52 protein-coding genes and 2 tRNA genes (1 of these 54 cut by a window edge) are annotated in these 56,578 nt (G+C 73.6%); 32 read left to right on the forward strand and 22 right to left on the reverse strand.

What is annotated here, in order from left to right; genetic code table 11:
- From ABD352_RS28635 to ABD352_RS28655, 5 genes are all read right to left on the reverse strand, one after another.
- Positions 1 to 3,173: discoidin domain-containing protein (locus ABD352_RS28635; RefSeq protein WP_344615607.1), on the reverse strand; the 3,173-nt coding region annotated here is incomplete at its 3' end.
- Positions 3,174 to 3,350: 177 nt separating this feature from the next.
- Complete coding sequence (locus ABD352_RS28640) at positions 3,351 to 4,433, reverse strand: glycosyltransferase (RefSeq protein WP_344615608.1); 1,083 nt, start codon at positions 4,431 to 4,433, stop codon at positions 3,351 to 3,353.
- A 51-nt stretch (positions 4,434 to 4,484) separates the two neighbouring features.
- On the reverse strand, positions 4,485 to 5,498 hold the full coding sequence (locus tag ABD352_RS28645) for an SDR family oxidoreductase (protein ID WP_425553676.1): 1,014 nt from the start codon (positions 5,496 to 5,498) through the stop codon (positions 4,485 to 4,487).
- A 115-nt stretch (positions 5,499 to 5,613) separates the two neighbouring features.
- Positions 5,614 to 8,751: a hypothetical protein gene (locus ABD352_RS28650; RefSeq protein ID WP_344615610.1), complete on the reverse strand. Its 3,138-nt coding sequence runs from the start codon at positions 8,749 to 8,751 to the stop codon at positions 5,614 to 5,616.
- Positions 8,752 to 8,793: 42 nt separating this feature from the next.
- Positions 8,794 to 11,409 carry a CHAT domain-containing protein gene (locus ABD352_RS28655; RefSeq protein WP_344615611.1) on the reverse strand — a complete coding sequence of 872 codons (2,616 nt, stop codon included), beginning with the start codon at positions 11,407 to 11,409 and terminating at the stop codon, positions 8,794 to 8,796.
- 97 nt (positions 11,410 to 11,506) lie between these two features.
- Here ABD352_RS28655 and ABD352_RS28660 point away from each other — a divergent pair, with 97 nt between their 5' ends.
- From ABD352_RS28660 to ABD352_RS28705, 10 genes are all read left to right on the forward strand, one after another.
- Positions 11,507 to 12,676 (forward strand): S8 family peptidase, encoded by a 1,170-nt coding sequence (locus ABD352_RS28660; RefSeq protein ID WP_344615612.1) that lies wholly within the window; start codon positions 11,507 to 11,509, stop codon positions 12,674 to 12,676.
- Positions 12,677 to 12,889: 213 nt separating this feature from the next.
- Positions 12,890 to 14,485, forward strand: coding sequence for a protein kinase domain-containing protein (locus tag ABD352_RS28665; protein ID WP_344615613.1), 1,596 nt, complete (start codon positions 12,890 to 12,892; stop codon positions 14,483 to 14,485).
- Between the two features lie 34 nt (positions 14,486 to 14,519).
- The gene (locus tag ABD352_RS28670) at positions 14,520 to 15,230 is read left to right on the forward strand and encodes a hypothetical protein (protein WP_344615614.1); all 711 of its coding nucleotides are present in this window, start codon (positions 14,520 to 14,522) and stop codon (positions 15,228 to 15,230) included.
- Positions 15,231 to 15,239: 9 nt separating this feature from the next.
- Positions 15,240 to 15,719 (forward strand): superantigen-like protein SSL4, encoded by a 480-nt coding sequence (locus ABD352_RS28675; RefSeq protein ID WP_344615615.1) that lies wholly within the window; start codon positions 15,240 to 15,242, stop codon positions 15,717 to 15,719.
- Entirely contained in the window at positions 15,719 to 16,360 is a 642-nt protein-coding gene (locus tag ABD352_RS28680; RefSeq protein WP_344615616.1) for a hypothetical protein, read from the forward strand. The genes ABD352_RS28675 and ABD352_RS28680 overlap by 1 nt, the downstream gene beginning before the upstream one ends.
- 70 nt (positions 16,361 to 16,430) lie before the next feature.
- Entirely contained in the window at positions 16,431 to 17,495 is a 1,065-nt protein-coding gene (locus tag ABD352_RS28685; RefSeq protein WP_344615617.1) for a hypothetical protein, read from the forward strand.
- A 48-nt stretch (positions 17,496 to 17,543) separates the two neighbouring features.
- Complete coding sequence (locus ABD352_RS28690; protein ID WP_344615618.1) at positions 17,544 to 18,320, forward strand: ABC transporter permease; 777 nt, start codon at positions 17,544 to 17,546, stop codon at positions 18,318 to 18,320.
- The gene (locus ABD352_RS28695; RefSeq protein WP_344615619.1) at positions 18,313 to 19,104 is read left to right on the forward strand and encodes an ABC transporter permease; all 792 of its coding nucleotides are present in this window, start codon (positions 18,313 to 18,315) and stop codon (positions 19,102 to 19,104) included. Before ABD352_RS28690 ends, ABD352_RS28695 begins: the two co-directional genes overlap by 8 nt.
- On the forward strand, positions 19,101 to 20,018 hold the full coding sequence (locus ABD352_RS28700; RefSeq protein ID WP_344615620.1) for an ABC transporter ATP-binding protein: 918 nt from the start codon (positions 19,101 to 19,103) through the stop codon (positions 20,016 to 20,018). Before ABD352_RS28695 ends, ABD352_RS28700 begins: the two co-directional genes overlap by 4 nt.
- 10 nt (positions 20,019 to 20,028) lie before the next feature.
- A complete protein-coding gene (locus ABD352_RS28705) occupies positions 20,029 to 20,661 on the forward strand; it encodes a maleylpyruvate isomerase N-terminal domain-containing protein (protein ID WP_344615621.1) in 633 nt (210 codons plus the stop codon).
- Positions 20,662 to 20,751: 90 nt separating this feature from the next.
- Here the strand turns inward: ABD352_RS28705 and ABD352_RS28710 are convergent, their stop codons facing one another.
- Positions 20,752 to 21,705, reverse strand: a complete 954-nt coding sequence (locus ABD352_RS28710) for a helix-turn-helix domain-containing protein (protein ID WP_344615622.1) — start codon at positions 21,703 to 21,705, stop codon at positions 20,752 to 20,754.
- 72 nt (positions 21,706 to 21,777) lie between these two features.
- Here ABD352_RS28710 and ABD352_RS28715 point away from each other — a divergent pair, with 72 nt between their 5' ends.
- The 4 genes from ABD352_RS28715 to ABD352_RS28730 all read left to right on the forward strand — a co-directional run bounded on the left by ABD352_RS28715 (position 21,778) and on the right by ABD352_RS28730 (position 25,877).
- Positions 21,778 to 22,206 carry a rhodanese-like domain-containing protein gene (locus tag ABD352_RS28715; RefSeq protein WP_344615623.1) on the forward strand — a complete coding sequence of 143 codons (429 nt, stop codon included), beginning with the start codon at positions 21,778 to 21,780 and terminating at the stop codon, positions 22,204 to 22,206.
- Positions 22,207 to 22,288: 82 nt separating this feature from the next.
- A complete protein-coding gene (locus tag ABD352_RS28720; protein ID WP_425553677.1) occupies positions 22,289 to 22,765 on the forward strand; it encodes a (2Fe-2S)-binding protein in 477 nt (158 codons plus the stop codon).
- Positions 22,762 to 23,739, forward strand: a complete 978-nt coding sequence (locus ABD352_RS28725) for an FAD binding domain-containing protein (RefSeq protein WP_344615625.1) — start codon at positions 22,762 to 22,764, stop codon at positions 23,737 to 23,739. Before ABD352_RS28720 ends, ABD352_RS28725 begins: the two co-directional genes overlap by 4 nt.
- Positions 23,736 to 25,877: a xanthine dehydrogenase family protein molybdopterin-binding subunit gene (locus ABD352_RS28730; RefSeq protein ID WP_344615626.1), complete on the forward strand. Its 2,142-nt coding sequence runs from the start codon at positions 23,736 to 23,738 to the stop codon at positions 25,875 to 25,877. Before ABD352_RS28725 ends, ABD352_RS28730 begins: the two co-directional genes overlap by 4 nt.
- On the opposite strand, the gene ABD352_RS28735 is transcribed toward ABD352_RS28730, so the two are convergent.
- Positions 25,823 to 26,713, reverse strand: coding sequence for a Dyp-type peroxidase (locus ABD352_RS28735; protein ID WP_344615627.1), 891 nt, complete (start codon positions 26,711 to 26,713; stop codon positions 25,823 to 25,825). The genes ABD352_RS28730 and ABD352_RS28735 overlap by 55 nt on opposite strands.
- Before the next feature lie 91 nt (positions 26,714 to 26,804).
- Here ABD352_RS28735 and ABD352_RS28740 point away from each other — a divergent pair, with 91 nt between their 5' ends.
- From ABD352_RS28740 to ABD352_RS28760, 5 genes are all read left to right on the forward strand, one after another.
- Positions 26,805 to 27,677 (forward strand): ABC transporter ATP-binding protein, encoded by an 873-nt coding sequence (locus tag ABD352_RS28740; protein ID WP_344615628.1) that lies wholly within the window; start codon positions 26,805 to 26,807, stop codon positions 27,675 to 27,677.
- A 2-nt stretch (positions 27,678 to 27,679) separates the two neighbouring features.
- Positions 27,680 to 28,417 (forward strand): ABC transporter permease, encoded by a 738-nt coding sequence (locus ABD352_RS28745; protein ID WP_344615629.1) that lies wholly within the window; start codon positions 27,680 to 27,682, stop codon positions 28,415 to 28,417.
- A 13-nt stretch (positions 28,418 to 28,430) separates the two neighbouring features.
- Positions 28,431 to 29,519: a sensor histidine kinase gene (locus ABD352_RS28750; RefSeq protein WP_344615630.1), complete on the forward strand. Its 1,089-nt coding sequence runs from the start codon at positions 28,431 to 28,433 to the stop codon at positions 29,517 to 29,519.
- 91 nt (positions 29,520 to 29,610) lie between these two features.
- The gene (locus ABD352_RS28755) at positions 29,611 to 30,219 is read left to right on the forward strand and encodes a response regulator transcription factor (RefSeq protein ID WP_344615631.1); all 609 of its coding nucleotides are present in this window, start codon (positions 29,611 to 29,613) and stop codon (positions 30,217 to 30,219) included.
- Between the two features lie 128 nt (positions 30,220 to 30,347).
- A complete protein-coding gene (locus ABD352_RS28760) occupies positions 30,348 to 30,770 on the forward strand; it encodes an Hsp20/alpha crystallin family protein (RefSeq protein WP_344615632.1) in 423 nt (140 codons plus the stop codon).
- Positions 30,771 to 31,874: 1,104 nt separating this feature from the next.
- Here ABD352_RS28760 and ABD352_RS28765 read toward each other — a convergent pair.
- Entirely contained in the window at positions 31,875 to 32,231 is a 357-nt protein-coding gene (locus ABD352_RS28765; protein ID WP_344615633.1) for a histone-like nucleoid-structuring protein Lsr2, read from the reverse strand.
- A 586-nt stretch (positions 32,232 to 32,817) separates the two neighbouring features.
- On the reverse strand, positions 32,818 to 33,054 hold the full coding sequence (locus tag ABD352_RS28770; RefSeq protein ID WP_344615634.1) for a hypothetical protein: 237 nt from the start codon (positions 33,052 to 33,054) through the stop codon (positions 32,818 to 32,820).
- A 447-nt stretch (positions 33,055 to 33,501) separates the two neighbouring features.
- On the opposite strand from ABD352_RS28770, the gene ABD352_RS28775 reads away from it, so the two are divergent.
- On the forward strand, positions 33,502 to 33,933 hold the full coding sequence (locus ABD352_RS28775; protein ID WP_033356715.1) for an SsgA family sporulation/cell division regulator: 432 nt from the start codon (positions 33,502 to 33,504) through the stop codon (positions 33,931 to 33,933).
- Positions 33,934 to 34,308: 375 nt separating this feature from the next.
- On the opposite strand, the gene ABD352_RS28780 is transcribed toward ABD352_RS28775, so the two are convergent.
- Positions 34,309 to 34,629: a DUF4873 domain-containing protein gene (locus tag ABD352_RS28780; RefSeq protein WP_344615635.1), complete on the reverse strand. Its 321-nt coding sequence runs from the start codon at positions 34,627 to 34,629 to the stop codon at positions 34,309 to 34,311.
- Between the two features lie 30 nt (positions 34,630 to 34,659).
- On the opposite strand from ABD352_RS28780, the gene ABD352_RS28785 reads away from it, so the two are divergent.
- Positions 34,660 to 35,550, forward strand: coding sequence for an AurF N-oxygenase family protein (locus ABD352_RS28785; protein ID WP_344615636.1), 891 nt, complete (start codon positions 34,660 to 34,662; stop codon positions 35,548 to 35,550).
- 210 nt (positions 35,551 to 35,760) lie between these two features.
- Here ABD352_RS28785 and ABD352_RS28790 read toward each other — a convergent pair whose 3' ends face one another.
- The 4 genes from ABD352_RS28790 to ABD352_RS28805 form a co-directional block, all read right to left on the reverse strand.
- Positions 35,761 to 36,426 (reverse strand): class F sortase, encoded by a 666-nt coding sequence (locus ABD352_RS28790; protein ID WP_344615637.1) that lies wholly within the window; start codon positions 36,424 to 36,426, stop codon positions 35,761 to 35,763.
- A gap of 269 nt (positions 36,427 to 36,695) precedes the next feature.
- On the reverse strand, positions 36,696 to 37,562 hold the full coding sequence (locus tag ABD352_RS28795; protein ID WP_344615638.1) for a DUF4397 domain-containing protein: 867 nt from the start codon (positions 37,560 to 37,562) through the stop codon (positions 36,696 to 36,698).
- Positions 37,563 to 37,811: 249 nt separating this feature from the next.
- Positions 37,812 to 38,660: a CAP domain-containing protein gene (locus tag ABD352_RS28800; protein WP_344615639.1), complete on the reverse strand. Its 849-nt coding sequence runs from the start codon at positions 38,658 to 38,660 to the stop codon at positions 37,812 to 37,814.
- 120 nt (positions 38,661 to 38,780) lie between these two features.
- Complete coding sequence (locus tag ABD352_RS28805) at positions 38,781 to 39,392, reverse strand: TetR/AcrR family transcriptional regulator (RefSeq protein ID WP_344615640.1); 612 nt, start codon at positions 39,390 to 39,392, stop codon at positions 38,781 to 38,783.
- A gap of 52 nt (positions 39,393 to 39,444) precedes the next feature.
- Between ABD352_RS28805 and ABD352_RS28810 the strand changes: the two genes are divergently transcribed.
- Positions 39,445 to 40,113 (forward strand): pentapeptide repeat-containing protein, encoded by a 669-nt coding sequence (locus ABD352_RS28810; RefSeq protein ID WP_344615641.1) that lies wholly within the window; start codon positions 39,445 to 39,447, stop codon positions 40,111 to 40,113.
- Here the strand turns inward: ABD352_RS28810 and ABD352_RS28815 are convergent.
- Positions 40,058 to 40,525, reverse strand: coding sequence for an STAS domain-containing protein (locus tag ABD352_RS28815; protein WP_344615642.1), 468 nt, complete (start codon positions 40,523 to 40,525; stop codon positions 40,058 to 40,060). The two genes, ABD352_RS28810 and ABD352_RS28815, sit on opposite strands and share 56 nt — an antisense overlap.
- Before the next feature lie 69 nt (positions 40,526 to 40,594).
- Complete coding sequence (locus ABD352_RS28820; protein WP_344615643.1) at positions 40,595 to 41,161, reverse strand: O-methyltransferase; 567 nt, start codon at positions 41,159 to 41,161, stop codon at positions 40,595 to 40,597.
- Between the two features lie 51 nt (positions 41,162 to 41,212).
- Between ABD352_RS28820 and ABD352_RS28825 the strand changes: the two genes are divergently transcribed.
- Positions 41,213 to 41,920 (forward strand): DUF4097 family beta strand repeat-containing protein, encoded by a 708-nt coding sequence (locus ABD352_RS28825; RefSeq protein WP_344615644.1) that lies wholly within the window; start codon positions 41,213 to 41,215, stop codon positions 41,918 to 41,920.
- Here ABD352_RS28825 and ABD352_RS28830 read toward each other — a convergent pair.
- The 6 genes from ABD352_RS28830 to ABD352_RS28855 form a co-directional block, all read right to left on the reverse strand.
- Positions 41,917 to 43,131: a serine hydrolase domain-containing protein gene (locus ABD352_RS28830; RefSeq protein ID WP_344615645.1), complete on the reverse strand. Its 1,215-nt coding sequence runs from the start codon at positions 43,129 to 43,131 to the stop codon at positions 41,917 to 41,919. The two genes, ABD352_RS28825 and ABD352_RS28830, sit on opposite strands and share 4 nt — an antisense overlap.
- A gap of 30 nt (positions 43,132 to 43,161) precedes the next feature.
- Complete coding sequence (locus ABD352_RS28835; RefSeq protein ID WP_344615646.1) at positions 43,162 to 43,737, reverse strand: ATP-dependent Clp protease proteolytic subunit; 576 nt, start codon at positions 43,735 to 43,737, stop codon at positions 43,162 to 43,164.
- A gap of 64 nt (positions 43,738 to 43,801) precedes the next feature.
- Complete coding sequence (locus tag ABD352_RS28840; protein WP_344615647.1) at positions 43,802 to 45,682, reverse strand: propionyl-CoA synthetase; 1,881 nt, start codon at positions 45,680 to 45,682, stop codon at positions 43,802 to 43,804.
- 242 nt (positions 45,683 to 45,924) lie between these two features.
- Positions 45,925 to 46,203: a DUF6295 family protein gene (locus ABD352_RS28845; RefSeq protein WP_344615648.1), complete on the reverse strand. Its 279-nt coding sequence runs from the start codon at positions 46,201 to 46,203 to the stop codon at positions 45,925 to 45,927.
- Positions 46,204 to 46,205: 2 nt separating this feature from the next.
- Complete coding sequence (locus tag ABD352_RS28850) at positions 46,206 to 46,940, reverse strand: dienelactone hydrolase family protein (protein ID WP_344615649.1); 735 nt, start codon at positions 46,938 to 46,940, stop codon at positions 46,206 to 46,208.
- Positions 46,941 to 47,299: 359 nt separating this feature from the next.
- The gene (locus tag ABD352_RS28855; protein WP_344615650.1) at positions 47,300 to 49,888 is read right to left on the reverse strand and encodes an FHA domain-containing protein; all 2,589 of its coding nucleotides are present in this window, start codon (positions 49,886 to 49,888) and stop codon (positions 47,300 to 47,302) included.
- A 111-nt stretch (positions 49,889 to 49,999) separates the two neighbouring features.
- Here ABD352_RS28855 and ABD352_RS28860 point away from each other — a divergent pair, with 111 nt between their 5' ends.
- From ABD352_RS28860 to ABD352_RS28900, 9 genes are all read left to right on the forward strand, one after another.
- Positions 50,000 to 51,166, forward strand: a complete 1,167-nt coding sequence (locus tag ABD352_RS28860; RefSeq protein ID WP_344615651.1) for a S8 family peptidase — start codon at positions 50,000 to 50,002, stop codon at positions 51,164 to 51,166.
- 117 nt (positions 51,167 to 51,283) lie between these two features.
- Positions 51,284 to 51,874: an RNA polymerase sigma factor gene (locus ABD352_RS28865; RefSeq protein WP_344615652.1), complete on the forward strand. Its 591-nt coding sequence runs from the start codon at positions 51,284 to 51,286 to the stop codon at positions 51,872 to 51,874.
- A gap of 25 nt (positions 51,875 to 51,899) precedes the next feature.
- Positions 51,900 to 52,349, forward strand: coding sequence for a carboxypeptidase-like regulatory domain-containing protein (locus ABD352_RS28870; protein ID WP_344615653.1), 450 nt, complete (start codon positions 51,900 to 51,902; stop codon positions 52,347 to 52,349).
- Positions 52,350 to 52,422: 73 nt separating this feature from the next.
- Positions 52,423 to 52,830: a VOC family protein gene (locus ABD352_RS28875; protein WP_344615654.1), complete on the forward strand. Its 408-nt coding sequence runs from the start codon at positions 52,423 to 52,425 to the stop codon at positions 52,828 to 52,830.
- Positions 52,821 to 52,894, forward strand: a tRNA-Val gene (locus tag ABD352_RS28880). Before ABD352_RS28875 ends, ABD352_RS28880 begins: the two co-directional genes overlap by 10 nt.
- 23 nt (positions 52,895 to 52,917) lie before the next feature.
- Positions 52,918 to 52,994, forward strand: a tRNA-Met gene (locus ABD352_RS28885).
- An 18-nt stretch (positions 52,995 to 53,012) separates the two neighbouring features.
- Positions 53,013 to 54,137, forward strand: a complete 1,125-nt coding sequence (locus tag ABD352_RS28890) for a leucine-rich repeat domain-containing protein (protein WP_344615655.1) — start codon at positions 53,013 to 53,015, stop codon at positions 54,135 to 54,137.
- Between the two features lie 41 nt (positions 54,138 to 54,178).
- Positions 54,179 to 55,354 (forward strand): AAA family ATPase, encoded by a 1,176-nt coding sequence (locus ABD352_RS28895; protein ID WP_344615656.1) that lies wholly within the window; start codon positions 54,179 to 54,181, stop codon positions 55,352 to 55,354.
- Positions 55,351 to 56,578, forward strand: the 5' portion of a protein-coding gene (locus ABD352_RS28900) for a vWA domain-containing protein (RefSeq protein WP_344615657.1). Its footprint extends 65 nt past the window's final position; the window shows 1,228 of its 1,293 coding nt (coding positions 1-1,228); the start codon lies at positions 55,351 to 55,353; the stop codon falls past the right edge of the window. Before ABD352_RS28895 ends, ABD352_RS28900 begins: the two co-directional genes overlap by 4 nt.

Here is a 56,578-nt window from a genome sequence, read left to right on the forward strand (position 1 = left end):
GTCCACACGAAGGTGGCCGTTGCCCCGGTGCTCGCGGTTACCGTCACGGTTGACGTTCCGGCCGTCGTGGCCGATCCCGTGATGACGCCGGCGGAGCTGATGGACAGGCCCGCGGGCAGGCCCGTTGCGGTGTAGGTCGCCCCCGCCGCGCCGAACGCCCAGTTGACCGCCTTGCCGACGGGGCTGCTCATGCCGTACGGATTCGGCAGCAGGTTGCTGGGCACGGTCGCGGCCGTGACGGCCAGGCTCCCCGACAGCGGCAGGTTGCGCGAGGAGTTGCCGACCGAGATCTGGTACGTCCCGGCCGCGGTCGTCCACGCGTTGCTGGTCGTGTTCCAGTACGCCAGGTCCTTCTGCGTCACCGAGAACGTGACCGTGGTCGAGGCGCCCGGGTTGAGGGTCACCCGCTGGAAGCCCTTGAGCGAGCGCGGGGGCTCCCCGACGGCCGCCGGCGCCCCGACGTACAACTGCACGACCTCGGTGCCGGCCCGGCTGCCGGTGTTGGTGACGGTCGCGGTGACCGTCGCCTTGCCGTTGTTCAGCGCCCCGACCTGCAGGTTGCTGAAGCCGAAGCTGGTGTACGACAGGCCGTAGCCGAACGGGAACAGCGGCGCGATGTTCTGGCTGTCGTACCAGCGGTAGCCGACCTTCAGGCCCTCGGAGTACTGCACCTGGTTGTTCGCCCCCGGCCACTGCGCGGTGGTGTTCGCCGGCACGTCGGCCAGGCTCTTCGGGAAGCTGACCGGCAGCTTGCCCGACGGGTTGGCGTCGCCGAACAGCAGCGCCGCCGTGGCCGTGCCGACCTGCTGGCCGGCGTAGAAGCCCTCGAACACGCCCGCCACCTGGTCCAGCCACGGCATCGTCGTGGCCGAGTTGGTGTGCAGCACCACGATCGTGCGGGGGTTGGCCGCCGCGACCTGGCTGATCAGCGAGTTGTAGGTGCCCGGCAGGTCGATCGTGGTCTGGTCCGAGCCCTCGTTGCCGTAGTTGTTGCTGGCGAAGACGATCGCCACGTCGGACGAGCGGGCCAGCGCCACCGCGTTGGCGATGTTGGTGCCGTCGTTGTACGTCACCGTCGTCCCCGTGCCCTGGACCCGGTTCTGGATGCCGGTCAGCGGCCAGACCGTGCCCGAGCTGGTGGCCGTCGCGCTGCCGCCGCCGACGCTCTGCACGCCCGCGCCGCCGTCGACGCCGAGCACGGCGATCGAGTGGGTGGTGGCCGTGGACAGCGGCAGGACGCCGTTGTTCTTCAGCAGCACGGTGCCCTCCTCGGCGCCGCGCCGGGCCACGTCCTGGTGCGCGGCCGTGCTCACGTTCGCCTGCGGCGAGCCGGTCTTCGGCTTGTCGAACAGGCCGAACGCGAACATCGGGGTGAGCACCCGGGTCACCATCAGGTCCAGCTGGGCCGCGCTCACCTGGCCGTTGGCCACGGCCTGGCGCAGGAAGTCGGCGAAGAAGTACCCGCCGGGCATCTCCATCGTCATACCGTTGTTGGCCGCCGGGACGGTCGAGTGCGCCGCGCCCCAGTCCGAGGTGACGAACCCGCCGAAGCCGGCCTGCTGGTACAGCGCGGTGTTGAGCAGGTACGGGTGGTCGCAGTCGTAGGTGCCGTTCACGGTCGAGTAGCCGCACATGATCGAGGCGGTCGCGCCCTGGGTCACCGCCGCCTGGAAGCCCGGCAGGTAGATCTCCTGCAGCGTGCGGGTATCGACAATGGCGTTGTCGGCCGGCCCGTTGCGGTTGGTCTCCTGGTTGTAGACGGCCGCGTGCTTGGCCTGGGCCATCACGCCCTGGCTCTGGATGCCGCGGATGTTCGCCGCGGTCATCTGGCCCGTGAGGTACGGGTCCTCGCTGAACGTCTCGAACGCCCGCCCCCAGCGCGGGTCGCGCACGATGTTCAGCGTCGGCCCGAGCGCCACGTTCGCGCCCTTGCCGGCGAACTCGGACCCGACGGCCGCGCCGTACTCCTGCTCCAGGGACGGGTCGAACGTCGCCGCCGAGGTCACGGCCGAGGGCATCTGGGTGACCCCGCCCATGCCGTCGCCCACGCCGCCGGGGCCGTCCTGGAAGCCCATGTCGGGGATGCACAGCGACGGGATGCCGGTCAGGTTGCCGATGTACGGCGACGACGCCCCGTTGCCGTGCAGGATCGAGATCTTCTGGTCGGTCGTCATGCGGCTCAGCAGCTGGCTCACCCGGGTCGCGATCGGCGCCGTCGAGCCGACCCACGGGCAGCCGGCCGGCGGGGTCGTGGTCGGCGGCGCGGTGGTCGGCACCGAGCCGATCACACGCACCTCGAACTCCCACAGCGAGTAGCCGTACTGCGTCGCCCGCGCGGTGCCGTTCATCCGCACGTACCGGGCGGTGCCGCTCGCGTTGATCGTCTGCGTGCCGCCCGTGCCGGTCGTCGTGGAGTAGGCGTTGGTCCACGTCGTGCCGTTGGCCGACAGCTGGATCTGGAAGGCCGTGGCGTACGCCGCCTCCCACTGCAGCACCACCTGGCAGACCTGCGCGCTCGCGCCCAGGTCGACCTGGATCCACTGTGGATCGGAGAAGGCGCTCGACCAGCGGGTCCCGGCGTTGCCGTCGACCGCGCTCGCGGCCGGGGTGCCGGCGTTCTCGGCCGACGACGCCGTGGCGGTCTTGTTCAGGGCCGCGTTCGTGGTGCCGCAGGTGCCGGTGCCGGTGTCGCCGTACACCTGGAACTCCCACAGCGAGTAGCCGTACTGCGTGGCCCGGGCCGTGCCGTAGAGCCGCACGTAGCGGCCCGATCCGGTCACGTTCAGCGTCTGGTTACCGCCGGTGCCGGTGGTCGTCGAGTAGATCGTGGTCCAGGCGGCCGCGTCGGCGGAGACCTGAATCTGGAAGGCGGTCGCGTACGCGGCCTCCCACTGCAGCTGGACCTGGCTGATCGTCGCGCTCGCCCCCAGGTCGACCTGGATCCACTGGGGGTCGGAGAAGGCGCTGGACCAGCGGGTCCCGGCGTCGCCGTCGAACGCGGCGGAGGCGGGGGTGCCGGCGTTCTCGGTCGACGACGCGGTGGCCGTCTTGCCTTGCGAGAGCAGTTGGGTCGCCGCGGAGGCGGTGAGCGCGGTGACGGTGAGGTAGCCGGCGACGAGCCCGGCCACGACGAGCGGCGCCAGAACCCTGGCCCGTTTCAGGACAGCGAGCATCAAGACCTCTTGGCGGAGAGGACAAACGCCCTTCGGGTGAGAGAGCGCTCTCTGAAGCGTTCTCCTTGCCGGGGGCGACTGTCAAGGCCTTACATGGATTCGGCTGGGAGAGCGCTCTCCGATCCGACGCATCGACGCCCTTTCACCCGGGACCTGTCGAACGGTCACGCGCACGGCTCAGCGCAGGGCCGGGACTCCCTCGGCGGTGAGCGCCCGCACGATCGCGTCGGGCGGGGACATGGCGGCGATCTCCACCTGGACCCAGGCGGCCGAGGCGGCGAACGCCGGGTCCTCGAGCAGCCGCGGCACGCACCGGCGGACCGCCCGCTCGATGGCGTGCGGGCCGAGCGCGGGGACCGTCAGCGCGGCCCCGGCGTGCGTGACCGCGTCCGCGTCGCCCGCCTCCAGGGACAGCACCAGCTGCGGGAGGCCGTGGGCGAGGGCGGCGAGCGCGATCCCCGGGCCGCCGGGCGAGATGACGGCGCGGCTTCGCGGCAGTACCGATGCGAGGGAGACGTCCGGCGAGACCAGCACGTGGCCGGGCTGCGGCCCGTAGCTCCCCGGATCGGCGGACACGACGACGTTGGCCGGCAGGTCGCGCAGCGCCGCCAGCACCGCGCGGCCGTCGCCCGGGGTGCCGGAACGGACGAAGATCGTGTCGCGGTACGGCAGGCCGTCGATCCCCGCCGGAGCCCCTCCCCCGGGCGCCGTCGTGGGCCGCAGGTCCAGCGAGTTGCCCCAGATCCGCTCCCCGCCCGAGCGCAGTGCCGGCGGGCAGACGTCGAGGTAGGTGGCCGCGCGCACCGCCTCGGCCGATCCCTCGCCGCCCCAGCGCGCGAGGAGGGAGTCGACGTGCATCGCGTACGCGTCCCAGACCCCGATCGGCGGCATGACCCCGAGCCCATGCACGACGTGCCGGGCGCCCGTGACCGCCGCCGCGACGGACCCGGCGACCTCGGCGGTCTCCGACACGACGAGGTCTGGCCCCCAGCGGGCGGCCCGGGGCACGAGGTCCTCGGCCCGCCGGGCGGCCGAGTGGGCGAAGAAGGCGGCCCGCTCGGCGGCCGTGCCCCCGCCGGCCAGCTCGGACCGCGCGGGCCCCACCGCCCACGCCTCGATGCGGTGGCGCCGCACCTGCGCCACGACGCCCGCCCCGCTCGCCACCACCACGTCGTGCCCCGCCGCGCGGGCCGCGAGCGCGAGCGGGAGGATGGTGGTGATATGTCCGGGTAGTGGGCACGCGCTGAAGAGAATGCGCATACCGCAGGCACGGACGCCCGCGGGCGCCGGTTCGAATCTGTCCGATTGGCGTCAGTGGCGGCGGGCCAGCACGGCACCCGCGGCCAGGGCGACGAGCCCCGCGCCGGCCGCGGCGATCAGGCCGTGGTGCTGCGACGCCCACACCTGCGGCGAGCGGCGCGAGGAGCGGTCGTCGAAGTCGCCGTGCGCCCCGTAGTCCCGGTCCTCGTCGGCCGGCTCCCAGAGGTTGCGCGGCTGACGGGGGTCGCGCCGCTGCGAGGTCTGCTGCGAGTCGTACCCGGTCTTGGCGAGGTACCGGTCCAGCAGCCCCGGCACGAACTTGTCGGCGACGAGGGTGCCGACCGTGGAGGCACCGACCCAGTACTCCCGCCGCTTCGGGTGATCGGCGGCGTACACGACGGCGCGGGCGGCGACCTCCGGCTGGTAGATCGGCGGCACCGGCTGGGCGTGCCGACCCAGGCGCGACAGCACCCAGTCGAACTGCGGCGTGTTCACGGCCGGCATCTGCACCATGGTCACGCGCACGTTGCTCTTGTCGTGCAGCAGTTCGGCCCGCAACGCCTCGTTGAAGCCCTGGATGGCGTGCTTGGCCCCGCAGTACGCGCTCTGCAGCGGGATCCCCCGGTACGCCAGCGCCGAGCCGACCTGCACGATCGCGCCCCGGTCGCGCGGGAGCATCCGCCGCAGCGCCGCCCGGGTGCCGAACACGTAGCCGAGGTACGAGACCTCGGTGACCCGGCGGAACTCCTCCGGCTCGATCTCCATGAACGGGGCGAACACCGACGTGAAGGCGTCGTTGACCCACACGTCGATCGGCCCGAGCTCGTCCTCGACCCGGGCCGCCGCCGCCTCGACCTCGCGCTGGTCGGCCACGTCGACCTCGATCGGCAGCGCGACCCCGCCGGCCGCCTCGACGTCCTCGGCCGCGGCCTTGAGCCCGGCCTCCCCGCGCGCGAGCAGGGCGACCGCGGCCCCCCGCTGCGCGAAGGCCCGCGCGGTGGCCCGCCCGATCCCCCCGCTGGCCCCGGTGACGACAACGACCTGACGCGAGTCCCGCTCCCTCATGCCGACAGGCATACCCGCGCCCGCTCCACCCGAACCGTCACTCCCGCCCGAGCCGCATGGGTCACGGAGGCCGGAGCCGGGCGCCCAGGCCTGGTCGAGATCGGTGGCCGGTGGCTCAGCCCGGCCGGTCGGTATGCCGCCCCGGCGGGGAGCGGTCGGCCCGTGGCGCGCGCATCGGCAAGGCGGGCGCCGGCCGAGCGGGGGCCGGCCCGGACGCGGACGGGCCGCTCGACAGGGCGGCCGCCGGGCCCCGGGGCGAGCCCGAGGCGTGGAAGGAGCGCGGTCGCCGGCGCAGCGACAGCAGCGCGGCGAGGGCGATCAGGAGGCCGCCGAGCACGGCCGCGGCCGTGGGCAGGAACGCCGGGATGCCCAGGTACACCGTGATGCCCAGGATCCGCGACAGCCCCCAGGGCAGCAGCGCCATCTGGTCGTTCCACATCGTCAGGGCGCGCTCCAGCCCGATCCCGGCGACCAGCCCGCCGAGCACCGCCAGCGGCACCCCGATCGCGGCCAGCACCACGGCGGCCGCGCGGCGGCGGGGCAGCGAGTACCGGTCGCGCAGCACGAGCGCGGTCGCCGCGAAGAGCCACGCGAAGGCGGCGAAGGCCACGCAGACGTACACCCCGCGGCGCACCGGATCGGTCCAGAAGGCGAACCAGTAGCCGCCGGGGCCGCGGGTGACCAGGGCGGCCAGCAGGATCAGGGTGCGCAGCAGGGCCACCCCGCCGATCACCGCCCACAGGTGGAACGGGTCGCGCCGGCCGGCCAGCATGCGGGCGGTGACCGCGAAGAGCAGCCAGCCGCCCAGCGAGACGACGAGGTGCGCGGGCGCGGCGAACCAGGTGTAGATCAGCCGGGACAGCACGAGGGCGACGGCCGGCACGGCGATGACGAGCACCCGGTCGAGCGGGCCGGGCAGCGGGGTCAGGTCGGCCAGGCGCCAGGGGCGGGTCGCGCCGAGCCACAGCGCGCGCAGGCCGGTCGAGCGGCCCACCGCACCGAGCAGCAGCAGGAACGCCACGAGGCCGAGCAGGATCCGGGCGAGCACGGCCATCTGCGGGTCGCGGTCGGCCCGGGCGGCGCCGATGTCGGCGGCCGTGAAGTTGTACGCCGGCAGGTCCACGTCGCCGCCGTAGCGGGTGACGTGGGCGTCGCGGGCGGTGCGGTACTGCGCCTCCGCGTCCTTCCACGCCGTGCGCGCCGTCGCCGAGCCGGTGTCGAGCCACTGGGCGTGGCGAAGCACCATGGTGCGGTAGGCGCCGAGGGTGCGGAACAGGTCCGTCTCGTAGGCCAGGCTCTCGAGCAGCCGGGCCCGCAGCGTCGCGTCGCGCCAGGTCGCCGGGTCGGTGTCGGCGATCGTCTCGTGCATCGAGGCGGCCAGCGCCACGGCCCGGTCGCCCTCGGCGATCGTCTCCTCGAGCCGGTCCCGGCTGACCGCGTAGATGCTGTCGAGCGCGGCGGAGTCGCCGGTGACGATGTCCCACTCGAAGATCCACATCATCGGCGGCGGCTCGAGTCCGAGGGCCTGCACCTTGTGGTCGGCGTACGGCCCCAGGTAGAGACCCTTGGTCACCGCCTCCCGGGACATCGACATCGCGCGGGCGATCGCGGTGACGGTGGCGGGATCGTCGGAGAACGTCTGCCGGGCCCAGTCCGCGGTGATCCGGGCCGCCGGGGTCGACGGGTCCCAGGCCAGCCGACCCAGGGCGTAGGAGTTGAGGTCGTACAGCTGCCAGAACCCCGACCGCAGCACCAGTGTCATCGGCCCGGCGCGCAGCGGCCCCCCGTCCTGGGTCCACGTCCACACGCCCTCGACGTGCGGGTTGGCCGCGAGGAAGCGCTGCAGGGCCTGCTGGTGCAGCCCGGTGAGGTCGTTGGGCAGGGCGCCGAACGCCTCGAACTCCCGTCGCGACTGGAACTCCACGATCCGCCGCTGGTCGCCGACCTCCAGCGTGGAGTTGAACGGCAGGTGGCTGTAGAAGTCGCCGAGGGAGTACTTCGTCGACACGATGAGGTGCGGGTCGTCGAGGCCGCCGAGGACCTCGCGGTAGGCGTCGGGGTCGGTGTGCAGCTTGCCGACCGCGCCGACGCCGACGGTCCACGTGCGGAAGATGACGTCCCGGCCGCCCTCGCCGGCCGTGGCCAGCAGCGCGGTCAGCATCGCCCGCACCGCGGCCGGCGTGGTGACGGCGATCTTCGACGAGTAGTCCCAACCGGCCTGCTTGTAGACGTCGCCGCCCTCGCCGATGCGCACCATCAGGCCGCTGACGAACGGCATGCGCTGGAACAGCTCGGCCAGGCCCAGCGAGTACACCTGCCAGAACCGCGGATCGGAGACGGCCAGGCCGCCGAAGGTCTTCTCGAGGTACCGCTGCAGCGGCGGCGACACCGAGAGCATGTCGGTGAGCAGGTAGACCCGCATGCCCATGTCGGCGGCGTAGCGGAACACGGGGGCGAAGGCGGCGGTGAGGGCCTCGGCGCGGGCGATGTGCGCGTCGCCGGCCGGGTAGACCGCGTGCCCGTCGCCGACGCCGGCGAACGTGACGTACTCCAGGAAGCCCGGCAGGACCACCCCGTTGTACCCCTGCGCCAGGGCGTGGTCGACGAACTCGTGGAACTCGCGGGAGATGCGCTCGACGGCGGCGTCGTCGACCCAGGGCGCCTCGGGCAGCAGCGCGCCGCCGACCACGTCGGTGTTGAGCGAGTAGTCGGTGCCCGCGGCGAACTCGGCCACGTCGGGCTCGCGGCCGACCGCGCCGGCGTCGGTGAGCCGCAGCCCGAGGCGGGGCGCGACCACCTCGCCGCGCTGCTCGTCGGGCAGGGGCGGCGCGCCGGAGCGGATGCGGTCGGCCAGGGCGTAGAGCCCGGACGCGGCGCCGGCCTGGTCGCCCGCGGTGAGCGTGAGCGGGTCGTCGAGCCGGTAGGCGCCGGCGGGGACAGACTCGTCGATGCGCACCTGCAGGTCGGCCGGCGCCTCGGTGCCCACGAGCGGCCGGGGCGCGCCGCGGGCCACAACGGCGTCGGCGACGGCGGAGGCGGCGAGCGTCAGCCGGGGGCCGGCCGGCACCGCGATCGACCCGATCGCGAACGGCGCCGGCTCGGCGACGTCAGCGACCGAGGGGCGCTCCACCGGCACCGCGGAACGCGCGAACCGCAGCCCCAGCGCTCCCCCGACGCCCCAGGCCACCAGCCCGCCCAGCACCAGCAGCACCACCAGGGCGGCGAGCGGCAGTCGAGCACGGCGTCGTGTCACGGGCGACATCGTAGGTCCGGGGACCGACAAAACCGAGAGCGATCATCCGGCGCCGAAGCAGACGAAACTGTCCGTGCTCGCCCGGTCACGCTGATCGGCTGAGGCCTGCGCGGCGGCGAGCGCGGCGGCCGGGCCGAGTCCGGTGCCCAGGTGGCCGTAGAAGGCGTGCATGAGGTGCCGGGTGGCCCCGTCGTCGACCGGCCCGGTGGACGCGATCACGGTCGCCGTCCCCATGTTCAGCAGGGCCGCGACCAGGCCCATCAGCTCGTCGCCGGGGTGCACCGCGGCCAGCCCGGTGTCGCAGCCGGACAGCACGAGCAGGGCCGGCGGCCGGCGCAGCGCGGTCAGGTCGTACACCGTGAGCGGCCCGTCGGCGAGCATCAGGAACGAGAAGAGCGGGTTGTCCGAGCGGAACTCCCCGTGCGACGCGATGTGCCCGATCGCCGCCCCGTCCAGCGCGGCCAGGGCCGGCGCCACCCGCGCCTGGTCGCCGGCCAGCACCGCGGCGCCCGGCCGCTCGGCGGCGATCTCGCGGACCTCGTCGGCCGCCTGCTGTGCGGAGGGCGCGCCGACCAGGACGAGCTGCCCGTCGACGGCCGGCGCGGTGGCGCAGCGCAACCAGATCGTCGCGGACGGCGCGACGCACAGCGACCGCCCGCGCAGCCGGGGCAGCATTCCCCATGGCAGCGCGTGCAGCGCCCCGGTCGGCACCAGGACCAGGGGGCCGTCGCCGAGCAGGTCGGCGAGCGGGCCCATCAGCAGCCGGTCGAGCTGCTCGGCCCGCCGCTCGAGCCGCTCGCCGCCCGCGCCGTGGCCCAGCACCTGGTTGTGCAGGGCGAACCGCAGCGACTCCAGCTCGGCCCGCACCACGTCGATCTCGCCGATGATGCGATGCGTGACCTTGCGCCCGCGCACCACCAGCGCGTGCAGGCGCCCGTCGAGGTCCAGCAGCTCGACGAGCACCCGCTCGCCGAGGGCCGCCGCGAGTGCGGGGAGGGAGAACTCCACCGCGTTGGGCTCGGAGCCGGGCGCCCGCCACGAGCGGCGGCGGATCTCGGCCTCCAGCACCCGCTGCCGGCGCATGAGGCGGCCGGTGCGCTGCGGGCCGGACGGGGCCGCCACCAGCTCGCCGTTGATGCGCCGCAGCTCGGTGAGGTGCCGGGCCACGACCGGGTCGGACGAGGGCTTCGTCGGCGGCAGGGTGAGCGCCGCCGCCCGGCAGCGCTGGGCCCAGCTCAGCGCGGTGGCCGGCCCGCCGTGCACGAGGGCCAGCCGCAGCCGCAGGCCGGCCAGGGCGGCCGTCTCCGCGCTGCCGCGCACCCGCAGCTCGGTGGCGCCGAGGCTGGCCCGGTAGGCGTCGGCCTGGCGCAGCCCGGAGGTGGCGGCCCGGACGGACTCGGCGACCGCGCCGGAGGCCAGCTCCAGCCGGGCCCGGATGTGCCACCAGCGCACCCGCAGCGGCGCCGGGCCGAGCTTGGCCGCGCCGCCCGCCTCGGTGAGCAGCTCGCGGGCGGTGTAGAGCTCGCCGAGGTCGACGGCCAGCTGGGCGGCGTCGAGCAGCGCGTCCCAGCCGGGCTGCAGCCATCCGGCCTCCAGCAGGTGCGCGGCGACCGAGCGCAGCTCGCGCAGGGTGCCGCGGTTGGCCCGGCCGAGGGCGACCACGGCGGCGATCTCGGCGACCCGGGCGCGGGCGCTCCAGACGCTGCGCCCCTGCCGCTGGAACTCCCGGCGCGCGGCCGCGGCCGCCGCCTTCGACTCGGCGGGTGTGCCGGCGGCCAGGCCGTGCCGGGCCAGCATGAGGTGGGCCTGGCCGAGCACCGAGTCGAGGTGGCCGTCGGTGCAGGCGTCGATGGCCGCCCGGATCGCGGTCTCGGCCTCGGGCAGCAGCCGCACCGACAGCAGCAGGTCGGCCCGGTCGAGCAGGCCCACCGCGGCGACGCCGGTGCTGTAGAGCCGGTCGTGGGCGCGGTCGTAGCGGGCCAGGGCGGTGGGCACGTCGCCGGCCTGCGCCGCGACGAAGCCGAGGTTGTGCTCGACCTGCGCGGCGGCGGTCGCCATGCCGAGCCGGTTGTAGAGCGCCTGGGCGGCCCGCAGGTCGTTCTCGGCCTGCTTGAGGTTGCCGCGGAAGCCGTGCAGCACGCCGCGGTTGGTCAGGGTGCGGGCCTCCCACACCTGGTCGCCGGACTCGCGGAAGGCGCGCAGGGCACCGCGGTACAGCTCCATCGCCTGCCGGTCGAAGCCGAGCCGCCGCAGGATCAGCGCCCGCTGCATGATCGCCCGGGAGCGCCGGTGGCCGTCCAGCTCGGCCACCGCGCGGTCGACCTCCTTGAGCGCCGCGCCCGGCCGGCCGAGGTCGTCCAGGATCAGCGCGTGGCTCATCCGCGCTTCGGCCTCGTGCACCCGCAGGCCGTGCCGGCGCGCCACGGTCATCGACGCCTTGAGGTGGGCCGCCGCGGCGGCCGCGTCGTGCTGGGCCTGCGCGACCAGGCCCAGCGCGCGCAGGGCCACCGCCTCGCAGGCCGGGTCGGCGTCGCGCCGGGCATCGAGCAGCGCCGCCTCGGCCAGGTGCTTGGCCTTGCCGGGGTTGGCCATGACAATCGGGAGCAGCCGCTGCGCCAGGTCGTCGTCGGCGGCGGGGAGCACGGGCGCTGCCGTCATGGTTGCATCCTGCCAAAGGCTCGGATGTGTATCACGGGGTCCGGAGCGCGACTCATGTCACCGGCCTCATTGTTGATCCTTATTGGGGGAGCACTCGATGTCCGTATCGAACGATCGTCATCACCGGTGGGAGCAGGTCCGCGCGGCGCGCCTGTCCAATCTGCCCTGGTTGCGCACCGAAGTACAGTCGGGTCGCCCGGTCCGGTTCGTCGCCGACGAGATCCTCGTCTCCGACCACGGCGTCGCCACCGCACACCGGGCCCTGACCGGCCTCGGCCACCGCTCCAGCGAGATCCACGAGGACGAGCCGCACGGCGGCCTGCGCCGGCTCAAGACCCGCGGCCTGGACGTCGCGGCGGCCGTGCGGCAGCTGCGGGGCCAGCTGCCGGGCGCGGTGGTCGGCCCGAACCACGTGTTCCTGTCCACCCCGTACGAGCACGGCGGCCCCTACGGCCCGGCGATGTCGGCCGACGCCCCGCCGGCCAAGCTCGCCCCTTCGGCCACCGGCGCATCCTCCGTCAAGGTGGTCGTGATGGACACCGGGGTGTGGATCGACAGCCCCCTGCCGGCCGGCTGCTACTCCGCCACCCCGGAGAACCGGGAGACCGTGCTCGACGGCGACGACGACGGCGAGCTCGACTCCGACGTGGGGCACGCCAACTTCATCGCCGGCGTGGTGGTGCAGGGCACCGACGCCGCCCAGGTCCGCATCGTCAAGGTCCTGGACAGCTTCGGGGTGTGCACGGAGGCGGACCTCGCCGCCGCGATCGGCGCGCTCACCGACGTGCACGTGCTGAACCTGTCGCTCGGTGGCTTCTCCGTCGGCGACCAGCCGCCGGCGGTGCTGGCCGCGGCACTGGGCACCTTCCTGGCCGAGCCGGGCCGGGTCGTGGTCGCGGCGGCGGGCAACGACGGCATCCACGACCGCCCGTTCTGGCCGGCGGCCTTCGCGGCCGGCGACGCCCCGTGGGCCGGGCGGGTCCTCTCGGTGGCCGCGCACGACGGCAACGACGTGTGTGCGTGGAGCAACCGGGGCCCGTGGGTGACACTGGTCGCCCCCGGCGAGGACGTGGTCAGCACGTTCATCAACCACCCGAGCTTCCCCTCGGGCTGGGCGGCGTGGAGCGGCACCTCGTTCGCCACGCCGAAGGTGGTGGCCGCCCTGGTCGAGCGGGTGGCCGCGGCGGGCTCGGTCCAGGCCGCCGCCGAGCAGGTCAAGGCCGAGGCGTCGCAGCAGACGCTGGGCGGTTTCCCGGCGCTGCGCTGAATCCGGGCATATCCCCCGGGCGTCGCGCCGGCGCCCGGGGGATATCCGGCGACCCGGCGGTTGGATGCCGCTTGACATCGAGGAATTTCGACTTTCGAGGTCCCATACGGCAGAGTGAATCGTCCGTTCAACCGACCACCACATCGGGCTCGGGCGTGCTGGGATGTCCCTTTGCGGGGCAATACCGAAGAGCGAGCCGATTGGGCGGGATTCTTGAAGACGCTGGCGGACCGGTACCGGCTCGACTACGCGATCGGCGCGGGCGGGGTGGGCATCGTGTGGCGCGCCCGTGACCTGCGCCGGCAGCGCATGGTCGCGATCAAGGAGGTGCGGCTGCCGGAGGCCGTCGAGGGCGAGGAGCGCGCCGCGCTGACCACCCGGGCGATCCGCGAGGCCCGCGCCGCCGCGCGGCTCGAGCACCCGAACGTCCTGCCCGTGCTCGACGTGGTGGTCGACGAGGGCCTGCCGTGGGTGGTCATGGAGCTGGTCGAGGGCGAGTCCCTCATCGACCGGGTCCGCACCGGTGGCCCGCTCGCCCCGGCCGACGCCGTCGCGCTGGGCCTCGCGCTGCTCGACGCCCTGGAGGCCGCCCACGCCGCCGGGGTGGTGCACGGCGACGTGAAGCCGGCCAACGTCATGATCCGGGCCGACGGCACGCCACTGCTCACGGACTTCGCCCTCGCCGCCACGCTCGGCGACGGGGTGCCGCTGGGCGACCCGGCGTACGTCGCGCCCGAGCGCCGCCTCACCGGCGACGGGGGGCCGGCCGCCGACCTGTTCTCGCTCGGCGCGACGCTGGCCTTCGCCACGGACCCGGACGACCCGGCGCTGGCCACCGCGATCAAGTCCCTCACCGCGGACGATCCGCGGGTCCGACCCTCGCTGGCGGCGGCCAGGGCCGCGCTCGGAGGTCAAGACCCGGCAGCCGTACCGCACGAGCCTCCCCCTGCCGATCCGGCTCCTTCGCCGGCCTCGACGGCGGCCGAAGCGCCGGACCCGGCGCCCGAATCGCAGCTGCCCGATCCGACGCCCGGCGACGAACCACTCGAAACCCGCGCGGCCGGGTCCGCGCCCCCGGCGGAACCACCGTCCCCGGCGGAACCACCGTCCCCGGCCGGGCCGTTGGTCGCCGCGGAGCCCACGCCCTGGGCCGCGGCGGCGTCCTCCACCCAGGCGAAGCCCCCGGCCGCAGCAGGGGCCGCGCCACCGGCCGAGGCGCCACGCAAGCGGCGGTGGTCGGAGCCGAAGACCGCGGCCCTCGTCGGCGTCGTCGTGCTGGCCATCCTGGTCGCGATCGGGACCCTCGGCCAGAAGAACGCCTCCTCGGAGGCCGAGCACGCGGCCGCACCGCCCTCCCCCAGCGCGAGCCCGTCCGACGCCCCGGCCTCGCAGCCGCGGGCCGACGCGGCGCCGCTGCCCAGCCTGTCCGCCTCGCCCAGCCCGTCCAGCAAGAGCCCGACGCCCAGGGCGACCCGGACGAAGACGACCAGCCCGACCCCAGCCAAGCCGGCGATCCTGTCGGCCCAGATCACCACGAACCCGTCGACGTACACCGGCCCCTGCGGGAGCAACGGCCTCGACATCGACGTGACGATCACGATCACCGTGACGCCGGCGAACGCGACGATCACGTACACGGCGACCGGACAGGGCACGAGGACCGTGACGGCGGAAGACGGGAAGTACAGCACCAAGTACCGGGTCAGGATCGACAACAGCCACCGGACCAGCGTGCCGTTCGCACTCAACGTGACCAGCCCAGCCACCGCGAGTGACGCGACCACACTGTCGGACAACTGCACCAGGTAGCAGAAAACCCTTCGTGTTCGTCTACGATTCCTCCGTGCCAAGCGACCGGCGAGCCGTGATGGACCGTCGGGGCCGCACCGCCGGCATCCTCACCCTCTGTGCCCTCCTCATCACCGGAGCTGCGGCCTGCGCCCCCGCCAAGAGCCCCGCGGCGAGTGCCGCGCTGGCCACCGCGGCAAGCGAGTCGCCCTCCGCCGAGCCGTCGACGAGCGCCGCGGTTCCGGAGGCGAGCACCGCGGCTCCGGAGGCGAGCACCGCGGCTCCGGAGGCGAGCGCCCCGGTTCCGGGGGCAAGCACCCCGGCCGCGCAGGGGAGCGCCGCGCCGGTGGCGGCGAAGACCACCGTGCCGGCCAAGCCGCCGACGCCCACCACGGCCCCGGCCCAGGCGGGCGGCGCGCACGTCAAGAGCGCCTCGATGCACCTGTTGCGCACGGCGACGGGAAGTCCCGGCGACTGGTGCGGGCCCACCTCCCAGGTGCCGCTGGAGTTCACCCTCTACTTCGACGGAACCGGCCCGGGCACGGCGACGGCCGTGGTCCACGACAGCGACGGCCTTTCCGTGACGCTGGGGTCGTACCCGAACCAGCACGGCCAGAGCGGCGGCGGCGGGCACTTCGACGTCCACATCAGCAAGGACCGGCCGAAGCGCACGGTCGAGTTCTGGGTCGAGGTCACCTCGCCCAATCACGTGTCGTCCCCGCACGCCGCGTTCGCGGTCGACTGCGCCGGCGTGCTGGACAAGTAGGGCGGGCCTATGAACGAGGATGACGTCACCCGGGACGGACTGCCGCGGTTCATCTACGGGGAGTACACCGGCGAGATGCGCCTGCCGGAGCGGCCCGAGCCCGAAGAGGACGAGGCCCCGGCCGGCATGGACCGCAGGACCAAGATACTGGTGGGCAGCGGCGGCCTGGCCCTGCTGTTCATCGTCGGCCTGGTGGTGGCGGCCCTGAGCACCGGCGGCGGGACCGACACCCCGGCCGCGGCCAACCCGGAGACCGCCGCGTCGGCCTCGTCGGAGGTCAGCACGCAGCAGTCGCCGACGGTCGCGCCCGAGCCGACGCAGTCCTGGCCGATGGCGACCGACCTGGGCGACCACGGCGGGAGCACCTCGACGGCCAAGCCGACCAAGACCGCCGGCAAGCCGGTCACGACCGCGCCGACCATCCCGGAGTCGCACCCGACCACGGCGAAGGTGCCGCTCCCGCCGAAGCCGTCGCGCTCCCACCGCTAATGACCGAGCCGAACCCGCCGAGCTTCCTCGACGGGCTCGACGGCGGCTCAGGCATGCCCGAGCCGCCGCCGCAGGAGTTCTCCCGCCGCACGATCGCCCTGATGGCCGGCGGCGGGCTGGCCGTGGTGGCCGTCGCCGGGCTGCTGTTCGCGGCCCTGAGCACCGGCGGCGACGACCCACCGAACCGACCGGCCGTGATCGGGGCCACACCGGCGCCCGTCGTTCCGGTCGGCCCCGACGCCGCCGCCTCCAGCGCGGCGCCGAGCGCGACCCTGCCGACGTCGGCCGCGCGGCCCTCGGCGTCGCGGACCTCGGCCCGCCCGTCGGCGTCGGCGCCCACGCCGACCGGGCCGCCGCGGGTGGTGTCGGTGACGGTCAGCGCCGACCCGGCGTCGTTCAGCAACTGCCTGGGCGTGCTGACCACGAAGATCACGGTGCGGATGGAGCTGAGCGGGCCGGGGGCCTCCGTGCGGTACACCATCAACGACGCGATGACCGTGCGCCGCACCGCCACCGGCACCTCGTTCAGCGAGACCACGCAGATCCTGGTCGCCCCCACGCCGGGCGAGCACCGGGTCCGCGTCGCCGTCAGCCAGCCCAGCGCCGCCGGCGCCGAGACCACGGTGCGGGTCAGCTGCTGAAGATGAATGTTCGTGAATACCGCACGATTGGTTACCATCGATGTACCCAACGTGACGGGGGCGGACGACCATGCTCACCGGACGCAGCCTGCTCGTGCACTGCACGGCGAATCAGGCGCTGCGCTGCGCGCCGATCGCGCGGCGGCCGCACGGCGGGCTGGTGATCTCGCCGCAGCGTCACGACGAGATCGGCCTGCTCGCCACGGCCGAGTATCTGGTTCGCCGGCTCGGGTTCGACGGGCCCGTGCTGCTCGACGCGGCCCGATACGCCGGCACCAACCGGCTGCCGGCCAGCGCGCCGTTCAACCCCCGATGGCTTCGCCGCCAGCGGGAGCTGGGGCTGCCGGTGCTCACCGACTCCGGCTACGTCGGCGGCGGGGACGAGGCCGGCCTGGTCAGCATCCTGCACCGGACCATGGCCGTGCCGGGGGCGATCGCGGCGCTCCCGCTGCATCCGGCCTGGCTGCGGGACCGGCTGCACCTGACCAAGCTCACCGGCCACGTCCGCGCCGCCGGGGTGCCGGTCGCGCTCGTGCTGGAGGCGCGCGGGGACCCGTTCGGGCTGGCCGGCAGCGTGCCGGGGCTGCTGGAGATCCTCGGCTGCGGCGTGCCGGTGCTGCTGCTGCGCTGCGACCTCTCCGCGCTGGGGGCGCTGTGCCACGGCGCGGTCGCGGCCGCCGTCGGCACGACCGCGGCGCTGCGCCACCTGCCGCCCCTGGAGGCCGTGGGCGGTCGCCCTCCGCCGGGGCCGCGCCCGCCGTCGACGATCTTCAAGCCCACGATGTCGTACCGCAGAATCACCGCCATCCAGCGCGCCAAGCGATCGCGCCCGGACCCCCGGCTGTGGTCCTGCGACTGCCCGGTCTGCGACGGCCGCGACCTGGACTGGATGGCCACCCTGGACGAGCGCGGCCGCGAGGTGCCGGCCTTCGAGCACGCCGCCGCCATCCTCTTCGCGCTGCGCGACGAGCTGCTCGGCGAGGCCCTGCCGCTGGCCCGGGCCGCGCGCAGCTGGGCCGCCCGCTGCGCCGACGCCGCCTACCGCGAGAAGGAGCTGGGCTGGTCGGCCACCCCGATGCTGCGCCACTGGCGGGAGACCACCCCCGGCGAAAACCCGGTGACCGTCGCGGCGTGAGCCGGTAACGTGTCCGGGCCGCTGCGAGCACCCGGGGAGCCGACGACGATGTATGCGACGCTGTTCGTCCTGGGCTTCCGCCGCTGGTCGGCGTACCGGACGGCGGCCGTCGCCGGCGCGTTCACCAACTCCGTCTTCGGCCTCATCCGGGCCGCGGTGCTCATGGCCGTGGTCGGCACCGCCGGGGGCACCCTCGCCGGCTACGACCGGGTCACCGCGGCCACGTACGTGTGGCTGGGCCAGGCGCTCGTCGCCTCGGTCAACCTCTTCACGTGGACCGAGCTGGCCGAGCGCATCCGCACCGGCGACGTCGCCGTCGACCTGGCCCGCCCGGCCGACCCGATGCTGTCCTACCTCGCCGCCGACCTCGGCCGGGCCGCGTTCACCCTGCTGGCCCGCGGCCTGCCCCAGCTGGCCGTCGGCGCACTGGTCACCGGCGTGGCCCTCCCCCGCGCGCCGGGCGCCTACGCGCTTGGCCTGCTCAGCGTGGCGCTGGGCACGGCGATTTCGTTCGGCTGCCGGTGGCTGGTCAACCTGAGCGCGTTCTGGCTGCTGGACCTGCGGGGGCCGATGACGCTGTACCTCGTCCTCACCAACATCCTGTGCGGCCTGGTCGTGCCCGTGCACTGGTTCCCGGGCTGGCTGGCCGCGCTGGCCGCGGCGACGCCGTTCCCCTCGATGCTGCAGGCCCCGATCGACGTGCTCACGGGCCGGGCCGGCTGGCACGCCGTGGCCGTGCAGGGACTCTGGCTCGCCGCGCTGCTGGTGCTGGGCCGGGCCGGCTTCGCGCTGGGCGCTCGGAGGCTGGTGGTCCAGGGTGGCTGAGCCCTACCTGATGCTGGCCCGGCTGCACGTGCGGGCGCAGACCACGTACCGCGGTTCGTTCGCCGTCGAGCTGGTCGCCAGCGTCGGCGCGACCGTCACCGGCCTCGGCGAGCTGTACGTCGTGTTCGCCAACGTGCCGACGCTGGGCGGGCTCACGTTCCGGGCCGCCCTGCTGGTCTTCGCGCTCGGTCACGTCTCGTTCAGCCTCGCCGACCTGGTCTTCGGCCACCTCGACACGCTGCCCGTGTACCTGCGCTCCGGGCGCTTCGACGCCTTCCTGCTGCGCCCGCTGCCGGTCCTGCCCCAGCTCGTGTTCTCCGAGCTGTCGTTGCGACGGCTGGGTCGTACCGCAGCCGGGACGGTGGTGGCCGCGGTGGTGCTGGCCCGGATCGGGATCCGCTGGACCCCGGCGGACGTGGGGTTGCTGGTCGTGACCGTGCTGTGCGGCGCGGCCATCTTCGCCGCGCTGTTCACCACGGCCGCGGCCGTGCAGTTCTGGCTGGTCGACGGGGCCGAGGCGACCGCCTCGTTCGTCTACGGCGGGCAGTACGCGTCGCAGTTCCCGGCCAGCGTCTACCCGGCGCCGCTGCGGACGCTGCTCACGTTCGTGGTGCCGGCGGCGTTCGTCGCCTACCTGCCGGCGGTCTCGCTGCTGCGGCTGCCGGCGCCGGGAGTTCCACTGTGGATCGGCTGGTGCACGCCGCTGGCCGCGGCCGGCGCGTGGATCGTCGCGCTGCTGGGCTGGCGGTCCGGGCTGCGCCACTACGCGGGGACGGGATCATGATCATCGAGGTCGACGGGCTGCGCCGCGTGTTCAAAAGGACCGTCGCGGTCGACGGGCTGACGTTCGGCATCGACCGGGGCGCCGCCGTCGGGTACATCGGCGCGAACGGCGCCGGCAAGTCCACCACCATCAAGATGCTGACCGGGATCCTGCGCCCGACCGCCGGCACGGTGCGCACCTGCGGGCTGGACCCGCTGCGCCAGCGCCGCCGCCTGGCCCGGCGCATCGGCGTGGTCTTCGGCCAGCGCAGCCAGCTGTGGTGGGACCTTCCGCTGCGCGACTCGTTCCGAGCGCTGGGCGCGATCCATCGCCTCGATCCCCGCCCGCGCCTGGCCGAGCTGTCGGAGCGGCTCGACCTGGCGTCCTTTCTGGACACTCCGGTGCGCCAGCTGTCGCTGGGCCAGCGAATCCGCGGCGAGGTCGCGGCCGCCCTGCTGCACGCGCCCGAGCTGCTGATCCTGGACGAGCCGACGATCGGGCTCGACGTGCTGAGCAAGGAGCGGCTGCGGGCGTTCCTGGTCGAGCAGCGCGCCGCGTTCGGGACCAGCCTGCTGCTGGCCACCCACGACATGGGCGACGTGCGCAAGCTGACCGAGCGGATCCTGCTCGTCGACCACGGCCGGCTCGCCTTCGACGGCACGCTCGACGGCCTGGCCCGCCAGGTCGGCGCCGAGCGGATCCTGGTCCTCGACCTCGCCGAGCCGGCCGGGCCGCTGGACGCGGTCCCCGGCACCCGGCTGGTCGGGGTCGAGGCCGGCGGGCTGCGCCAGCGCCTGGCGTTCGCGCCGGGCACGACCACGGTGGCCGCGATCCTGTCCGCGGTCGCCGCCTCGGCCCAGGTGCACGACCTCACCATCGAGGAGCCCGACGTCGAGGCGGTCGTCCGGCAGCTGTACGCACGACAGGTTTGCTAGCGTCGGTCCCGTGACCCTCAACGGTTCCGACGTGCTGGCCTCGGTCGCCCTGGTGCGCGCGGCCTTCGGCGACGTCCCCGACGACGGCTGGGATCGCCCGGCCGGCACCCTGTCGTGGTCGTGCTGGGAGACCATGGAGCACATGGCCGACGACCTGTTCGCCTACGCCGGCCAGATCGCCGCGGCCGACGCCCCGCAGGAGACGTACCTGCCGTTCGCCTGGCGGGCCCTGCGCGAGGGCGGCCCGAACAGCACCATCTTCGTCGAGCACAACGCCGGCACGCTGGGCCTGCTGCGCGCGCTGGACGCGTGTGGCGCCATGCTCGCCGCGGTGGTCGACGTCGCACCGCCGGCCCGTCGCGGCTGGCACCCGGACGGCCTGAGCGACCCGGAGGGCTTCGCCGCGATGGGCGTGCTCGAGGTGCTCGTCCACGCCTGGGACGTGGCCGAGACGGTCGAGCGGCCGTGGGACCCGCCGGCCGAGCTGTGCCGGCAGGTGCTGGACCGGCTCTTCACCGACCTGCCGGAGGGCGCCGCGCCGTGGCCGACGCTGCTCTGGGCGACGGGCCGCGGCGAGCTGCCGGGCCACGCCGTGCGCGCCTCATGGCGCTGGGACGGCCGCCCCCTGGCCGAACGGGTCTGACGGGTCCCGCCCCAGCAAGCGAAGAGCCCGGTCCATTGTGGACGCGTCGCCGGGACCGGCGGGCGTCCGCAGCCCGGAAGTCGGGAAAGCTCAGGCGCCACCGCGGCGGAACGCCTGCCGGTAGGCCGACGGCGAGGTGCTCATCGAGGCCGCGAAGTGGTGGCGGAAGGTCACCGGGCTCTCGAACCCGACCGCGGCGGAGATCTGCTCGATCGACGCACCGGTCGTCTCCAGCAGCGCCAGGCTCGCCTGGATCCGCTGGCGCAGCAGCCACTTGATCGGGCTGGTCCCCGTCGCCCGCGTGAAGTGGCGCAGGTACGTGCGCGGCGACATGTGCGCCTGCCGCGCCAGCACCGGCAGGGTCAGCGGCTCGGCGAGGTGCGCCAGCGCCCAGCTCAGCGACGCCGCGATCCGGTCGTCGGAGGCCTCCGCGGGCACCGGCGCCTCGATGAACTGCGCCTGTCCCCCGTCCCGGTGCGGCTGCACGACCAGCCGCCGGGCGACCGCGTTGGCGATCGCCGCGCCGTGGTCGGTCCGCACGACGTGCAGGCACAGGTCGATCCCGGCGGCGCTGCCGGCGCTGGTCCAGACGTCACCTTCGGCGATGTACAACACCGAGGGATCGAGCGGCACACCGGGAAAGCGCGCCCGGAAACGGTCCGCATAACGCCAGTGCGTGGTCGCCCGGCGCCCCTCCAGCAGCCCCGCCGCGGCCAGCGCGAACGCCCCCGAGCAGATGGACACGATCCGCGCGCCCCGGGTGTGGGCGGCCCGCAGCGCGTCGAGCACCTCGGTGGCAGGGTCCGCGTGCACGCTCGCCACCCCGGGGACGATGACCGTGTCGGCGGCGACCAGGTCGGCCAGGTCGCCCTCGGGGTGCAGGACGGCGCCGCCGACGACCGGCACCGGGGCCCGGCCCGGGGCGCAGATGCGCAGCCGGTACCACGGCACCTCGAGCTCGGGGCGCGGGAGCCCGAAGACCTCGGTGACGATCCCGGTCTCGAACAGGGACATCCCCGCGAAGGCGAGGACGGCGACGCGCATGGCGAGATGTTAGCGGACAGCGGCGTTTTCGCCACTGTCCCGCCGTACCATGGCCGGATCATGCTGAACCGCATGACGACGAACGCGATCGAGCACTTCACCGCCCGCCTCACCTTCGAGACCGACGTCAGCGACGTGCACGCGGCCCTGACCGCCGGGGTGGCGGACCTCGTCGTGGTCGACTCGCGCGGCCCGCAGGCGTGGGCGCAGGGGCACATCCCGGGCGCGGTGCACCTGCCCGCGGCCGACATCGCGGCGCGCGCCGGCGAGGCGATCCCGTCCGGCGCGGCGGTGGTCACCTACTGCTGGGGCCCCGGTTGCAACGGCGCCACCCGCGCGGCGCTGGAGTTCGCGAAGATCGGCTACCGGGTGCGCGAGATGCTCGGCGGCTACGAGTACTGGGTGCGCGAGGGCTTCGAGTTCGAGACCTCGGCGGGCCGGGACCGCCGGCCCGCCGACGAGCTCACCGCCCCGCGCCACGCGGTGTCATGCGACTGCTAGAGCGGTCGCACCACCTCGGAACCTCAAGCGTGGTTCATGTCGGCCCGCGGTTAAAGTAGCCCGTTTCGGGCAGCAACGCGCCGTGCTGGAGCGACGAACCGCGACCGACGTGACGCTTCGCGTGAACGGGCGGGCGCGCGACCTGCGCCTGGACAACCGGGCCACGCTGCTGGACGTGCTGCGCGAGCAGCTGGACCTGCCAGGGGCGAAAAAGGGCTGCGACCACGGCCAGTGCGGCGCCTGCACGGTCCTGGTGGACGGCCGCCGCGTGGTCAGCTGCCTCATCCTGGCCGTGACGGCCGGCGGGGCGGAGGTGACCACGGTCGAGGGGCTCGCCGCCGGGCCCGGCCTGCACCCCCTGCAGGAGGCGTTCATCGAGCACGACGCGCTGCAGTGCGGCTTCTGCACGCCCGGGCAGATCTGCTCGGCGGCCGGGCTGACCCCGGAGGAGACGGGTTCCCTGGCCGACGTCCGGGAGGCGATGAGCGGCAACCTGTGCCGCTGCGGGGCGTACGTCAACATCGCCGCCGCCATCCACGAGGTGGCGGCGGCGTCATGAAACCGTTCGTATACGAACGACCGGACGACGCGGCCGGCGCGCTGGCCACGATCGCCCGGCCCGGCGCGACGTACCTGGCCGGCGGCACCAACCTGGTGGACCTCATGAAGCTCGGGGTGGCCGCGCCCGACGTCGTGGTGGACGTGAACGCGCTGCCCTTCCACGGCGTGGAGCCGTCGCCGGGCGGCGGGCTCATCATCGGCGCGCTGGTGCCCAACAGCGACCTGGCCCGCCACCCCGCCGTGCGGACCGGTTACCCGGCGGTCGCCGAGGCGCTGCTGTCCGGCGCGTCCGGGCAGCTGCGCAACCGCGCGACGGTGGCCGGCAACCTCATGCAGCGCACCCGCTGCCGGTATTTCCAGGACGTCACCAAGGCCTGCAACAAGCGCGAGCCCGGTTCGGGCTGCGACGCCCGCGAGGGCGAGCACCACGACCTGGCCATCCTGGGCGCGTCACCGCAGTGCGTGGCGACCAACCCGTCGGACCTCGCCGTGGCACTGTCCATCATGGACGCCTCGGTGCACTACCTCGGGCCGCACGGCAGCGCCGCGATCAGCGTGCACGACCTCTTCCGGCGACCGGGCGACCGGCCCGACCACGACACCAGCCTGCCCCGCGGCGCGCTGATCACCGCCGTCATGCTGCCGGAGCTGCCGATCGCGGCGGGCTCGGTGTACCGCAAGGTCCGCGACCGCGCGTCGTTCGCCTTCGCCGCGGGATCGGTCGCGGCCGCCCTCGACGTGCGCGACGGGATCGTCCAGGAGGCCCGGCTGGCCTGGGGCGCGGTCGCGCACCTGCCGTGGCGGGCGTGGGCGGCCGAGCGGGCGCTGCGGGGCGCGCCGGCCACCGTGGCGAGCTTCGAGCGGGCCGCCGACGCGGAGCTCTCCGCGGCGCGGACGCTGCGCGACAACGGCTACAAGGTGCCGCTGCTGCGCAACCTGACCGTCGAGGTCCTGCGGGGGCTGGTCCGATGACCGAGGTGCGCGAGCGGACCGGGGTCGGCGCGGCCGAGCCCCGCCTGGAGGCGCGGGAGAAGGTGACCGGCCAGGCGCTGTACGCCGCGGACCGGCCGGTGCCGGGCGCCGCCTACGCGTGGCCGGTGCCGGCCGCGTTCGCCCGCGGCCGGGTGAACACCGTGGACACCGGGCCGGCCCTGGCCGTCGACGGCGTGCTGTCGGTGCTGTGGCACGGCAACGCGCCCCGGCTGGAGCGCAGCGGCGACCCGCACCTGCGCGTGCTGCAGACGCCCGAGGTGACCTACCGCGGGCAGATCGTCGCGCTGGTCGTGGCCACCACGCCGGAGAGCGCGCGGGAGGGCGCGGAGGCCGTCGTCATCGACGCGCGGACCGCCCCGGCCGACACCGTGCTGCGGGCCGACCACGCCGGGCTGTACGAGCCGGAGCTGGTCAACGGCGGCTACCCGGGGCGGCTGGACAAGGGCGACTTCGACACCGGGTTCGGGGCGGCGGAGGTGCGCGTCGACGCGACGTACCACACGCCAGCCGAGCACCACGTCGCGATGGAGCCGCACGCGACGACGGCGTTCTGGGAGCACGGGCGGCTGGTCGTCTACGACGCCACGCAGTCCTCGACCGCGGTCCGCGACAGCCTGGCCACGCTCTTCGAGCTGCCGCCGCAGCTCGTGCGGGTGCACAACGAGCACGTGGGCGGGGGCTTCGGTTCGAAGGGGGCGGCGAAGCCCAACGTGGTGCTGGCCGCCATGGCCGCCCGCGTGGTCGGCCGGCCGGTCAAGCTGGCCATGCCGCGGGCCGCGGTGTTCGCGACGGAGGGGTACCGCACCCCCACCATCCAGCGGGTCCGGCTCGGCGCGGACCGACGCGGGCGGCTGGTCGCGCTCGGGCACGAGTCCTGCAGCCAGTCGTCGCGGCTGGTGGAGTACACCGAGCAGGCCGCCGTCGTCAGCCGGGTCCTCTACGGCGTGCCCAACCTCGCCACCGGCCACCGCGTCGTGCGGCTCGACGTGCCCCCGCCGACCTGGATGCGGGCCCCGGGCGATTGCCCGGGCGCGTTCGCGCTCGAGTCGGCCATGGACGAGCTCGCCGCCGCCGGCAACTGGGATCCGGTGCGGCTGCGCATCGACAACGACGCCGTCACCGACGCCGAGGGGCGCCCGTTCAGCAGCCGGCACCTGGTGGAGTGCCTGCTGCGGGGGGCCGAGCGCTTCGGCTGGGCGGGGCGGGACCCGCGGCCGGGCACCCGCCGCGAAGGCCGGTGGCTGCTCGGCAGCGGCGTGGCCGCCACGACGTTTCCGGCGATCACCATGCCGTCGACCGCGACCGCGCGGGCCATTTCCGACGACGACTTCGAGGTCGCGGTCAACGCGGCCGACATCGGCACCGGCGCGCGCACGGTGCTGCGCCAGATCGCCGCCGACGCGCTCGGCGTCGACCCGGGCTGCGTCGACATCTCGGTGGGCGACAGCGCGATCGGCCCGGCCCCGGTGGCCGGCGGCTCGATGGGCACGTCCTCGTGGGGCTGGGCGGTGACGAAGGCCTGCCGCCAGCTGCGCGAGCGGATCGACGGCGCGCACCAGGGCCACGTGCCGCCCGAGGGGGTCGCCACCGACGCCGACACCACCGCAGACCTGGCCGCCCGCCCCGACTACGCGCGGCACGCCTTCGGCGCCCAGTTCTGCGCGGTGCGGGTCGACCCGGCCACCGGCGAGGTCCGCGTCGACCGGCTGCTGGGCGTCTTCGCGGCCGGCCGGATCATCAACCCGCTGACGGCCCGCTCGCAGCTGCTCGGCGCGATGACGATGGGCGTGTCGATGGCCCTCATGGAGCAGTCCGTGATGGACCGGCGAAGCGGCGACTTCGTGACGTCGGACCTGTCCGCGTACCACGTGGCGGTCAACGCCGACGTGCCGCGCATCGACGTCGAGGTGCTGGAGGAGGAGGACCCGCACCTCAACCCGATGGGGTCGAAGGGCGTCGGCGAGCTCGGCATCGTGGGCACCGCGGCGGCGGTGGCCAACGCCGTCCACCACGCCACGGGTATCCGGATGCGCTCGCTGCCGATCACCCCGGCGGCGCTGCTCTATGCCTCCCGGGGGGCGTACTCGGCCAGGGCCTCCACCGGCGGCACCACGTAGTAGGCGCCGGTGAGCGGCGCGGTGTAGCGGGTCAGCGCGTCGCGCACCCCGTCGCCGACGCCGGCCATGCGGCGCAGCATCTCGGCGAGCGGGCGCTGGGTGGCGCAGAAGCCGACGAACATCGTGCCGTGGTCGCGCACGGTGCCGTACGCGGTGTTGCGGCGGAAGATCTTCAGCTCCTCGCCGTCCTCCTCGATCACGGTGCGCGACACGTGCGAGGTCGGCGGCTGGTGCTCCTCGTCGAGCTCGACCGAGTCGGCCTTGGTGCGGCCGATGACCCGCTCCTGCTCGGCCACGCTGAGCGCGTCGAACGCGTCGGAGTCGTGCCGCCACTGCTGGACCAGCGCCACGCTGCAGCCCGCGGCCGGGCCCTCGGCGATCGCGGCGACGGTCGGGGCGAGGCTGCGCGGCGGGTTCTCGGTGCCGTCGATGAACCCGGTCAGGTCGCGGTCGTGGTGGTACACCCACCCGTTCACCTCCAGCGCGCAGCTCGCGACCGGCTCGAGCAGCCCCAGCGCGGCCCGGGTGTAGTCGAACAGCGCGGTGCGGTCGGCGCCGGACAACCAGAGCCAGGCGTCGTGCTGCGTGGCCGGCATGGTGAACCCGTCCGGCCCCACGACCGGCTCGGCGAAGTCGTCCGCGATGCCCGGCGTCCACAGCGACGGGCGGACCCCGATCACCACGTTGATCGCGCCGGTGGCCGGCATCGGCTCGCCGACGGCGGTCAGGGCGATGAGCAGCTCCCGGGCCGCCACGCCGGGGCGCAGGTCGAACTCGAGGTAGACGTGCTCGGCCAGGGCCGCCGCGAAGATGCCCGGCTGCGGGGTCGGTGCCATGGCGATGATCGTATCGGCAGGACATTTGTCACCGCCGGTTCACGACGCACGCATCTGCACCGGGAGTGACGACCTTCGTAACGTTGCGTGCATGACCGCGATCGATCTCCAGAATCTGTCGTACGCCTATGGCAGCGTCCAGGCCGTGGAAGACGTCACGCTCACCGTGGCCGAGGGCGAGGTCGTCGCCGTCCTCGGCCCCAACGGCGCCGGCAAGTCGACGACGCTGCTCATGCTGCTGGGCCTGCTGCCGCCGCGCGCCGGCACCGCGCGGCTCTTCGGCGGCGACCCGCAGGCGGCCGCGGCGGCCGGTCGGGTCGGCGCGATGCCGCAGGCGGGCGGGCTGCTCCCCCGATCCACCGTTGGTGACCTGCTCGAGTTCCTGCACCAGGTGTACCCGCACCCGATGCCCGTCGCCGAGGCGCTGGACCTCGCCGGGCTGACCGGGCTGGCCGGGCGGACGGTCGAGCGGCTCTCCGGCGGCCAGGCCCAGCGCCTGCGCTTCGCGATGGCCGTCATCGGCCGGCCCCGCCTGCTGGTCCTCGACGAGCCCACGGCCGCGCTCGACGTGGAGTCCCGCCACGCGTTCTGGACGGCGATCCGCGCCTACGCCGGCGGGGGCCGCACCGTGCTGTTCTCCACGCACTACCTGGAGGAGGCCGACGCCAACGCCGACCGCATCGTGGTGCTCGACCGCGGCCGGGTCCTCATCGACGGCACCGCCGCCGACGTCAAGCGACGGGTCGCGGTGCGCACCGTGAGCGTCGAGGACCAAGGACACGACTATTCGGTACTTCCCGGCGTCGTCGCCTGCTCCGTCCGCGCCGGACGGGCCGTGCTCACCAGCGCGGACGCCGACGCCACCGTCCTCGCCCTCGCCGAGGCCGGCCTCCTGCGCGACCTGGAGGTCGCCGGGGCCGGGCTCGAGGAGGCCTATCTCGCACTGACCCGGCTGGAGGCCTGACCGTGCGCGCCTACATCCGCCTGGAGCTGCGCCGCCTGACGCGCACGCCCGGCCTGCTCATCTTCGCGGTGCTCATGCCCCTGCTGAGCTATCTGCTGTTCACCAACCTCAGCACGATCACCGGCCAGGACAAAGCCACCGCGGCCACCTACACGATGGTCTCCATGGCCGGCTACGGCGCCATCGGCGCGCTGCTCAACTACGCGTCCGGCCTGGTGATCGACCGCTCCATCGGCTGGCTGCGGCTGCTGCGCCTGACCCCGCTGTCGCCGCTGAAGGTGGTGCTGGGCAAGGGTCTGGCCGGCATGGCCTCCGCCCTGCTGCCGGTGGTCGCCCTGTGCGCGGCCGCGGTGCTGGTCAACGGGGTGCGCCTGGACGCGGGCCGGTGGCTGGCGATCGTGCCGCTGCTGTGGCTCGGCGCCCTGCCCTTCGCGCTGCTCGGCCTGGCGCTGGGCTGCTTCGCCACGAGCCAGACCGCGCAGCCGCTCAACCTGCTGGTGTACCTCGGGATGTCCGTCCTCGGTGGCCTGTGGCTGCCGCTGGAAGCGCTGCCCCACTGGATCGGCGCCGTCGGCCGGCTGCTGCCGACCCACGCCTACGCCGACATGTCCTGGCGGGTCGCGTTCGGCGGCGCACCGAGCCTCGGCGACGTGGTCACGCTCGCCGTGTGGCTGGTCGCGTTCGCCGCCCTGGCCGTGGCCGGTTACCGCCGGGCCGTGCGCACCGTCGCGGCGCTGTGACAGGGTGGACGCCGTGCAGCGCAGGTGGCGCCCGACGATCTCGGGGATGGTCTGGGTCGGCGTCTGGACCTTCCCCCTGTTCGACCCCCTGGCCACCGCCACCACCGCGACCGCCGCGGCCCTGCTGATCCTCTTCGAGCTGCTGTACGTCTACACCGCCGCGGCCGGCTTCGACGGCGTCGGCACCCCGCGGATGCGCGCCGCCCTGTTCGCCGCGGTGGCCGCCCTGGGCGTCACCCTGGCCGCCGTCTACGGCGACCACTGGCTCGTGCTGATGCTCTTCGTGGCGACCTGCGGCATGGCCGTGTTCGCCGGCGAGGAGCGGCCGGTCACCGCGATCTGGGTCTGCCTGGCCACGCTGGCCGCCATCGTCGCCGTCGGGGCGGCCCGGCACGTCTCGTGGTGGACGATCGGCGCCACCCTGGTCAGCTCCGTCCTGGCCTCGGCGCTGGTCGGCGCGGTGCGCCAGATGTCCCGCCTCGTCCGCGAGCTGCACCGCACCCGGGAGGCCCTGGCCGAGGCCGCCGTCGCCGAGGAGCGCCTGCGCTTCTCCCGCGACCTGCACGACCTGCTGGGCCACACCCTCTCGGTCATCGTGGTCAAGGCCGAGGCCGTGCGCCGCCTGTCCGAGCGCGACCCGGCCGCGGCCGCCGCCCAGGCCGCCGACATCGAGCAGGTCGGCCGGCGCGCCCTGGTCGAGATCCGCGAGGCCGTAACCGGCTACCGCGAGACCGGCCTGACCGCCGAGCTGGCGAGGGCCAGGGGCGCCCTGATCGCCGCCGGCATCACCGCCGACGTCCTGCGCACCGCCGATCCCCTCCCGGACACCGCCGACCGCCTCCTGGCCTGGGTGGTCCGCGAGGCCACCACCAACGTGGTCCGCCACAGCCGCGCCGGCCGCTGCGAGATCGCCGTCAGCACGACCCCGGACGCCGTCACCCTGCGCGTCACCGACGACGGCCCGTTCGCCGCCGCCACCACCCCGCCCGCGGGCAACGGCCTGCGCGGCCTGGCCGAGCGCCTCCGCACCACCGGCGGCACCCTGCACACCGCCCCCCGCCCGGGCGGCGGCTTCACCCTCGAGGCAAGGCTCCCGCTATGACCAGAACTGCCCCGCCCGCCCTTCCGCCCGCGTCCCACGCGCCGCGCCGCGCCGCCGGTGGACCGGCGGCGGCCGGGACGGGGGTGGCGGCGTGACGATCCGGGTGCTGCTCGCCGAGGACCAGGGGATGATGCGCGGCGCGCTGGCGTTGCTGCTCGGCCTCGAGGAGGACCTCGAGGTGGTGGCCGAGGTGGCCACCGGGGACGCGGTGGTGGCGGCCGCCCTCGAGGCGCGGCCCGACGTGGCCCTCCTCGACATCGAGATGCCCGGCGGCGACGGCATCACGGCAACGGCCGAGCTGCGGCGGCGGCTGCCCGGGTGCCGGGTCCTGATCCTGACGACCTTCGGCCGGCCGGGGTACCTGCGGCGCGCGATGGAGGCGGGCGCCTCCGGCTTCCTGGTCAAGGACGGGCCCGTGGAGGCGCTGGCGGCGGCGATCCGGCGGATCCTGGCCGGCGAGCGCGTCGTCGACCCGGAGCTGGCGGCCGCCGCGCTCGCCGCCGGGCCCGACCCCCTCACCGAGCGCGAGCGGGACGTGCTGCGCGAGGCGGCCGACGGCTCGACGGTCGCCGACATCGCGGCGCGGCTGCACCTGTCGGAGAGCACCGTGCGCAACTACCTGTCGGCCGCGATCACCAAGACCGGCACCCGCAACCGCATCGAGGCCGCCGGGGTGGCGCAGTCCAAGGGATGGCTCTGAGCCTCACGGCGCCTACCCCCAAAGTTGAGTCCCGGTGACTCAGGTCACGCTCGCACGAGGAAGACGGCGGGCATGGTCGCCGTTGTAAGACTTGAGCGATACGGGCTCAACCTTGGAGGGACTCAACCATGTTGCTGCGCACTGCACCGTTCCGGACCTATGACGCGTTCGACCAGTTCTTCGGCGGCCCGGCGGCCCGCGCCGGGGCGACCGCGCCGCTGGACGCCTACCGCGACGGCGACACCTTCTTCGTCGAGATCGACCTGCCCGGCGTGGACCCGGCCAGCATCGACGCGACCGTGGACCGCAACGTGCTGACCGTGCGGGCCGAGCGGACCCGCGCCGAGCGCGAGGGGGTTCGCCGCGTCATCAGCGAGCGGGCCACCGGCACCGTCACCCGCCGGCTGATCCTCGGCGACAGCCTCGACGCCGACCGGCTCGAGGCCAGCTACGACGCCGGGGTGCTCACCCTGACCATTCCGGTCGCCGAGAAGGCCAAGCCGCGCAAGATCGAGATCAGCACCGCCCAGCGCGAGCTGGCGTCGGCCTGACGCACGGCCGGTCGAACGCAAACTCGCGCCGGCCTGACGCACGGTCGGTTGAACGCGACCTCGCGTCGGCCTGACACACGGCCGGCCGAACGCAAACTCGCGTCGGCCTGACACACGGTCGGTTGAACGCGACCTCGCGTCGGCCTGACACACGGCCGGCCGAACGCAAACTCGCGCCGGCCTGACGCACGGTCGGTTGAACGCGACCTCGCGTCGACCTGACACACGGCCGGCCGAACGCAAACTCGCGCCGGCCTGACGGTGGCCGGTCAAACCGGCCCCGCCCCGGCAACAGGCCGGTCGGCGTCACCCGAGCGCAGGCAGCGCGAGGGCGGCGCCGGAGCGCCCGGTGAAGAGCGCCTCGCGCCGACCTGACGCACGGCCGGTCGAACCGGCCTCACCCCGGCAACAGGCCGGCCGGCGTCACCCGAGCGCGGGCAGCGCGACGGCGGCGCCGGAGCGCCCGGCGAGGCATGACCCCGTCCGCGAAGGGGCCGCGACCCGACCACGGGTCGCGGCCCCATGCGTTTTTATACGCATTCAAATATCGACCTACATCGCCACACGCCGTTATTCTTGATGCGCTCGCGGTGATCAGACGACGTAATCGGGGCCGCGGGAAATGCGTCGCGGGCACCCGGTGCGGGGGGCGGCGGCCGGGCCGCGCGGGGCGCATAGGGAGCAAAGCGCGGGCCGATCGGTGACCAAAGGACGCAATGCGCGCGGCACCGGTCCGCGGCAAAGCGACCGGCCGGGCGGACGACGGATCCATGCGATCGGTCCGGCGAACACCGGCACCGGGAAGAAGAACGCCGACCGGGCACCACCGCGGCTAACCGTCGCGAAAGACGGTCCCGGCGATGGTGAATCCGGTGACGTAGCGCCAGCAAATCGGGCGTATGGCCCCACCGGAGTGGCGGCAATGCGAGCGGAAGATCTGGCGGCAATGCGGGCCGCCTATCCGGCAATACGACTGCCGGATCGGCGGCGAGGCGCGCAGGAACGCGCCAAATGCGTCAGGGCCCGGCCGGCACGGGGAAATCGTGCGGGCCGGGCCCTGGGAACGCACCGTTCACGCCGCGCGGGGGCGACGCAGCGGCCTGGTCAGCGACCGGCCTCGGCGTGGTAGCGGTCGACGATGTCCTGCTTGATGCGGCCACGGTCGGACACGTCGATGCCCTTGGCCTGTGCCCACTCGCGAATCGCGCGATTCTGGTCGCGGTCGCCGCGGGTGACGCTGCGGCCCCGGGCCTCGCGGCCCCGCGAAGTCGCGACCACACCACCGCGGCCGATCTTCGTCGCGGCGGCGACGAAGGGGGCCACCGCGTCGCGCAGCTTGGCGGCGTTGGACGCGGACAGGTCGATCTCGTACTGCACGCCGTCGAGTGCGAACACGATGCTCTCGGCGGCCGGCTTGCCGTCGATGTCATCGATCAGCTCGTGGATGACGCGTTTTGCCATGAGTGGCCTTTCCTCGGTGGTACCCAGGTGTACAGAACCGATGTGTACGGAACCGATCCGGATCTCGGCACTGAGCGCACCGGCCGTATCATTCGGACACAAACAAGAACTTGGCGACATGCTACGCCGGGACTCGGGCGAGATTACCTCTACGGTAGCTCTTTGGCGCGCCGGCCGCAGAAATCGGCACGTCACGAAACGCATACAACACGAAACGCACACGATCGGTAAAGGCAACGCGGGATAAAGAGGCGTCGGACGGGCGGGAAGAGCCACCCCGGCCGGATGGCGAGAACTCACCCCCGCGACCCAGAAGATCGCTGATGTGGAGTCAGGCGAGCATCCGCAGCGACAGCAGCAACGCCCCACCGGCCACCAGGAGCTGACCGCTGACGGAGACGAACCGCACCAGCCACAAGCCTTCGCGGACGAGCCGGCATCAGCGCGGCGACTTCGCGCAGGCGAAGAAGCGCAGCAACTATCCGCAGGCGAGGAAGCGAAGCGACTGCGCGCGGGCGAAGAAGCGCAGCAACCGCGCGGGAGTGAAGAAGCGAAGCGACTGCGCGTAGGTGAGGAAGCGCAGCAACTACGCGGCGGTGAAGAAGCGCAGCAACCGCGGGCGGGCGAAGAAGCGCAGCGCCTGCGCGCGGGGGAAGACCAGCGGCCGCCGCGCCCGGCGGGACTCCGTCGCCGTGATCAACCAGCCCGGGCCGGGCGGCGCCGGGAGCACCATGCCCACGGCGGCTTTCAGCATCCCCGCCACCGCGCGCTTCACGCCGTGGCGGCCCATCCTGGCGGCGAAGGCGCGGGCCTGAATCCGCATCAGCGCAGCCCTCCCGCGGTACAAATCGGACATAAACCTAGAAGGGTCGCCAGAAACGCCCAAACCTCGGGTCCTCTTCGGTGGTGGCAGCGACACGCCGGAAGTCACCCTCGCGAGCCGAGGAACGCCCGGAATCAGGCGTAACGCCCGACCCGTCCACCTCACTGCCGCGCAATTCTCGTTCCACTCACTCGATTACCCGTCACTCCCATGGACCACTGGACGTTACCGGAATGAATTGACGTACGGCCCACACGCCACGTCAAGGACCCCGACCGCGCCCAGAAAACTGGACATCACGCGCACGATGTTCGGTTGACGGCAAATCGGGCCCAGAAACACTACAGAGTGAGATCGCAGAATCACTACGCGTAACACTGGGAATCGCCTCAACATAGGAGAGGCGGGGCACGGCATGCTCCGCAGCGGTGCCGGGGGGAGTACGACATGAGCGCTATCCGACCATCGACCGTCGAGGTCGAGACATCCCTACGACTCGTCGCGCCCGACGCGACCGCGCTGCCGGTGCGAGCCAGCTTGCGCTACGACCCGAACGACCCGTACGCGGTCCACGTCCTCTTCCACGCCGAGTCGGCCGGGGGCGAGCCGGTGAGCTGGTCGTTCGCTCGTGAGCTGCTGTTCACCGGGCTCGACGAGCCGGCGGGCATCGGCGACGTGCGGGTCTGGCCGTGGAACGGGCCGCGCGGGGACTTCGTGGCCCTGGCGCTGTCTTCGCCGGACGGCAACGCACTGTTCGAGGTGCCGCGCAGCGTGCTGGTGCGATTCCTGCGCCGCACGTACAGCGTCGTGCCGCGCGGTCACGAGACCGACCACCTCGACGTCGACAACGCCGTGAACCGGCTGCTCGCCGGGCGCTGAGCCCCACACCGCGAACCTCGCCGGCACCACCCGCGCCACCACCGGCCCAGGCCGGCGAGCTCGCCCGCGAGCGACGCGAGCAGGCAACCGCCAGCGGCACCACCCGCCGGGCCGGCGAGCCATCGCGTCGAGCAACAAGCGCAAGCGCGCACCACCCGCGGCAAGCGCACACCCCGCACAAGGTGCAGCCACACCACCAGAACGTGCGAAACCGGGCGTCACGCCCGAGCCTTCCTCCAGCAGTCCGCCAGCTGCGAGGAAGGGTCGGGCGCGACGCCCGACGCATGTGCCACCTCTCGGACGACAGAGACGACAGACCTGCCGCGAGTCAGCGCCGGACAGGCCGCAAAGACGCCCGACGCATGTGCCGATCCGTCACGGGTCGCCGCCGGGCAGGTCGAAGGGCGGGGGGCCCACACCCGTGACGCGAATGTTGCCCCACGGGTCGAGCTCGGCCAGGCGGGCCGGGACCGGGGGCCGGTCCGCGGCCCCGGCCAGCAGGACGTCGCGGCGGCCGGAGCGCAGCAGGGCGACCACCTCCGGGCCCGCCGACATTCGTCCGCCCCAATGGAAGCGGCCGTCGATGGGCTGGAAATGGCCGGAAAGCCGCAGCTCAACCGGGTAGCTGTGGTCGCCGTCGACGAGCGAGGCCTTGACTGCCGGGAAATCCTCGGGCATGGTACTGACAAGTACCAACTACCGGCCGGTAACGTCAAGGAGCCCGCCATGCACGACGTAGCCGCCCAGCGCGAGGCCACCGCCGCCCGCCTGCTGAAGATCTCGGCCGGCAACACGTACGACCCCGAGGTCGACATCGACTGGAAGGCGCCGCAGCCCGCCGATCGCATGTACGCGCCCGAGCACCGCCTGTCGCTCTACGGCACGCCGCTGTGGGACTCGCTGTCCACCGAGCAGAAGATCGAGCTGTCCAAGCACGAGGTGGCCAGCATCGCGAGCATCGGGATCTGGTTCGAGGTGCTGCTCATGCGGATGCTGCTGCGCCACGTCACCGGCAAGGACCCGCGCTCCGGGCACGTGCAGTACGCGCTCACCGAGGTCGGCGACGAGTGCCGGCACTCCATCATGTTCGCCCGGATGATCGACGCGTTCGGGGCGCCCGCGTACCGGCCGGCCGCCGTGCACCGGGCACTCGGGCGGTACCTCGGGGCCACCGCCGGCGGCATCCAGACGTTCGCCGCGGCGCTCATCGCCGAGGAGATCCTCGACGCGCTCCAGCGCGAGGCGATGGCCGACGAGAGCCTGCAACCCCTGGTCCGCATGGTCTCGCGGATCCACGTGGTCGAGGAGGCGCGGCACATCAGGTTCGCGCGCGACGAGCTGGCGCGCCAGATGGCCGCGAGCTGGAAGCCCCGGCAGTGGTACTGCCAGTTCATCGTCGGCCGCGCCGCGTACACGGTGACCCACTCCCTCATCAACCCGCAGGTCTACGCGGCCGTCGGGCTGGACCCGGCCCAGGCAAGCGCGACCGCCTGGCGCAACCCGCACTTCCGCGAGACGCTGCGCTGGGCCGGCACCCGGGTGACGACCTACCTGCAGGAGTTCGGCCTGGTCGCCGGCCCGGCCCGCACGCTGTGGCGCGCGTCCGCCCTGATCTGAGGGCTTTCACCCTGTGATCTCTCCCATGCCCGGAACACGGGACGATGCGCGATGGGCGCGCTACTGTTCATGGAGTCGGTGTGCTGTGTGTCCCCGGGCCTCATCACACTGCCTTCACGGAATACCGTTCGGCTGGAGCCGTGTCGCGCCTATCGCCGCGAGGCGACCTGGCACACCGACCCTAAACGTTCTCAGTCCAGCACCGCGTTCTCAGTCCAGCACCGCGTAGACGACCAGGTTGTCCCGGTACGAATGGCGGCTCTGATCGAAGGTGCCGCCGCACGTGATCAGCCGTAGCTCCGGCACCGGGGTCGGGCCGTAGACCTTCGAGCTCGGGAACTGGGCCTTGGCGTAGTGCTCGCTCGCGGTCACCCGGAAGGTGAGCCAGCCGTCGCCCCGCAGCACGTCGACGGTGTCACCCGGCTTCAGCTCGCGCAGGCGATAGAACACGGCGGGACCGGTCTTCGAGTCCACGTGGCCGGCCAGCACCGCCGGGCCCGGGTCACCCGGGAGAGTGCCGTCGGCGAACCAGCCTGCCTCGCCGTACACCTTGGGGCTCTCCAAAACCCCGGAGCCGTCCATCGCCAGGGTCTCCAGGGGCGTGTCCACGCCCAGGGCCGGGATCTTGAGGCGGGTCGGCGGGGTGTCCGGCTCGGCGGTCGCCCCCGTCAGGTCGATGCGGTGCGGCACGATCCAGGTCGACTCGCCGGCGTCGATGTCGACCCGCCGGCCGACCAGCACGGCCGAGGCGACGATCACCGGCGCGGCCAGGGCAAGCACACAGCCGATGAGGGTGAGCGTACGGCGGCGGGTGGCGGTCAGGTTCAGGCGCGTGGATAGCGCCCGATGCCTGACCACCTTCCCCCTCAGGCCCATGGACTTCCCCCTCGCGCCCATGGGCCTCCCCCTCGTCCGCACGGGCTTCCCCCTCGCGCCCGTGATCTTCCCTGTCGTGCGCATCGGCTTTCCGTCGTGCGCACGGGCTTCGCCGTTGTACACATCGGCTTCCGCGTCGTACACATCGGCTTCCGCGTCGTACGCACCGGCTTCCGCGTCGTACACATCGGCTTCCGCGTCGTACACATCGGCTTCCGCGTCGTACGCACCGGCTTCCGCGTCGTACGCACCGGTCGGGCGGACGGCCGCTACGCCGCCGCCGCGCGGACCCGGGACCGGCGCCAGAGCAGGCCGCCGGCCACCGCCAGGACCACCAGTGCCACGCCGCCGCCGATCGGCAGCAGCGGGCTCATCCCCTGCTCGCCGGCCGTGCCGCCGCCACCGGTGTCCACCCCGCCCTGCGGCACCCCGCCGCTCTCGGCGTCCGTGCGCAGCTGCGCGGTGAGGCCGCCCTGGCCGTCGAGAATGATCAGGGAGTACACCGCCCCGGCCTTCAGCGGCGCGGTCACCGTCGTCGCCGAGCCGGTCGCGCTGGGCTGGGTCAGCCGCAGCGTCCATCGGCCGGGGTCGACGGTCTGGTACGAGGTGGTGGTCGCGAACTGCACGCCGTCGGCGATCTTGCTGCCGCCGGCCACCGCGACGTCGAGCACGGGCTCCTTGACCGAGGCCTGGATGACCCGGACCTTGGCCTTGCCGGACTCGGGCAGCCCGAGGTCGTCGACGATGACGCGCAGGCCCAGGTCGGCGAACTTGCCGGTGCCGGCGACCGTGTAGGCCTTGCCCTCCTCGACCGTCGCCTGGGTGCTGAGCACCGGGGCGGCGGAGGCCGGGTCGCCCTTCTTGCGCATCGCCACCGCGTAGGTCCCGGGCGGCAGCGGCAGGTACTTCGAGACGGTGCCGTACCCGACGGCGTCGAACTTCTGCTGCGGGATGGCCCCGCTGACGGAGCTGAGGTAGACATCGACCGCGGGCGTGTCGGGCGAGAGGTGCGCGAGGCGGACGTAGCCGACCCCGGCCGCCGCCGCGGGCGACCCATCCACGACCGTCAGGCCCAGGCCCAGGAGCGCCGCGGCGGCGAACGCCGCGAGCCGCCGCCGCTGGGGAGCAGCGAACACGTTGTACCCCCTGCTGTGGAATACAGCTCGATTCTTCGAGAGCGGGTTGTACGCACCCGCGGGGGAACGAACGTAAGTAATCCGCGCGGGCACCGTAAGCACTGACCGCGGTGAGTCTGGCACGTGGATGAGCAACGCGCTACCCGTGCTGGGCAGCGATCATCGCTTCACGTGTACGGTGCCCAACGCTGTGCTGCGGCACAACCGCCGGACGGACGAGGCAACTTACCGGTTGGTACCCATCGATGCCTACCGCATCGGGGTGGCGAAGTCCTGCGTCCAGTACGGGATCTTGCGGTCGTTCTTGATCTGGTACTCCAGGCCGACGCCGAGATCGACGAACTTACAGTTGAGGATGTTGGCGCGGTGCCCCTCGCTGTGCATCCAGGCGTCCATCACCTGCTCCGGGGTGCCCTGACCGGCCGCGATGTTCTCGCCGGCGCCCGACCAGCTGTACCCCTCGGCCTTGATCCGGGTCGCGAACTCCACCCCTTCGGGGGTCGTGTGCGAGAAGTAGTCGCGCCTGGCCATGTCGGCCGAGTGCTTGTAGGCGGCCGCCCGCAGCTTCGGGTTGTACTTCACCGGCCCGCAGCCGGCCTTGGCCCGCTCGGCGTTGACGAGCTTGATCACCTGGTTCTCGTAGGGCACGTTGCCGCCGCCGGTGGCCGCGGTCGTCTTCGGCTTGCTCGCCGGGGTGGTCGCCTTCGTGGTGGGCGCCTTGGTGGGCACGCCAGTGGTCGGGGCGGCGGAGGTGGCGGCGTTCTCGGACGGGTCGCCGGACGGGTCGCCGGCCCCGCCGACCAGGTTGCCCGGCTCGATCGAGGCGGCCGCGGCCACGTCACTCTTGCCCGCCGGGGGCTTGGCGCCGGACGTGCGGGACATGACCAGCGAGCCGGCGAAGGCGACGGCCCCGACCACGATGAGGGCGAGCGTGCCGATCATCGCGGCGATCAGGGCCTTGGAGCCGCGCCGGTGCCGCGGGGCGTGCTCCTCGCCCTCGGGGCCGTCGCCCGGCTCACCGTAGGAGGCCGGGTACGGGTCACGGGCAAAGCCACCGGCATACGGGTCGTAGCGGTCGCCGTCACCGAACGATGACACCAGGGGCCTCCATGATCGCTGCGGGTCTCATCCGCACCAGACGCTAGAAGCCGAACATTAGAGAGCCCTGGACGCGAAAGATGGTCACCGGAGGCGATTTAACGGCGGTCTAATCGAAACTTATGCCGCGATTGCGGCGGGTAGCAGCGCGCTCACGACGCGGCGAAGCACGGCCGTGGCGCCCGCCACGTCCAGGTGCAGCTCGTCGCGCCACATCGACCAACCGGCGAACGTGGTGGCGACGGTGAGCGCGTCGAGCACCTGCGCGCGCCCGGCCCCGGCCGCGGCGAGCTCCGGCGCGAAGAGCGTCTCGATCTCCTCGCGGGCGATCTGGAGGTACCAGGCCCGGTTCTTGCGCAGCTGCGCCGAGAACGGCTCGCGGATGCGCGCCGCCCGGGCGGCCGGCGCGATGAGCTCTAGCAGGCGGGCGCGCTGGGCGCAGTACCGCTCGATGCGCTCCGGCAGCGGCAGGTCGGCCGGAACCGGCCGGTACTCCGCCCGCTGCCGCTCCATGAGCCGCTCGCCGGCCGCCGCGAACAGGCCCTCCATGTCCTTGAAGTTGGTCCACAGCGCGCGCAGCGAGACGCCGGCCCGATCGGCGATCCGCTCCGCGGTCGGGCGCAGGTCGCCCTCCTCCAGCAGCGCGAAGTGCGCGTCCGTGATGGCCTGCCGGGTCCGCTCGGCCCGCAAGGTCCGCCCGTCCACCCGCTGCCGCACCCCTGCATCGCCCATGACCGAACAGCCTACGTGCCAGCCGCTCGGGTCACCCTCTACGGTGAGGGACGTGGCAGTGCGTAGCGTGCACGAGATCGACATCGAGCTACCCGTGTTCGACCCCGGCGAGCTCGAGCCGGTCGGCGCTCCGTGGGGCGGCAACCTGACCGAGGCCCACGTGCAAACCGGCCGCGCCATCCGCACCACCCTCATCGACGCCCGGCTGCGCCGTTCCCACCTCGAGAACCTCGACCTCAACGGGGTCGTGTGGGAGGACGTGGCGATCAGCGGCTGCCGGTTCGAGAAGGTCGACTTCACCGCCGCGCGGCTCACCGGGCTGACCCTCGATCGGGTGCATTTCGTCAACTGCAAGCTGACGTGGGCCAACCTCGCCGAGACGCGCCTGTCCGACGTGCTGTTCGAGGGGTGCCGGCTCGACGGGGCGACGCTGGACGACGTGAGCACCGCCGGGCCGACCGGCTTCGTCGGCTGCGTGCTGGTCAACACCAACCTGCGCGACTGCGTGCTGCCCTACGCGGCGATGCAGGACTGCCGGCTGCGCCAGATGTCCTTCGAGAGCTGCGACCTGCGCGGCGCCGACCTGCGCGGCAACCAGCTGTCCGAGGTCAGCGGGATGACCAGCCTGCGCGGGGTGACGATCGAGCCGGCCCAGCTGCCCGGGCTCACCGACGCGGTGATGCGGGACCTCGGCGTGATCGTGCGCGGCCCGAAGGGTTGACCCGCCAGCGCGGCCGGCCGTGCGGCAGCTTGCGGGCCGGCGGGTCGTCGATGCACGCCGACGCGGGCGGCTCGGCGTGCGCGGCCGGCCCGAGCAGGTCGCGCGGGTCGGCCTCCAGCGCGCCCTCGACCGTCGCGAAGGTGGCGATGCCGCTCATCCCGGGGGCCACGGGCAGCCAGGAGCGGATGGCCGGCGAGGGGGCGGCCAGGCGCAGCTCGCCGCCCCGGGCGCGGGCCGTCTCGGCCACGCCGACCAGCAGCGCCGCTCCCGTGGTGTCGCAGACCGTGACCTGGGATAGGTCGAGCACCAGATGGGGCTCGTCGGGCACGAGGAGCCCGGCGAGCACCGGCTCGATCGTCGCCACGGTCCCATCCACCAGCAGCCCGTGCAGGGCCAGCACGACCGCACTCATCGGTTTTGACGGTACCGACCCCGCCGGTCGGGCGTCAGCGGCCGGGTGGCCGACCCCGGCCGGGGCCGTTCAGCCCGCAGGGGGTCGACGGACGCCGATGATCACGCCCGAGCCGTGGTCGAGCTCGACCGAGACGAGGTCGGGGTGCTCCAGCAGGGTTCGGCGGACGCCCTGCTGGCGGGCCCTGAAGTCGTCCGGCCAGTCGTCGGCCTCGCGCATGTCGTCGACCACGATCGTGCCGCGCGGGTTGAGCCGGGCCAGGGTGTGCTCCAGGCCCTCGACCTTGCCGCCGGCGCAGTCGGCGAAGATGAGGTCGTAGCCGCCCTCCGCCGCGGCCAGGAACTCCAGCGCGTCGCCGACCCGCAGCTCGACGAAGTCCGGCCAGCCGGCCTCGGCGGCCAGCGCCGAGGTGGCCGGGTCCAGCTCGACCGAGAGGAGGGTGGCGTCGGCGCGCGGCAGCAGGCCACTGACCAGCCAGGCGGTGCCGACGCCGGCGCCGGTGCCCAGCTCCAGGACCCGTCCGCCGGGCGGCAGCGCGGCCGCGAGGGTGGCGAGCAGCCGGCCGACCGGCGGCTCGCAGGACAGTCCGAACCCGTTGGCCTCGGCCCGGGCGTAGGCGGCATCGATGAGGTTCACGGCGGCGACCCTACCGAAAGTGGTCGCGCTCCGCGTGCAAAGCTGTGCCCCGTGAAGTCACTGCCCCTGCGGGTCCTCACGCCCGCCGCCGTCGCCCTGCTGGCCCTCGGCGCCTGCAGTAGCCCCAAGCCCTCCCCCGCGCCGGCGGGCAAGGACGGGTCGGAGCAGACCGCCACGAGCTCGTTCGAGGTGAAGGACGACGTCAGCGTCGTGGAGGTCGACAGCGAGGGCGGCGGGATCACGATCAAGGCCGGCACCGGACCGACGATCAAGGTGACGGAGACCCAGCGGTACAGCACGGACAAGCCGAACCGCAAGCAGAGCCTGGACGGCGGCGAGCTCATCCTCGCCTCGACCGGCTGCCCGAAGAACGACTGCTCGATCTCGTACGAGATCGAGATGCCCTCGACGCTCAGCGTCCGGCTGGACAGCTCCGGCGGGCGGATCGCCCTCACCGGGCTCACCGGGCTGGTCGACGTGCAGTCCGACGGCGGCTCGCTGTCCGGCGAGGGGCTGGCCCCGCCGGAGCTCACCGCCCGCACCGGCGGCGGCCCGGTCGACCTGAAGATCACCCAGGCGCCGAACCGGATCGACATCGACTCCGAGGGCGGCAACGTCAACCTGCGGCTGACCTCCGACGGCTACGCGCTGGAGACCGACCTCGGCGGCGGCAAGCAGAGCGGCACCGTCAAGGTCGACAAGGCCTCGGCGCACAAGGTCCGCGTCAACACCGGCGGTGGGAGCCTGTCCTTCGTCTAGTCGGTCAGCGCGCTGTACACCAGCTGGCGCAGCTGCGGGCGGATCGGGTACGTGCTGGAGGGCAGCAGCTGGGTGTAGAACGCCACGGTGAGCCGCTCGACCGGGTCGATCCAGAACGCGGTGCTGGCCGCGCCGCCCCAGTAGTACGTGCCCGGGGAGCTGAACACGCGGGCCGGCACCGAGTCGCGGACCACGGCGAAGCCCAGGCCGAAGCCGACGCCCTCGAACGTGGTCTCGGCGAAGCCGCCGGTCTGCAGCGTGTCCAGGTCCACGTTGCCGGGCAGGTGGTTGCGGGTCATGAAGTCCACGGTGCGCGGGGCCAGCAGCGCCCCGCCCCGGGCCAGCAGCATGTTCATGAACCGCTGGTAGTCGGCGGCGGTCGAGATGAGCCCGCCGCCACCCGACGGGGCCAGCGGCTCCTCGAACGCCGCCTTGCCGACCGGGTCGAAGCGCGTGCGGCGGCCGTCGGGCCCCGGGACGTACAGTGCCGCCATCCTCGGCTCGCCGGGGGCCACCGACCAGCTCGTGTCGGCCATGCCGAGCGGCTCCAGGATGCGCGTGCGCAGGAACTCCACCAGCGGCACGCCCGCCACCACCTCGACCAGCCGGCCGAGCACGTCGGTGCTCACGCCGTAGCCCCAGGCCGTGCCCGGCTGGAACAGCAGGGGCAGCGCGGCGAAGTCGCGGCTGGCCTCGGCCAGGTCGGCGCCGGGCTTCATGGCCAGGTCGTAGCCCGCCTTGCGGTAGAGGGCGTCCACGACGGAGGTGTTCAGGAAGCCGTACGTCAGGCCGGAGGTGTGGGTGAGCAGGTGCCACACCCGGATGGGCTCGGCCGCCGGGACGGTGAAGGGCTGGCCGGACGAGCCCTTGTCGTAGACCCGGACGTCGGCGAACTCGGGCAGGTACTTCGCGATCGGGTCGGTGAGCTCGAAGCACCCCTCCTCCCACAGCAGCATCGCCGCGACGGACGTGACCGGCTTGGTCATCGAGTACAGCCGCCAGAGCGTGTCGGGCTCGACCGGCAGGCCGGCCTCGGCGTCGCGCTGACCGTAGACGCTGGTGTGCACCACCTTGCCGTCCCGGGCGATCGCCAGCTGCCAGCCGGCGAGGCGACCGTCGTCCACGTATCGCGCGAAGTGGGCGTCGAGGCGGGCCAGCCGCCGTGCGTCGAATCCGGCCTGCTCTGGCGCCACTTCGCGTTCGATACTCACATCCCGGGACTGTAGATCGTCTTCGCCCGGTTACGAAAGGGCCAGCTGCTCGGCCCCCGCCACCACCCGGTCCACGAAGCCGTAGTCCTTGGCCTCCTCGGCGGTGAACCAGCGGTCGCGGTCGGAGTCGGCCTCGATCTGCTCGACGGTCTGGCCGGTGTGCTCGGAAATGAGCCGCTGGATGGTCTTCTTGGTGAACAGCATCTGCTCGGCCTGGATGGCGATGTCGGCCGCGGTGCCGCCGATGCCGCCCGACGGCTGGTGCATCATGACCCGCGAGTGCGGCAGGGCGTAGCGCTTGCCGGGAGTGCCGGCGCTGAGCAGGAACTGCCCCATCGAGGCGGCCATGCCCATGACCACCGTCGAGATGTCGTTCTTGATGAACTTCATCGTGTCGTAGATCGCCAGCCCGCCGTGGACAGCGCCGCCCGGCGAGTTGATCCAGAAGCTGATGTCCCTGTCGGAGTCCTCGGCGGCGAGCAGGATCAACTGGCCGCAGATGCGGTTGGCGCTCTCGTCGTTGACCTCCGTCCCGAGAACGATGATGCGCTTGGTCAGCAGGCGGTCGAAGACGGCGCTGTCGAAGGGGATCTCAAAGTCGGCCATGCCATCGACGGTATTGCCCCGGCCGGGCGATGGGATCCCCCGTTCGCCGTGAGCGTGTTCGCTGTCAGCGTGGCCGCTCCAGGATCGGTCGCAGGGCGTCCAGGACCGCCGGGTCCTCGATGGTCGACGGCACCGGCTCCTCCCGGCCGTCGGCGATGCCGCGCATGGTCCGCCGCAGGATCTTGCCCGAGCGGGTCTTCGGCAGCGCGGCCACCACCCGCACGCTGCGCAGGCTCGCCACCGCCCCGATCCGGTCGCGGACCAGTTGCACCAGCTCCGCGGCGACGGCGTCGTGATCAGCGTCGACGCCGGCCTTGAGCACCACGAAGCCGCGCGGCACCTGGCCCTTGAGCTCGTCGGCCACGCCGATCACCGCGCACTCCGCGACCGCCGGGTGCCCGGACAGGACCTCTTCCATCGCGCCGGTGGACAGGCGATGGCCGGCCACGTTGATGACGTCGTCGGTGCGGCCCATGACGTAGAGGTAGCCGTCCTCGTCGAAGCGCCCGCCGTCGCCGGTCAGGTAACAGCCGGGGAAGGCGCTGAGGTAGGAGCCGACGTACCGCTCGTCGTCGCCCCACAGCGTCGGCAGGCAGCCCGGCGGCAGCGGGAGCCGGATCACGATCGGCCCGTCGGTGCCGGCCGGCGCGTCCGACCCGTCCGGGCGCACGACGCGCACGTCGAAGCCCGGTACCGGTACCGATGGCGAACCCGGCTTCGTCGGCAGCGCCTCCAGCCCGCGCGGGCTCGCCGCGATCGGCCAGCCGGTCTCGGTCTGCCACCAGTTGTCGATCACCGGGACGCCGAGCCGCTCCCCCGCCCACTCGTACGTCTGCGGGTCGAGCCGCTCGCCGGCCAGGAACAGCGCGCGCAGCGACTTCGTGCGCTCCCGGTCGATCCGGGCCCCCTCCGGGTCCTCCTTGCGGATCGCGCGGATCGCGGTCGGCGCGGCGAAGAGCACGTTGACGCCGTGGTCCTCGACCACCCGCCAGAACGCGCCCGCGTCCGGGGTGCCGACGGGCTTGCCCTCGAAGAGCACCGTCGTGGCGCCGGCGAGCAGGGGCGCGTACACGATGTACGAGTGCCCGACGACCCACCCGACGTCGGAGGCCGCCCAGAACACGTCGCCGGCGCCGCAGTCGAAGATGTTGGTCATCGACCAGGCGAGCGCGACCGCGTGCCCGCCGTTGTCGCGCACGATCCCCTTCGGGCGCCCGGTGGTCCCGGACGTGTAGAGGATGTACAGCGGGTCCGTCGCACCCACCGGCACGCACCCGGCCGAAGGAGCGTCCCGGACGGCGTCCTCCCACGTCAGGTCCCCCTCGCGCAGCCGGCCGGGCGCCTGCTCGCGCTGCAGGAGCACCACGCGCTCGGGCTTGTGGGCGGCCTCGTCCAGGGCGGCGTCCAGCAGCGGCTTGTACTCGACCACCCGGGTCGGCTCGATCCCGCACGAGGTCGCGACCACCACCTTGGGCCTGGCGTCGTCGATGCGGGCGGCCAGTTCCTTGGGCCCGAACCCGCCGAACACCACCGAGTGCACGGCGCCCAGCCGCGCGCACGCGAGCATGGCCACCACGGCCTCGGGCACCATGGCCATGTACAGCACCACCCGGTCGCCCTTGCCCACGCCGAGGCGGGCCAGCGCCCCGGCGAACCGGGCGACCTCGTCGCGCAGTTCGCCGAAGGTGTACCGCCGCACGCTCCCGGTGACCGGGCTGTCGTACACGAGCGCGAGCGCGTCCCCGCGCCCGGCCAGCACGTGCCGATCGAGGGCGTTGTGGCAGGTGTTGAGCTCGGCGTCGGGGAACCACCGGTAGAACGGCGGCCGGTCGGCGTCCAGGACGCGCATCGGCATGCGCTGCCAGTCGACGGCGGACGCGGCGTCGCGCCAGAACCACTCGGGATCGTCGAGGCTCCGCCGGTACGTGTCGCGATAGACGCCCATCCCCCGATCCTGCTCCGCCCTCGGCCCTTTTGGATAGCGGCGACCCCGACCCGAAAAGTCGCCCCCTACGGCACGATTACGAAAAATCCGGCACCTCCGGTGCCGGATTTTTCGGACTTATCATCATTTAGCGGTGCAGCGCCCGATTTTCGGCTGCGAGGAAGGGCCGTCGGACCGGGGCGTTGGCGCTCGCCAGGCCGGCGCGGTGCAGCGCCCGATTTTCGGCTGCGAGGGAGGGGCTGTCAGACCGGGGCGTTGGCGCTCGCCAGGCCGGCCGGGGCGTGGGCGATGGCCCGCTGGATCGCCGCCACCAGGGCCAGCGCCGCCTCCTCCGTCAGCTCGACCGCGACCCGCGCCGAGGGCCCCTGCCCCGGGTTGGCGAAGTCGATGTTCACGGTGTGCGCGAAAGGCGCCCGCTGCGGGTGGTCGACGTACACCGCCGCCTGGGTCAGGTCGAACCAGCCGGCCGCGCCCTTGCCGGCGCCTTCGATCTCGATCGTCTCGGTCTCGTACGTGCACATGGTCAGGCCCCCAGGTGCCGGCCGAAGAAGGCGAAGATGCGCTGCCACCCGTCGACGGCGGCCAGCGGCCGGTACGACGGACGGTCCACCGAGAAGAACGCGTGCCCCGCGCCCTCGTAGCTGTGGTGCTCGAAGCTCTTGCCGTGCCCCTCGAGCAGCCCGGCCAGCCGCGCCACCTCGTCCGGCGCCGGGTACTTGTCCTCGTCGCCGAACAGCCCCAGCACCGGGCAGCGCACGTCGCCGAGCCGGTCCTGGATCGACACGGCCTTGAGACCGCTGCCGACCGGGGGCGCCTCGAGGGCGAAGGCGCCGTAGCAGTCGACGGCGGCGTCGAGGTCCACCGCGGTCGAGACGAGCAGTGCCTGCCGGCCGCCGGAGCAGTGCCCGATCACGCCGACCTTGCCGCTGGCGTTGTCCAGCCCGCGCAGCGCGGCCGCCGCCGTGGCCACGTCGGCGATGATCTGCTCGTCGGCCACGCCGCCCTGCCCGCGCACGAACGCCGAGGCGTCATCGGGCGAGGCGTCGGGCGCCTGCCGCCAGTACAGGTTGGGGCAGATCGCGGAGTACCCGTTGACGGCGAACCGGCGCACCATCTCCTTCGTCGCCTCGTCGTACCCGGGCAGGTGATGAATCACCACGACACCCGGGAACGACCCAGGGTCGAGCGGTCGGGCCTGGTACGCCTGGATCTTCTCCTCGCCGATGTACACCGTCTCGGCCCGGATCGCGTCTGACATTCGTATCTTCTCCGTCGTGCTCGGCGGTTTTCCTTAGCCGAGCAAACAATATCCCCGGCCCGGAGAACGGTTCAAACGGCAGCCCGCCTACACCCGATGCGGGTCTACATCGGGGCGAAATGTCCGATAGGCCAGGCAGCCGGCAGCGGACTCGTCGACGCAACCCCGGACGCGGGTGGGGCAGCAACGCCGGACGCGGGTGAGATCGCACCACCCGGCCCCCGAGGCCCGCCGACGGGCCGGCCGCCCGGCCCCCGGGGCCCGCCGACGGGCCGACCGCCCGGCCCCCGAGGCCCGCCGACGGGCCGGCCGCCCGGCCCGCGAGGGGTGGGCGGCCGGTGGGTCCGGGTGGGCGAGGGCTACTGGCGGCCGGGCTCCGAGCGGCGCAGGGCCAGGCGGGCCAGGCCGGTCAGCAGGACGATCTGGACGAGCAGGATCAGCGACGAGCGCCACCACGCGCCGGTCGAGTGCTCCCACAGGCTGTCCTTGAACGGGATCATGGACTGCAGGTCGACGGTCGAGGCACCGGCGGCCAGGCCCCAGCGGGTCGGGAAGAGCCAGGAGATCTGCTCCAGGACCTTCTGGCCGCCGAGCTCGAACAGGCCGCCGGACAGGACCAGCTGGGCCATCACGGCGACGACCAGGACCGGGGTGGTCTGCTCGGTGGTCTTGACCAGGGCGCTGACCAGCAGGCCGAACGCCATCGAGGCCAGGGCGACCATGGCCACCGGGATGGCGATCTCCAGCAGCCAGTGCTTGGGGAAGATCAGCGGGTCCTTCGGCGGGTTCTTGCCCAGCAGGGCGAGCCAGGTGAACAGGGCCGTCTGGACGACGATGATGAAGGAGAAGACGACGAGCTTCGAGGCCAGGTACGCGCCGGCGGACAGGCCCACGGCCCGCTCGCGCTTGTAGATGGTCGACTCGTTGACGATCTCGCGGATCGCGGCGGCGGTGCCCAGGAACGCCGCGCCGACGGCCAGGACGACGAGGAGGCGCTGGGCCTCCAGGCTGTAGCGCAGGCCGACCGCCGGGGCCAGGCCGTTCTCGCCCGGCACCGTCCGGGTCAGCAGGGCCAGCACCAGCGGCAGGCCGAGCATGAAGACGGTCAGGCCGCGGTCCGCCCCGATGACCCAGAACATCCGCAGGCACAGCGTGAGGAACTGCCGGACCGGCGCCGCCGGGTGCAGTGCCCGGCTGCGCAGCGACGCCCCGCCCAGGCGGACCCGGGCCCGCCCGACCACCGCCCCGCTCTTGGCGTCGCCGGAGGCCGCACCGCCGGAGGCCGGCAGGTCGACGGTCGGGGGCGCGGGCCGCGCCGGCATCCACTGCTCCGCCGTCGCCTCCCCCGCCGGGCGCGCCGGCATCGCCTGCTCGGCGGTCGAGTCGCCGGCCGGAGCGGCCGCCGGGGGCGCGGCGGGCCGCTGGACGGGCACCGAGGCGCGCACCCGCTCCACCGCCTCCGGCTTCGGCGGCGGGGCCTCGGCGATCTGGTCGGTGACGTAGCGCGTGTAGTGCCCGGAGGACCGGTACTTGCCCACCCAGTGCTCCGCGTTGTTGGTGACCTCCCGGAACACCTCCGCGTAGTCCTCGGCGCCGAAGAACTCCAGCAGCTCGCCGGGCGGGCCGAAGTACCCCATGCGGCCACCCACGGTCAGCACGAGCACACGGTCGGCGAGGTCGAGGTGCATCACGTTGTGGGTGACCACCGCGACCGTGCGGCCCTTGTCGGCGAGCTCCCGCAGCTCCTCCATGACCTCCTTGTCCAGCGCCGGGTCGAGGCCGGACGTGGGCTCGTCGAGGAAGAGCAGGGAGGGCTCGGTGAGCAGCTCCAGGGCGACCGAGACCCGCTTGCGCTGCCCGCCGGAGAGGCTGTCGATGCGCTGCTTGGCCCGCTCGGTGAGGTTGAGGGTCTTGAGCACCTCGGCCACCCGGGCCCGGCGCTCCTTGCGCGGCACGTCGTCGGCGAAGCGCAGTGCGGCGGCGAAGCGCAGCGCCCGGCGGACGGTGAGCTGGCGGTGCAGCACGTCGTCCTGCGGGACCATGCCGATGCGATACCGCAGCTCGGCATAGTCCGCGTAGAGGTCGCGCCCGTCGTAGCGGACCTTGCCCTGCGTCGCCGGCCGGAGCCCGGCGACGGCCTTGACCAGCGTCGACTTGCCGCAGCCGGAGGGCCCGACGACGGCCAGGACGCTGCCCTCGGCCAGCGCGAAGCTGACGTCGTCGAGCAGGACCGCGTCCTTGATCCGCACGGTGAGGTCGTCGGCGATGAGCGAGGACGGGCCGGCGTCCTCGAACTCGTGCAGCCGGGCGCCGTCGAAGATGAACTCGTGGCGGCCGATCGAGATCAGGTCGCCGGGGGTCATGTCGGCGCGGGCGATCTGCTTGCCGTTGTGGAACGTGCCGTTGCGGCTGCCCAGGTCGACGACCTCGAAGGCGCCGGCCGCGGTGCGCCGCAGCTCGGCGTGGTTGCGGGAGCTGCGCAGGTCGGTCAGCACGATGTCGTTGTCGGTGCCGCGGCCGAGGCGGATGGTTCCGGCGCCGAACTCGTGCTGGGCGGCCGGGGCCACCGGGCCGGCGGGGCGCTGCGGCGGTGCGGGCTGCAGCGGTACCTCTTCGGTGATCGTGACCACCTTGAAATGCACCGCCGGGCCCTCGGCCCCGCCCAGGTTGACCACGCCGCCGTCGGTCGCGGCGACGAAGGCGGCCTTCTCTCCATCGACGAACGTGCCGTTGCGGCTGTCCAGGTCGCGCAGGAACCAGCTGTCATTGTTGTAGACCACCTCGGCGTGCCGCCGGGAGATCAGATTGCCCTCGACCACGAGGTCGTTGGCGGCGTCGCGACCGATGGTCACCGTGTCGTCGGGCCGGACGATCGCCTTCTTGTCGCCGATCGTCACCTCGAGCACGGTGAGCTCTCTGGTCACCGTTTGCTGATCGATGCTCGCCACGGCGCCCATCATGCCGTGGGGGTACGACAAGAAATAGTGGGGGTGGGTGTATCAGGAAACCGACCGCGCCCCTCATGTGTGTCGAGAACGACGACACGTGAGGAGGAGCCCATGGCAGCGGACGCCCGTTCGGACGAGTGGCGCTCCCGGCGCGCCCGGCGGCTGGCCGGGCTGGCGTGGGTGCGTCGCGAGGACCGGGCGGACGGCACGCCGGTGCGTTTCGTGGCCGACGAGCTGATCGTGCTCGACGAGCACTTCGGCACGGCTCGCCAGGCGTTCGCGGAGCAGGGCTTCACCGAACGGGACATCGTTGAGGAGGGGGATGTCCCGGACGGGTTCCGGCGGGTCCGGCTGCGCGGCCTGGACGTGGCACGGGCCGCGCGGCGCGTGCGGGTGCAGGCCGAGGCGGCCGGTGACACGCGGGTGGCCGCCGGACCCAATCACGTGTTCGTCTCGACGCCGTTCGAGCACGCCGGTGCGTACGGGCCGCCGCGCCCGGCGCCACCCGGCCGGCTGCGCGCGGCGGACGACTCCGGCGTGCGGGTGCTGGTGCTGGACACCGGCGTCTGGCTCAACAGCCCGCTGCCGAAGGATCGGTACGTCACGGAGGACTACGAGTCCGACGCGGAGGCGGCCGACGAGGGGGTGCGCGACGGGGACGCGGGGCACGCGAACTTCGTCGCCGGGGTGATGCTGGGCCGGTCGGGGCGGGTACAGCCGAGAGTGGTGAAGGTCGTCGACGCGTACGGGGTCTGCCGGGAGAGTGACCTCGTCGCTGCCTTCCGGCAGGCGGGCGACGATCCGATCATCAACGTCTCGCTGGGGGGATACACGCTCGACGACCGGCCTCCGGTCCTGCTCACGGCGGCCCTGGCCGGGCTGCTGGGCAGCGGCGACCGGGTGGTCGTGGCGGCGGCCGGCAACGACGGGCAGCACGACCGGCCGTTCTGGCCGGCCGCGTATGCCGGCACCAGCGCGCCGTGGCGGCGGCGCGTGGTCGCGGTCGCCGCCCACGACGGCCGCCGCATCTGTGAGTGGAGCAACACGGGGACGTGGGTCACGCTCGCCGCGCCCGGCGCCGAGGCGGTCAGCACGTTCGTGCACCACGAGCACTTCCCGGACGGCTGGGCGAGGTGGAGCGGGACGTCGTTCGCGGCGCCGTTCGTCGCCGCGGCGATCGCCGACGCGCTGGAGGAGGCCGGGTCCGCCCGGCTGGCGGCCGAGGCGGTCATCGCCGGGGCGCGCCTCCGGTACGGCCGGTACGCAGGGGTGGCATAGGCCGTGGAGCGCGTCAGCGGGGCATGCGAACGCACCTGGGGGAGGGGGATGACGGGGTGCGGCGCCATGGTCGCCGCACCCCGTTGCCCGGAGGTCGCGATGCTACCCTTCGGAGCCATGGCCGACCCCGAAAGTCCCGGTGAACACCCAAACGCCGCACTTCTGCGGGCGGCCGCGGCCGGCGACCAGCAGGCGTGGGAGTCCATTGTGGACCGGTACGCCAACCTCGTGTGGTCGGTGGCGCGCAGCTTCCAGCTCGGCCAGTCCGACGCCGCCGACGTGAGCCAGGCGACCTGGCTGCGGCTCGTCGAGCACGTGGAGGACGTCCGCGAGGCCGACAAGCTCGGGTCCTGGCTGGCCACCACGGCCCGGCGCGAGGCGATCGCGCTGCTGCGCAAGGGCGGGCGCGACGTCCCGGCGGGCTCGGCCGGTGACTTCGTCGGCCACCTCGGGGTACAGATCGGCCTCGCCCCGGTCGAGGACGAGCCGGATGCGAGCGTGCTGCGCGACGAGCGCGACGCCGTCCTGTGGCAGGAGTTCCGCGCGCTGTCCGGCCAGTGCCAGCAGCTGTTGCGGGTGCTCATCGCCGATCCGCCGCCGAGCTACGCCGAGGTCTCGGCCGCGCTCGACGTGCCGATCGGCAGCATCGGACCTACGCGCAAGCGCTGCCTGGGCACGCTGCGCCGACGATTGGCGGCTTCGATATGACCTGCTGCTGGGCAGGGCCGACCCGATGATCGGGGAGGAAGAGGTGCTGAGCTCATTGCGTGAGATCGCCGGCCGGCACGATCCGGTGCCACCCGACGTCCTGGCTGCCGCGCGGGCGAGCCTGTCGTGGCGCAACCCGGACGCGGCGCTGGCCGAGCTGGTGCGCGACTCGCTGGACCGGCTCATCAGCGTGCGTGGTGGCATGCCGCGGGTGCTGACGTTCCTGGGCGGTTCGCTGACCATCGACGTGCAGGTGATCACCCGGGCGGGCGTCGTCGACGTGGTCGGCGAGCTCGCACCGGTGACGGCCGCGCGCGTGGTGGTGGAGTCGCCGGGCGGCACGCACGAGACGACGGCCGACGGCGAGGGACGCTTCCGGATCGAGGGCGTCACGCCCGGGCCCGTGCGGCTGCGCTGCGAGCCGGAGGTCGAGGGGGCATTCGTGCCGGTCCGCACAGAATGGGTGCAATTGTAGCGATCGGCGTCGAGGCCCAGGTCAGCCGCGGTACCGTGCGGAAAAGGTGCCGCGACGTTGCGAGGAGCCGGCGATGCCCATCGACCACGTGCAGATCGTGTCCATTCCCGTCAGTGACCAGGACCGGGCCCGGGACTTCTACGTCAACGCGCTGGACTGGGAGCTCGTCAGCGACAACGACGACGGCGACCGCCGCTGGGTCGAGGTCGCGCCGCGGCACGGCCAGACCTCGTTCACGCTGGTGACCTGGTTCGAGTCGATGCCGGCCGGGTCGCTGCGCGGCATCGTGCTGGACACCGACGACATCGAGAAGACCTACGAGGAACTGGCCGAGCGGGGCATCATCTTCGACTCGCCGATCGAGGAGGGGCCGTTCTCCCGGGTCACGAGCTTCTCCGACCCCGACGGCAACACCTTCGTGCTGCACCAGCTCTACCAGCCCCGGGTGCGGCCGGTACGCTTCGCCGAAGCGAGGTCGTAGCGCAGAGGTCGTCGCGCCCGCCCGACACGCGGGGAGGACGCCGGTTCGAATCCGGCCGGCCTCGCCCTTTCAGTAGGCTGTCGTGCGGCGGACCGTAGCGCAGAGGTCGTCGCGCGCGGACCCATACTCCGCGAGGACGCCGGTTCGAATCCGGCCGGGCCGCCGCTGGCTACCATGGGCGCGTGCAGGATCCCGGCGTCGAGATCGCCTGTCCGGTCGTGAAGGCTCCCGCGGTACCGCAGGCGGATCTCGCCCTTCTCGAGCCCCTGCTGGCGCGGCTCGACGATCCGTCCGGGGTCGGTGACACGGAGCGGTTCCCGATGGGCACGCTCCAGCCGGACGGCCGGCTCGACCTGTGCAAACAGGGACTCGGGCCGGACGGGGTGACCCGCGTGCTGGACCGCGTGATCGGATCGCGGCACGCCGTGCACCTGCTGCTCGGCACCAACGGCCTCGGCGCGCCCGGCACCGCCGCCCTGGCCGCGTCGCTCTCCCCCGGTCACGGGGTGCGCACGTTGTACCTCGGGTGCAACGCCATCGACGCCGGCGGCGCGGCGCCGTTGTTCGAGCGTCTCGCCGACGACTCCACCGTCACCGCGCTGTGGCTCAAGCGCAACCCGCTCGGCGACGCGGGGGTGGCGCGGCTGGCGGAGATGTTGCGGTACAACTCCTCCATCTCGACCCTCGACCTCGTGAACACCGGGCTGACCGAGGCCGGGCTGGGCCTGCTCGTCGATGCCCTCGCCGCGCGGTCGCGCCCGGTCACCCGCGTCTTCCTTGGCGGCAACGGGCTCGGTCCCGGCGCCGCCCCGCTGCTCGGCCGCCTGCTGGGCGAGTGCGGCGTGACGGGCCTGTTCCTCGCGGCCAACCGGCTCGGCGACGACGGTGTCGCGAGGGTCCTGTCGGACCTGCGCCGCGACGGTACGTCCCTGGGCCTGGGCGGCAACGGCCTGACCGACGTCGCGCCGCTCGCCGCGCGCCTGCACCTGCTCGACGGGCTGGACCTCGGGCGGCCGCTGTCGCTGCGGGTGCTCGGCGCCGCCGACAACGCGATCGGCGACCCCGGGGCGGCGCTGCTGGCGGACGCGCTGCCCGGCACCTCGTTGCGCCGTCTCGACCTGCGCCACACCGCAGTGCGCGGGCGCGGGGCCAAACGGCTGCTGGCGGCGGTGGAGACGAGGCGGACCGCGCTGCGGCGGCTGACCCTCGGGCCGGACGTGCCGCGGCGGGTCAAGCGGGCGCTCGGCGCGCTCCTGCCCGGCGGCGAGCCCCCGCTGGCCAGCGAGATCGTCAGCGTGTACCGATAACGCTTCGAGAATTGTCGTACCCCGTCGCTAACCTCGGGGCCATGACGGAGGCACTGACCTTGCTGGCCGCGGCGGACGAACTGCTCGCGGCGACGCGGGCAACGCGGGTGGAGCGGCGCGACAACGTGCAGCTGGAGGCGCTCGCGCTGGCCGTGTCGGCCAACCTGCCGGTGCTGCTGTGGGGCGAGCCGGGCATCGGCAAGTCCGCGGCGCTGCAACAGCTGGCGGACCGGCTCGAGGTGCCGATGGAGACCGTCATCGCGAGCATCCACGAGCCCTCCGACTTCGCCGGCCTGCCGGTCGTCGGCGACGACCCGGCCAACCAGGGCGTGCCGATGGCGCCGCCGGACTGGGCGGTCCGGCTCACCCGGCTGGGTGTGGGCCTGATCTTCTTCGACGAGCTGTCCTCCGCTCCCCCGGCCGTGCAGGCCGCCCTGCTGCGCGTCGTGCTCGAGCGGCGGGTCGGCAGCCTGACCCTGCCGCCCGGGGTGCGCGTGGTCGCCGCGGCCAACCCGCCGGCCAGCGCCGCCGACGGCTGGCACCTGAGCCCGCCGCTGGCCAACCGGTTCGTCCACCTGCACTGGACCCACGACCCGGAGGTGGTGGCCCGCGGCCTGGCCGGCACCTGGCCCACCGCCGACATCCCGCGCATCGACCCGCGCCGGGCCGGGTCCGCGCTGGCCCGCGCCCGCGGCACCCTGTCCGGCTTCCTCACCGCCCGGCCCGGCCTGGCCCACCACCTCCCGGCCGACGCGGAGGCCCGCGGCGGCGCCTGGCCCTCGCCGCGCACCTGGGAGATGGCGCTGCGGCTGCTCACGTTCGCCCTGGCCAGCGACGCCTCGCAGGAGGCACTCTCGACCGCCCTCATCGGCGCCATCGGCGACGGCGCCGGGCTGGAGCTGGTGAACTACCTCGACGAGCTCGACCTGCCCGACCCCAACCGGGTGCTGGCCAACCCTGACGCGTTCGCCCTGCCCGACCGGGGCGACCGCCAGCTGGCGTTCCTCACCGCGATCGTCTCGGCCGTGCAGTCCGACCGGAGCCGGGCCCGGTGGGAGGCGGCGTGGACGGTGCTGGCCAAGGCGGTCGACGCGGGGGTGCCGGACGTGGCGGCCCGGGCGGCGGCCGACCTCGCGGCCATGCGGGAGCGGTCGTGGCCGGTGCCGCCGTCCATCGACGCCTTCGTCGACATCCTGCGGCTGTCGGGGGCGCTGTGACCGGGCCCGAGGCGCCGGCCTCGTCCGCCCTGACGGCCGGGGGCGGGCCGCCGCCGGGTGAGGCGGGCGCGGGCGGCGCGGGCGTGGCCGGGCGCGAGCGGGCCGGGGTGGCGCTGGACCGCACGAAGCTGCTCGCGGCGCGGTACCGGGCGGCGAAGCTGCGGCCGTATCTGGCGTCGGCGCTCTACACGCTGTCGGTCGTGCCGTCCTGGCATCTCTCGACGATGGGCGTGGACCGGCACTGGCGGCTGTACGTGAACCCGGACTTCGTCGCGGCGCACCCCGTCGAGGAGCTGGCCGGGGTCTGGATCCACGAGGTGGCGCACCTGCTGCGGGACCACCACGGGCGGGCCGACCGGCTGCCGCACGCCGAGCACGACGACCGCTTCCGGGTCAACGTCGCGCAGGACTGCGAGATCAACGACGACCTGGTGGCGGACGGGCTGGCGCTGCCGCCGGACCGGGTGGAGCCGAAGACGTTCGGGCTGCCGGTGGGGAGGCTCTTCGAGGAGTACCTGTCGGGCATCCCCCGCTTCACCGGGCTTCACCTGCAGTGCGGGTCCGGGGCGCACGGCGGGCCGGTGCCGGGCGAGGTCGGGCCGGACGGGGCGCCGGCGGTGCGGGGCATCGAGGCGGACGCGATCCGGCGGCAGACGGCGGACGCGATCCGGGCCCACGCGCGCTCGCGGGGCACCGTCCCCGGCGGCTGGATGCTTTGGGCCGACCGGATCGCCGAGCCGGTCGTGGACTGGCGGCGCGTGCTGGCCGGGGCGCTGCGGCAGGCGGTGGCGTGGGCCAGCGGGGCGGTCGACTACACGTACGCGCGGCCGGGGCGCCGCGGCGGGGCGCTGCGCGGGGTGGTGCTGCCGAGCCTGCGCCGGCCGCTGCCGCGGGTCGCGATCGTCATCGACACCTCGGGGTCCATGGGGCCCGACGACCTGGCCTCGGCGCTGGGCGAGGTGACCGGCGTGCTGCGGACCGTGGGCATCCGCGGCAACCGGGTCACCGTGCTGGCCTGCGACGCCGACGTGCACGCCGTGACCCGGGTGACGAGGGCGGAGCAGGTCGAGCTGGGCGGGGGCGGCGGCACCGACATGCGGGTGGGCATCGCCCGCGCCCGGGCCGTGCCCGACCCGCCGAACATCATCGTGGTGCTCACCGACGGCGCGACGCCGTGGCCTGACGAGCCGACCGGCTGCCGGGTCATCGCGGGGCTGGTCGGCG

Source organism: Dactylosporangium salmoneum, assembly GCF_039532525.1.
In the GTDB taxonomy this organism is placed as follows: domain Bacteria; phylum Actinomycetota; class Actinomycetes; order Mycobacteriales; family Micromonosporaceae; genus Dactylosporangium; species Dactylosporangium salmoneum.

Excerpts from the sequence above, each read along its gene's own strand:
- ABD352_RS28840 (WP_344615647.1), bottom strand. The coding sequence starts at position 45,682 with ATGGGCGTCTATCGCGACACGTACCGGCGGAGCCTCGACGATCCCGAG.
- ABD352_RS28805 (WP_344615640.1), bottom strand. The coding sequence starts at position 39,392 with ATGGGCGATGCAGGGGTGCGGCAGCGGGTGGACGGGCGGACCTTGCGG.
- ABD352_RS28835 (WP_344615646.1), bottom strand. The coding sequence starts at position 43,737 with ATGGCCGACTTTGAGATCCCCTTCGACAGCGCCGTCTTCGACCGCCTG.
- ABD352_RS28675 (WP_344615615.1), top strand. The coding sequence starts at position 15,240 with ATGAACGAGGATGACGTCACCCGGGACGGACTGCCGCGGTTCATCTAC.
- ABD352_RS28645 (WP_425553676.1), bottom strand. The coding sequence starts at position 5,498 with ATGAGGGAGCGGGACTCGCGTCAGGTCGTTGTCGTCACCGGGGCCAGC.
- ABD352_RS28640 (WP_344615608.1), bottom strand. The coding sequence starts at position 4,433 with ATGCGCATTCTCTTCAGCGCGTGCCCACTACCCGGACATATCACCACC.
- ABD352_RS28735 (WP_344615627.1), bottom strand. The coding sequence starts at position 26,713 with ATGGCACCGACCCCGCAGCCGGGCATCTTCGCGGCGGCCCTGGCCGAG.
- ABD352_RS28740 (WP_344615628.1), top strand. The coding sequence starts at position 26,805 with ATGACCGCGATCGATCTCCAGAATCTGTCGTACGCCTATGGCAGCGTC.
- ABD352_RS28685 (WP_344615617.1), top strand. The coding sequence starts at position 16,431 with ATGCTCACCGGACGCAGCCTGCTCGTGCACTGCACGGCGAATCAGGCG.
- ABD352_RS28860 (WP_344615651.1), top strand. The coding sequence starts at position 50,000 with ATGGCAGCGGACGCCCGTTCGGACGAGTGGCGCTCCCGGCGCGCCCGG.
- ABD352_RS28715 (WP_344615623.1), top strand. The coding sequence starts at position 21,778 with ATGACGACGAACGCGATCGAGCACTTCACCGCCCGCCTCACCTTCGAG.
- ABD352_RS28760 (WP_344615632.1), top strand. The coding sequence starts at position 30,348 with ATGTTGCTGCGCACTGCACCGTTCCGGACCTATGACGCGTTCGACCAG.
- ABD352_RS28775 (WP_033356715.1), top strand. The coding sequence starts at position 33,502 with ATGAGCGCTATCCGACCATCGACCGTCGAGGTCGAGACATCCCTACGA.
- ABD352_RS28700 (WP_344615620.1), top strand. The coding sequence starts at position 19,101 with ATGATCATCGAGGTCGACGGGCTGCGCCGCGTGTTCAAAAGGACCGTC.
- ABD352_RS28845 (WP_344615648.1), bottom strand. The coding sequence starts at position 46,203 with ATGTGCACGTACGAGACCGAGACGATCGAGATCGAAGGCGCCGGCAAG.
- ABD352_RS28765 (WP_344615633.1), bottom strand. The coding sequence starts at position 32,231 with ATGGCAAAACGCGTCATCCACGAGCTGATCGATGACATCGACGGCAAG.
- ABD352_RS28655 (WP_344615611.1), bottom strand. The coding sequence starts at position 11,409 with ATGACGGCAGCGCCCGTGCTCCCCGCCGCCGACGACGACCTGGCGCAG.
- ABD352_RS28790 (WP_344615637.1), bottom strand. The coding sequence starts at position 36,426 with ATGGGCCTGAGGGGGAAGGTGGTCAGGCATCGGGCGCTATCCACGCGC.
- ABD352_RS28770 (WP_344615634.1), bottom strand. The coding sequence starts at position 33,054 with ATGCGGATTCAGGCCCGCGCCTTCGCCGCCAGGATGGGCCGCCACGGC.
- ABD352_RS28870 (WP_344615653.1), top strand. The coding sequence starts at position 51,900 with ATGATCGGGGAGGAAGAGGTGCTGAGCTCATTGCGTGAGATCGCCGGC.
- ABD352_RS28815 (WP_344615642.1), bottom strand. The coding sequence starts at position 40,525 with ATGAGTGCGGTCGTGCTGGCCCTGCACGGGCTGCTGGTGGATGGGACC.
- ABD352_RS28680 (WP_344615616.1), top strand. The coding sequence starts at position 15,719 with ATGACCGAGCCGAACCCGCCGAGCTTCCTCGACGGGCTCGACGGCGGC.
- ABD352_RS28850 (WP_344615649.1), bottom strand. The coding sequence starts at position 46,940 with ATGTCAGACGCGATCCGGGCCGAGACGGTGTACATCGGCGAGGAGAAG.
- ABD352_RS28725 (WP_344615625.1), top strand. The coding sequence starts at position 22,762 with ATGAAACCGTTCGTATACGAACGACCGGACGACGCGGCCGGCGCGCTG.
- ABD352_RS28660 (WP_344615612.1), top strand. The coding sequence starts at position 11,507 with ATGTCCGTATCGAACGATCGTCATCACCGGTGGGAGCAGGTCCGCGCG.
- ABD352_RS28710 (WP_344615622.1), bottom strand. The coding sequence starts at position 21,705 with ATGCGCGTCGCCGTCCTCGCCTTCGCGGGGATGTCCCTGTTCGAGACC.
- ABD352_RS28730 (WP_344615626.1), top strand. The coding sequence starts at position 23,736 with ATGACCGAGGTGCGCGAGCGGACCGGGGTCGGCGCGGCCGAGCCCCGC.
- ABD352_RS28785 (WP_344615636.1), top strand. The coding sequence starts at position 34,660 with ATGCACGACGTAGCCGCCCAGCGCGAGGCCACCGCCGCCCGCCTGCTG.
- ABD352_RS28895 (WP_344615656.1), top strand. The coding sequence starts at position 54,179 with ATGACGGAGGCACTGACCTTGCTGGCCGCGGCGGACGAACTGCTCGCG.
- ABD352_RS28865 (WP_344615652.1), top strand. The coding sequence starts at position 51,284 with ATGGCCGACCCCGAAAGTCCCGGTGAACACCCAAACGCCGCACTTCTG.
- ABD352_RS28690 (WP_344615618.1), top strand. The coding sequence starts at position 17,544 with ATGTATGCGACGCTGTTCGTCCTGGGCTTCCGCCGCTGGTCGGCGTAC.
- ABD352_RS28875 (WP_344615654.1), top strand. The coding sequence starts at position 52,423 with ATGCCCATCGACCACGTGCAGATCGTGTCCATTCCCGTCAGTGACCAG.